This is a genomic window from Nitratiruptor sp. YY08-26, from assembly GCF_016593215.1.
Lineage (GTDB): Bacteria > Campylobacterota > Campylobacteria > Campylobacterales > Nitratiruptoraceae > Nitratiruptor > Nitratiruptor tergarcus.
Map to the genome: position 1 here is coordinate 1,320,248 of NZ_AP023063.1, position 56,337 is coordinate 1,376,584.

General features: G+C 36.6%; 64 protein-coding genes and 4 tRNA genes (2 of these 68 only partly in view). 23 read left to right on the forward strand and 45 right to left on the reverse strand.

The annotated features are described in order from the left end of the window. The 22 genes in view from JG738_RS07125 to JG738_RS07230 are tightly spaced (each overlapping or abutting the next) and all read right to left on the reverse strand, a layout consistent with a single transcriptional unit that may run on beyond the window. Window positions 1-466, reverse strand: the 5' end (the start) of a protein-coding gene (locus tag JG738_RS07125) for a glycosyltransferase (protein WP_201337224.1). Its footprint begins 632 nt before the window's first position; 466 of the gene's 1,098 nt are visible here — the first part of the coding sequence; the start codon lies at window positions 464-466; its stop codon lies off the left edge, out of view. Next, entirely contained in the window at window positions 448-1,452 is a 1,005-nt protein-coding gene (galE, locus tag JG738_RS07130; RefSeq protein WP_201337225.1) for a UDP-glucose 4-epimerase GalE, read from the reverse strand. Before galE ends, JG738_RS07125 begins: the two co-directional genes overlap by 19 nt. After that, window positions 1,452-2,048 carry a sugar transferase gene (locus JG738_RS07135; protein ID WP_201337226.1) on the reverse strand — a complete coding sequence of 199 codons (597 nt, stop codon included), beginning with the start codon at window positions 2,046-2,048 and terminating at the stop codon, window positions 1,452-1,454. Before JG738_RS07135 ends, galE begins: the two co-directional genes overlap by 1 nt. Beyond that, the gene (locus JG738_RS07140; protein ID WP_201337227.1) at window positions 2,045-4,174 is read right to left on the reverse strand and encodes an STT3 domain-containing protein; all 2,130 of its coding nucleotides are present in this window, start codon (window positions 4,172-4,174) and stop codon (window positions 2,045-2,047) included. The genes JG738_RS07135 and JG738_RS07140 overlap by 4 nt, the downstream gene beginning before the upstream one ends. Further along, on the reverse strand, window positions 4,171-5,169 hold the full coding sequence (locus tag JG738_RS07145) for a glycosyltransferase family 2 protein (RefSeq protein ID WP_201337228.1): 999 nt from the start codon (window positions 5,167-5,169) through the stop codon (window positions 4,171-4,173). The genes JG738_RS07140 and JG738_RS07145 overlap by 4 nt, the downstream gene beginning before the upstream one ends. After that, the gene (locus tag JG738_RS07150) at window positions 5,166-6,119 is read right to left on the reverse strand and encodes a glycosyltransferase family 9 protein (protein ID WP_201337229.1); all 954 of its coding nucleotides are present in this window, start codon (window positions 6,117-6,119) and stop codon (window positions 5,166-5,168) included. The genes JG738_RS07145 and JG738_RS07150 overlap by 4 nt, the downstream gene beginning before the upstream one ends. Then, window positions 6,116-7,177, reverse strand: coding sequence for a glycosyltransferase family 4 protein (locus JG738_RS07155; RefSeq protein ID WP_201337230.1), 1,062 nt, complete (start codon window positions 7,175-7,177; stop codon window positions 6,116-6,118). Before JG738_RS07155 ends, JG738_RS07150 begins: the two co-directional genes overlap by 4 nt. After that, complete coding sequence (locus JG738_RS07160) at window positions 7,143-8,375, reverse strand: lipopolysaccharide biosynthesis protein (protein WP_201337231.1); 1,233 nt, start codon at window positions 8,373-8,375, stop codon at window positions 7,143-7,145. The genes JG738_RS07155 and JG738_RS07160 overlap by 35 nt, the downstream gene beginning before the upstream one ends. Beyond that, entirely contained in the window at window positions 8,372-9,055 is a 684-nt protein-coding gene (locus JG738_RS07165) for a CDP-alcohol phosphatidyltransferase family protein (RefSeq protein ID WP_201337232.1), read from the reverse strand. The genes JG738_RS07160 and JG738_RS07165 overlap by 4 nt, the downstream gene beginning before the upstream one ends. After that, window positions 9,049-9,636: a CDP-alcohol phosphatidyltransferase family protein gene (locus JG738_RS07170; protein WP_201337233.1), complete on the reverse strand. Its 588-nt coding sequence runs from the start codon at window positions 9,634-9,636 to the stop codon at window positions 9,049-9,051. The genes JG738_RS07165 and JG738_RS07170 overlap by 7 nt, the downstream gene beginning before the upstream one ends. Then, window positions 9,633-10,091 carry an adenylyltransferase/cytidyltransferase family protein gene (locus JG738_RS07175; protein ID WP_201337234.1) on the reverse strand — a complete coding sequence of 153 codons (459 nt, stop codon included), beginning with the start codon at window positions 10,089-10,091 and terminating at the stop codon, window positions 9,633-9,635. The genes JG738_RS07170 and JG738_RS07175 overlap by 4 nt, the downstream gene beginning before the upstream one ends. Further along, window positions 10,088-11,836, reverse strand: a complete 1,749-nt coding sequence (locus tag JG738_RS07180; protein WP_201337235.1) for a methyltransferase domain-containing protein — start codon at window positions 11,834-11,836, stop codon at window positions 10,088-10,090. Before JG738_RS07180 ends, JG738_RS07175 begins: the two co-directional genes overlap by 4 nt. After that, a complete protein-coding gene (wecB, locus tag JG738_RS07185; protein WP_201337236.1) occupies window positions 11,817-12,956 on the reverse strand; it encodes a non-hydrolyzing UDP-N-acetylglucosamine 2-epimerase in 1,140 nt (379 codons plus the stop codon). The genes JG738_RS07180 and wecB overlap by 20 nt, the downstream gene beginning before the upstream one ends. Further along, entirely contained in the window at window positions 12,953-15,130 is a 2,178-nt protein-coding gene (locus JG738_RS07190) for an endonuclease MutS2 (RefSeq protein ID WP_201337237.1), read from the reverse strand. The genes wecB and JG738_RS07190 overlap by 4 nt, the downstream gene beginning before the upstream one ends. After that, window positions 15,130-15,492: a hypothetical protein gene (locus JG738_RS07195; RefSeq protein ID WP_201337238.1), complete on the reverse strand. Its 363-nt coding sequence runs from the start codon at window positions 15,490-15,492 to the stop codon at window positions 15,130-15,132. The genes JG738_RS07190 and JG738_RS07195 overlap by 1 nt, the downstream gene beginning before the upstream one ends. Continuing rightward, window positions 15,493-16,803 (reverse strand): UDP-N-acetylmuramate--L-alanine ligase, encoded by a 1,311-nt coding sequence (gene murC / locus JG738_RS07200; protein WP_201337239.1) that lies wholly within the window; start codon window positions 16,801-16,803, stop codon window positions 15,493-15,495. Next, entirely contained in the window at window positions 16,803-17,360 is a 558-nt protein-coding gene (locus JG738_RS07205) for a hypothetical protein (protein WP_201337240.1), read from the reverse strand. Before JG738_RS07205 ends, murC begins: the two co-directional genes overlap by 1 nt. Continuing rightward, complete coding sequence (locus JG738_RS07210) at window positions 17,360-18,481, reverse strand: succinyldiaminopimelate transaminase (RefSeq protein ID WP_201337241.1); 1,122 nt, start codon at window positions 18,479-18,481, stop codon at window positions 17,360-17,362. The genes JG738_RS07205 and JG738_RS07210 overlap by 1 nt, the downstream gene beginning before the upstream one ends. After that, entirely contained in the window at window positions 18,471-19,151 is a 681-nt protein-coding gene (locus JG738_RS07215; RefSeq protein ID WP_201337242.1) for a ThiF family adenylyltransferase, read from the reverse strand. The genes JG738_RS07210 and JG738_RS07215 overlap by 11 nt, the downstream gene beginning before the upstream one ends. Beyond that, a complete protein-coding gene (locus JG738_RS07220) occupies window positions 19,148-19,948 on the reverse strand; it encodes a carbon-nitrogen hydrolase family protein (RefSeq protein WP_201337243.1) in 801 nt (266 codons plus the stop codon). Before JG738_RS07220 ends, JG738_RS07215 begins: the two co-directional genes overlap by 4 nt. After that, window positions 19,945-20,127 carry an exodeoxyribonuclease VII small subunit gene (gene xseB, locus JG738_RS07225; RefSeq protein ID WP_084276342.1) on the reverse strand — a complete coding sequence of 61 codons (183 nt, stop codon included), beginning with the start codon at window positions 20,125-20,127 and terminating at the stop codon, window positions 19,945-19,947. Before xseB ends, JG738_RS07220 begins: the two co-directional genes overlap by 4 nt. After that, window positions 20,124-21,233 carry a homoserine O-acetyltransferase gene (locus tag JG738_RS07230; RefSeq protein ID WP_201337244.1) on the reverse strand — a complete coding sequence of 370 codons (1,110 nt, stop codon included), beginning with the start codon at window positions 21,231-21,233 and terminating at the stop codon, window positions 20,124-20,126. Before JG738_RS07230 ends, xseB begins: the two co-directional genes overlap by 4 nt. On the opposite strand from JG738_RS07230, the gene JG738_RS07235 reads away from it, so the two are divergent. Beyond that, on the forward strand, window positions 21,233-21,370 hold the full coding sequence (locus JG738_RS07235) for a hypothetical protein (protein ID WP_159445334.1): 138 nt from the start codon (window positions 21,233-21,235) through the stop codon (window positions 21,368-21,370). The two genes, JG738_RS07230 and JG738_RS07235, sit on opposite strands and share 1 nt — an antisense overlap. Window positions 21,371-21,428: 58 nt before the next feature. Here JG738_RS07235 and JG738_RS07240 read toward each other — a convergent pair whose 3' ends face one another. The 5 genes from JG738_RS07240 to ileS form a co-directional block, all read right to left on the reverse strand. Then, a complete protein-coding gene (locus JG738_RS07240) occupies window positions 21,429-22,688 on the reverse strand; it encodes an O-acetylhomoserine aminocarboxypropyltransferase/cysteine synthase family protein (RefSeq protein WP_201337245.1) in 1,260 nt (419 codons plus the stop codon). Continuing rightward, the gene (locus JG738_RS07245; protein WP_201337246.1) at window positions 22,685-23,875 is read right to left on the reverse strand and encodes an aminotransferase class I/II-fold pyridoxal phosphate-dependent enzyme; all 1,191 of its coding nucleotides are present in this window, start codon (window positions 23,873-23,875) and stop codon (window positions 22,685-22,687) included. The genes JG738_RS07240 and JG738_RS07245 overlap by 4 nt, the downstream gene beginning before the upstream one ends. An 85-nt stretch (window positions 23,876-23,960) precedes the next feature. Then, window positions 23,961-25,406 (reverse strand): IMP dehydrogenase, encoded by a 1,446-nt coding sequence (guaB, locus tag JG738_RS07250; RefSeq protein WP_201337247.1) that lies wholly within the window; start codon window positions 25,404-25,406, stop codon window positions 23,961-23,963. A gap of 1 nt (window position 25,407) precedes the next feature. Next, window positions 25,408-26,739, reverse strand: a complete 1,332-nt coding sequence (gene gatA / locus JG738_RS07255) for an Asp-tRNA(Asn)/Glu-tRNA(Gln) amidotransferase subunit GatA (RefSeq protein ID WP_201337248.1) — start codon at window positions 26,737-26,739, stop codon at window positions 25,408-25,410. A 90-nt stretch (window positions 26,740-26,829) separates the two neighbouring features. Further along, window positions 26,830-29,571, reverse strand: a complete 2,742-nt coding sequence (gene ileS, locus JG738_RS07260; protein WP_201337249.1) for an isoleucine--tRNA ligase — start codon at window positions 29,569-29,571, stop codon at window positions 26,830-26,832. A 112-nt stretch (window positions 29,572-29,683) separates the two neighbouring features. On the opposite strand from ileS, the gene JG738_RS07265 reads away from it, so the two are divergent. From JG738_RS07265 to JG738_RS07290, 6 genes are all read left to right on the forward strand, one after another. Further along, window positions 29,684-30,772 (forward strand): CinA family protein, encoded by a 1,089-nt coding sequence (locus JG738_RS07265; protein ID WP_201337250.1) that lies wholly within the window; start codon window positions 29,684-29,686, stop codon window positions 30,770-30,772. Between the two features lie 130 nt (window positions 30,773-30,902). Continuing rightward, window positions 30,903-30,978 (forward strand) — tRNA-Lys (locus tag JG738_RS07270). A gap of 5 nt (window positions 30,979-30,983) precedes the next feature. Further along, a tRNA-Glu gene (locus JG738_RS07275) sits at window positions 30,984-31,059 on the forward strand. Window positions 31,060-31,062: 3 nt separating this feature from the next. Next, window positions 31,063-31,138 (forward strand) — tRNA-Val (locus JG738_RS07280). Window positions 31,139-31,140: 2 nt separating this feature from the next. After that, window positions 31,141-31,217: transfer RNA gene (locus JG738_RS07285), tRNA-Asp, on the forward strand. Between the two features lie 107 nt (window positions 31,218-31,324). Then, window positions 31,325-32,194: a PilZ domain-containing protein gene (locus JG738_RS07290; RefSeq protein WP_201337251.1), complete on the forward strand. Its 870-nt coding sequence runs from the start codon at window positions 31,325-31,327 to the stop codon at window positions 32,192-32,194. A 54-nt stretch (window positions 32,195-32,248) separates the two neighbouring features. On the opposite strand, the gene JG738_RS07295 is transcribed toward JG738_RS07290, so the two are convergent. Genes JG738_RS07295 through JG738_RS07305 form a run of 3 tightly spaced genes read right to left on the reverse strand, consistent with a single transcriptional unit; the run spans window position 32,249 to window position 34,585 of the window. Beyond that, complete coding sequence (locus JG738_RS07295) at window positions 32,249-32,680, reverse strand: NUDIX hydrolase (RefSeq protein WP_236583136.1); 432 nt, start codon at window positions 32,678-32,680, stop codon at window positions 32,249-32,251. 4 nt (window positions 32,681-32,684) lie between these two features. Continuing rightward, complete coding sequence (polX, locus tag JG738_RS07300) at window positions 32,685-34,400, reverse strand: DNA polymerase/3'-5' exonuclease PolX (RefSeq protein ID WP_201337252.1); 1,716 nt, start codon at window positions 34,398-34,400, stop codon at window positions 32,685-32,687. A 5-nt stretch (window positions 34,401-34,405) separates the two neighbouring features. Continuing rightward, window positions 34,406-34,585 carry a hypothetical protein gene (locus tag JG738_RS07305; protein WP_201337253.1) on the reverse strand — a complete coding sequence of 60 codons (180 nt, stop codon included), beginning with the start codon at window positions 34,583-34,585 and terminating at the stop codon, window positions 34,406-34,408. A gap of 45 nt (window positions 34,586-34,630) precedes the next feature. On the opposite strand from JG738_RS07305, the gene JG738_RS07310 reads away from it, so the two are divergent. Genes JG738_RS07310 through JG738_RS07330 form a run of 5 tightly spaced genes read left to right on the forward strand, consistent with a single transcriptional unit; the run spans window position 34,631 to window position 37,461 of the window. Next, a complete protein-coding gene (locus JG738_RS07310; RefSeq protein ID WP_201337254.1) occupies window positions 34,631-35,296 on the forward strand; it encodes a response regulator transcription factor in 666 nt (221 codons plus the stop codon). Further along, window positions 35,274-36,437, forward strand: a complete 1,164-nt coding sequence (locus tag JG738_RS07315) for a HAMP domain-containing sensor histidine kinase (protein WP_201337255.1) — start codon at window positions 35,274-35,276, stop codon at window positions 36,435-36,437. Before JG738_RS07310 ends, JG738_RS07315 begins: the two co-directional genes overlap by 23 nt. After that, window positions 36,431-36,742: a hypothetical protein gene (locus tag JG738_RS07320; protein WP_201337256.1), complete on the forward strand. Its 312-nt coding sequence runs from the start codon at window positions 36,431-36,433 to the stop codon at window positions 36,740-36,742. The genes JG738_RS07315 and JG738_RS07320 overlap by 7 nt, the downstream gene beginning before the upstream one ends. A 59-nt stretch (window positions 36,743-36,801) precedes the next feature. After that, window positions 36,802-37,125: a cytochrome C gene (locus tag JG738_RS07325; RefSeq protein WP_084274926.1), complete on the forward strand. Its 324-nt coding sequence runs from the start codon at window positions 36,802-36,804 to the stop codon at window positions 37,123-37,125. Window positions 37,126-37,161: 36 nt separating this feature from the next. Beyond that, window positions 37,162-37,461, forward strand: coding sequence for a c-type cytochrome (locus tag JG738_RS07330; protein ID WP_084276365.1), 300 nt, complete (start codon window positions 37,162-37,164; stop codon window positions 37,459-37,461). Between the two features lie 21 nt (window positions 37,462-37,482). Here the strand turns inward: JG738_RS07330 and trxC are convergent, their stop codons facing one another. Continuing rightward, window positions 37,483-37,911 (reverse strand): thioredoxin TrxC, encoded by a 429-nt coding sequence (gene trxC, locus JG738_RS07335; RefSeq protein ID WP_201337257.1) that lies wholly within the window; start codon window positions 37,909-37,911, stop codon window positions 37,483-37,485. 80 nt (window positions 37,912-37,991) lie between these two features. Between trxC and JG738_RS07340 the strand changes: the two genes are divergently transcribed. The 6 genes from JG738_RS07340 to JG738_RS07365 are packed head-to-tail and all read left to right on the forward strand — an operon-like array spanning window position 37,992 to window position 42,532. Next, window positions 37,992-38,435 (forward strand): c-type cytochrome, encoded by a 444-nt coding sequence (locus tag JG738_RS07340; RefSeq protein ID WP_201337258.1) that lies wholly within the window; start codon window positions 37,992-37,994, stop codon window positions 38,433-38,435. Then, window positions 38,432-38,605 (forward strand): hypothetical protein, encoded by a 174-nt coding sequence (locus JG738_RS07345; RefSeq protein WP_201337259.1) that lies wholly within the window; start codon window positions 38,432-38,434, stop codon window positions 38,603-38,605. The genes JG738_RS07340 and JG738_RS07345 overlap by 4 nt, the downstream gene beginning before the upstream one ends. 43 nt (window positions 38,606-38,648) lie before the next feature. After that, window positions 38,649-39,863: a saccharopine dehydrogenase family protein gene (locus tag JG738_RS07350; protein ID WP_201337260.1), complete on the forward strand. Its 1,215-nt coding sequence runs from the start codon at window positions 38,649-38,651 to the stop codon at window positions 39,861-39,863. Continuing rightward, window positions 39,860-40,639, forward strand: coding sequence for a DUF4197 domain-containing protein (locus tag JG738_RS07355; protein WP_201337261.1), 780 nt, complete (start codon window positions 39,860-39,862; stop codon window positions 40,637-40,639). Before JG738_RS07350 ends, JG738_RS07355 begins: the two co-directional genes overlap by 4 nt. Beyond that, complete coding sequence (gene nspC, locus JG738_RS07360) at window positions 40,626-41,774, forward strand: carboxynorspermidine decarboxylase (protein WP_201337262.1); 1,149 nt, start codon at window positions 40,626-40,628, stop codon at window positions 41,772-41,774. The genes JG738_RS07355 and nspC overlap by 14 nt, the downstream gene beginning before the upstream one ends. Beyond that, complete coding sequence (locus tag JG738_RS07365) at window positions 41,771-42,532, forward strand: alpha/beta hydrolase (protein ID WP_201337263.1); 762 nt, start codon at window positions 41,771-41,773, stop codon at window positions 42,530-42,532. The genes nspC and JG738_RS07365 overlap by 4 nt, the downstream gene beginning before the upstream one ends. Here JG738_RS07365 and JG738_RS07370 read toward each other — a convergent pair. The 5 genes from JG738_RS07370 to JG738_RS07390 form a co-directional block, all read right to left on the reverse strand. After that, window positions 42,529-43,755: a hypothetical protein gene (locus tag JG738_RS07370; RefSeq protein WP_201337264.1), complete on the reverse strand. Its 1,227-nt coding sequence runs from the start codon at window positions 43,753-43,755 to the stop codon at window positions 42,529-42,531. The genes JG738_RS07365 and JG738_RS07370 overlap by 4 nt on opposite strands. An 87-nt stretch (window positions 43,756-43,842) precedes the next feature. Next, the gene (locus tag JG738_RS07375) at window positions 43,843-44,616 is read right to left on the reverse strand and encodes a hypothetical protein (protein WP_201337265.1); all 774 of its coding nucleotides are present in this window, start codon (window positions 44,614-44,616) and stop codon (window positions 43,843-43,845) included. Further along, entirely contained in the window at window positions 44,613-44,876 is a 264-nt protein-coding gene (locus tag JG738_RS07380; protein WP_201337266.1) for a hypothetical protein, read from the reverse strand. Before JG738_RS07380 ends, JG738_RS07375 begins: the two co-directional genes overlap by 4 nt. 37 nt (window positions 44,877-44,913) lie before the next feature. After that, the gene (locus tag JG738_RS07385; protein ID WP_201337267.1) at window positions 44,914-45,723 is read right to left on the reverse strand and encodes a hypothetical protein; all 810 of its coding nucleotides are present in this window, start codon (window positions 45,721-45,723) and stop codon (window positions 44,914-44,916) included. Beyond that, on the reverse strand, window positions 45,720-46,175 hold the full coding sequence (locus JG738_RS07390; RefSeq protein WP_201337268.1) for an iron-sulfur cluster assembly scaffold protein: 456 nt from the start codon (window positions 46,173-46,175) through the stop codon (window positions 45,720-45,722). Before JG738_RS07390 ends, JG738_RS07385 begins: the two co-directional genes overlap by 4 nt. 47 nt (window positions 46,176-46,222) lie before the next feature. Here JG738_RS07390 and JG738_RS07395 point away from each other — a divergent pair, with 47 nt between their 5' ends. Next, on the forward strand, window positions 46,223-46,570 hold the full coding sequence (locus tag JG738_RS07395; protein ID WP_201337269.1) for a hypothetical protein: 348 nt from the start codon (window positions 46,223-46,225) through the stop codon (window positions 46,568-46,570). A gap of 5 nt (window positions 46,571-46,575) precedes the next feature. On the opposite strand, the gene JG738_RS07400 is transcribed toward JG738_RS07395, so the two are convergent. From JG738_RS07400 to JG738_RS07410, 3 genes are read right to left on the reverse strand one after another with little or no spacing between them, the layout of a single operon-like run. Next, complete coding sequence (locus JG738_RS07400; RefSeq protein ID WP_201337270.1) at window positions 46,576-47,895, reverse strand: sodium ion-translocating decarboxylase subunit beta; 1,320 nt, start codon at window positions 47,893-47,895, stop codon at window positions 46,576-46,578. Window positions 47,896-47,899: 4 nt separating this feature from the next. Further along, window positions 47,900-49,702 (reverse strand): biotin/lipoyl-containing protein, encoded by a 1,803-nt coding sequence (locus tag JG738_RS07405; protein WP_201337271.1) that lies wholly within the window; start codon window positions 49,700-49,702, stop codon window positions 47,900-47,902. Window positions 49,703-49,714: 12 nt separating this feature from the next. Further along, on the reverse strand, window positions 49,715-49,933 hold the full coding sequence (locus JG738_RS07410) for an OadG family protein (RefSeq protein ID WP_201337272.1): 219 nt from the start codon (window positions 49,931-49,933) through the stop codon (window positions 49,715-49,717). 137 nt (window positions 49,934-50,070) lie between these two features. On the opposite strand from JG738_RS07410, the gene JG738_RS07415 reads away from it, so the two are divergent. After that, window positions 50,071-50,301 carry a hypothetical protein gene (locus JG738_RS07415; protein ID WP_201337273.1) on the forward strand — a complete coding sequence of 77 codons (231 nt, stop codon included), beginning with the start codon at window positions 50,071-50,073 and terminating at the stop codon, window positions 50,299-50,301. Then, entirely contained in the window at window positions 50,294-50,875 is a 582-nt protein-coding gene (locus JG738_RS07420; RefSeq protein ID WP_201337274.1) for a class I SAM-dependent methyltransferase, read from the forward strand. Before JG738_RS07415 ends, JG738_RS07420 begins: the two co-directional genes overlap by 8 nt. Here JG738_RS07420 and JG738_RS07425 read toward each other — a convergent pair. From JG738_RS07425 to serB, 3 genes are read right to left on the reverse strand one after another with little or no spacing between them, the layout of a single operon-like run. After that, the gene (locus tag JG738_RS07425) at window positions 50,852-51,583 is read right to left on the reverse strand and encodes a DUF72 domain-containing protein (RefSeq protein WP_201337275.1); all 732 of its coding nucleotides are present in this window, start codon (window positions 51,581-51,583) and stop codon (window positions 50,852-50,854) included. The two genes, JG738_RS07420 and JG738_RS07425, sit on opposite strands and share 24 nt — an antisense overlap. Further along, window positions 51,573-52,091, reverse strand: coding sequence for a YbhB/YbcL family Raf kinase inhibitor-like protein (locus JG738_RS07430; RefSeq protein WP_236583140.1), 519 nt, complete (start codon window positions 52,089-52,091; stop codon window positions 51,573-51,575). Before JG738_RS07430 ends, JG738_RS07425 begins: the two co-directional genes overlap by 11 nt. A gap of 12 nt (window positions 52,092-52,103) precedes the next feature. Beyond that, window positions 52,104-52,727, reverse strand: coding sequence for a phosphoserine phosphatase SerB (serB, locus tag JG738_RS07435; protein ID WP_201337276.1), 624 nt, complete (start codon window positions 52,725-52,727; stop codon window positions 52,104-52,106). Window positions 52,728-52,789: 62 nt separating this feature from the next. On the opposite strand from serB, the gene JG738_RS07440 reads away from it, so the two are divergent. Beyond that, window positions 52,790-53,701 (forward strand): methylenetetrahydrofolate reductase, encoded by a 912-nt coding sequence (locus JG738_RS07440; RefSeq protein ID WP_201337277.1) that lies wholly within the window; start codon window positions 52,790-52,792, stop codon window positions 53,699-53,701. Beyond that, on the forward strand, window positions 53,685-54,572 hold the full coding sequence (locus JG738_RS07445) for a hypothetical protein (RefSeq protein ID WP_201337278.1): 888 nt from the start codon (window positions 53,685-53,687) through the stop codon (window positions 54,570-54,572). Before JG738_RS07440 ends, JG738_RS07445 begins: the two co-directional genes overlap by 17 nt. Here the strand turns inward: JG738_RS07445 and JG738_RS07450 are convergent. The 3 genes in view from JG738_RS07450 to greA are tightly spaced (at most 2 nt apart) and all read right to left on the reverse strand, a layout consistent with a single transcriptional unit that may run on beyond the window. Then, window positions 54,553-55,263 carry a UDP-2,3-diacylglucosamine diphosphatase gene (locus JG738_RS07450; protein ID WP_201337279.1) on the reverse strand — a complete coding sequence of 237 codons (711 nt, stop codon included), beginning with the start codon at window positions 55,261-55,263 and terminating at the stop codon, window positions 54,553-54,555. The two genes, JG738_RS07445 and JG738_RS07450, sit on opposite strands and share 20 nt — an antisense overlap. Continuing rightward, window positions 55,223-56,233, reverse strand: coding sequence for an N-acetyl-gamma-glutamyl-phosphate reductase (argC, locus tag JG738_RS07455; RefSeq protein ID WP_201337280.1), 1,011 nt, complete (start codon window positions 56,231-56,233; stop codon window positions 55,223-55,225). The genes JG738_RS07450 and argC overlap by 41 nt, the downstream gene beginning before the upstream one ends. A gap of 2 nt (window positions 56,234-56,235) precedes the next feature. Further along, window positions 56,236-56,337 carry the end of a transcription elongation factor GreA gene (gene greA, locus JG738_RS07460; protein WP_201337281.1) on the reverse strand. The gene runs 390 nt beyond the window's last position, so only the last 102 of its 492 coding nucleotides appear in the window; the start codon falls outside the window, past its right edge — the gene reads right to left on this strand; the stop codon is at window positions 56,236-56,238.

The following is a 56,337-nucleotide window of genomic DNA, read 5'->3' on the forward strand; positions in this document are numbered from 1 at the left end:
TATCCCATTTACGAATATAAGCAAGCGTTGGTATTACCAGCCATTTTTTAAGAGGATGCAAAGGCTGTACATACTCTTCATAGAGATCCCAAGCATAGCGAATAGGGGTATGGCAGTAACATATATGCTTTTGATTTTTTGTTTTTTTTACTCCTTTGGCAAATGCCCATGATGAGGAGATGATTAAATCATATTGTGATAAATCAAAACTCTCAATAGCTTTTGGAAAAAGAGGAAGATAATTACGAAAATACTTTTTTGCTAAAGGAAGATATTGAATAAAAGAGGGAGTTGCCTTTTTACCAAGTAAAATCTCCTCTCTTTGTTTTTCATCTAAAAAGTCTACAAGAGTATAGATATCAGCTTCGGGAAAAAGCTCTACTATTTGGCGTAAAACCTTCTCTGCCCCACCTTGTGTTACTAACCAATCGTGAACAACAGCAACTCTTATAGGTTCTTCTCCCACTCTAACGCAGTTTTACATATAAGCTCTAAATTATCATATTTTGGCTTCCAGTTGGTAGCCTTTTGCAATTTTTGCGAATTTGCTATAAGCATAGCTGGATCTCCGGCTCTGCGCCCCGTAATCTCTACAGCAAAATCATTTCCGCTTACTCTTTTCATTGTGTCTATTACCTCTTTAACACTATAACCTTTCCCATACCCTACATTAAAAACATCACTCTCATGATCATCCAAGTAATCGAGCGCTTCAAGATGTGCTAATGATAGATCGTCGACATGAATATAATCGCGGATACATGTACCATCTGGGGTAGGATAGTCATCACCAAAGATATATATCTTATCTCTTTTTCCAAGAGCAGTCTCGGCTGCAACTTTAATGAGGTGCGTTGCATTTTTGGTAGATTGGCCAATTTTTCCACCAATATCTGCTCCTGCAACATTAAAATAGCGAAGTGCCACATACTTAAAACCATCATACGCCTTGGCACTATCAGCCAAAACCTGTTCACTCATAAGCTTGCTGTGGCCATATGGATTTATAGGAGAGGTCTCATCCTTTTCAGTAATACCTGTAGCTGGAATAGTTTCAGGCTCTCCATACACTGCTGCAGTGGAAGAAAATATAAATTTCCCAACCCCGCTCTGTACAGCTGCTTTTATGAGATTTGCAGTATTTGCAGTGTTATTGAGATAGTATTTAAGAGGATTTTCTACAGACTCCGGTACCACAAGTGCTGCTGCAAAGTGGATAATTGCATCAAATTTCTTTTGCCCTAAAAGCTTATTCACCTCATCCCAATCTGAGAGGTCTAGTTTGATAAAATCGACATCCCCATAAAATTGCTTAATTCTCTCAATCGTCTCGGCAAATCCGGTTGATAGATTATCAACTATAGTAATCTCATAGTCACCTCTTTTGAGTAGCTCTTTTGTTACATGGGAGCCAATGTAACCGGCACCACCGGTAATGAGAATCTTTTGCATCATTTTCCTTTAATGGTTTGTAAAATATATGTTATATCCTTTTTCAGCGACCAGTTGCGCAGATACTCTTTATTAATACGCACCTTATCTGGCCAGATTACCTCATCGTTATACTTTTGTGGATCGTCCACTTTTGCTAAAATCCCCTCTTCATCTCTATATTTTAGCGTAGCAGGACCTGTTATGCCAGGTTTGATAGAAAGAAGAACTCTATCCTCACCTTTAAGTCTATCCATATATCCCGGTACATCTGGTCTTGGCCCTACAAAACTCATATCCCCTTTAAGGATATTAATGAGTTGAGGAAGCTCATCTATTTTATAGCGACGAAAGAAACGACCACTTTTTGTTATACGCTTGTCTTTGGCTGTAGTAATTGAAGAGCCTTTTGCATGCTGATACATCGTCTTAATTTTAATGATAGTAAAAAGCTTTCCCCCCTCTCCTACCCTTTTTTGTAAAAAAAATCCATTACTTTTTGTTTCGATAGAGGCTATCAGCCAAGCAATAAGAATAATTGGCCAAGTAATAAAGAGCCCTACAGATGCCCCTACTACATCAAAGGCTCTTTTTATTCGTTTTTGTTTTGGAGTCATTTTATTCTATAAATCTTCATCCAAGGACTTATAATAACTGGCTCAAAAAGCTCGGGATCGTATTTATCAAAAAGATACATCTGAAAAAATGTAGAATGAAGATACATATCATCTGCTAAGAGTGCTTCACCAAAACTTTTATTAATAATAAGATTAATTCCTTTATCACGAATTTTTTGCTCTTTATAATGGCTTTTTCCACTTCTATCAATTCCTACAATATAGACACTTTTAATAGGAACTTGCTGGTTACCTATTAGAACTGTTGCTCTTTGCAGATCCACTATAAGTTGTCCAATATAGAGCTTATTCCCTTTTTGCATTATCCTATTTTTATAATAAAACTCCCTACGATAGACTTCTCCAGTATTAAGATTACGCTGAGAAAAATAGGTAACAGTTGGAAAAATATTAAACATCCTATGAGGTAAAATCAAATAAATATTTCTGTTTAATTTTGGAGATTTGTACTCTTTAGAAGAAATTTTAGTAAAAAATTTATCAACATTAATAGTTTTTCCTTTTTTAATAAAGAGTTGTGGTGCAACAGTTTTATTGGTGTCTGTATAGACTTTGATAGAGAGTTTTGCCAAATTGGCTGCCAGGCGCTGATTGGATGTAGAAAGAATTTTAGATACTAAAAAGTTGTCTTCATTATGCTTGCCTCCATCAATAAGGGTATTGACATCCCCGTAATACCAGATAGGATATCCATAGTCCCACCAAGTGATCGCATAGTCTTTAGGAGAACTTTTTTTGTTGAGTTCATCGAGGAGTGCCACTTCGCTTTTTAAAAGAGTAGTCGGAGTTAGATATGGATAACTTTTTAGCGGATAAAATCCTTTGATGCCATCAAGCCAGCTTATCTTTTCGCAACATCCCGTGATATGAGTGATGTTGGGAGTTAAAACAAAGAGAGTACCCAGACTCACTATTGCCATGCGGATCTTTCTAGCTTCAAAACGTTCAGAGAGCCAAAAAAAGAAGTAAACCGCACTCATCGCAGCAATTGGAACAGCATAGACGGTAAAACGAAGACCTCCAAAATATGCAAAAAAACCGATCCCCCACAATGGAAGTGCGATAATGAATTCTTTGTTGCGCACAAGCAATAAAATATACCCGACAACAGCGATGACAAGTCCTAAAAGGGAACCCACAATCCTATCGGCTACCACTTCAAAAGGAATCTTTCCAGCTTCTCGAACCGTTTCGTTGACGTTGAGAAAATGAAGTCCGGATATCTGCTCCGTTTTGGAGGTATAAGAGAAGACTTTATGCAAAATAATACCAAAAACATTTCCTAGTAGCAAAAAGGCCAAAACACTCACACCGGCAGCTATTTGGAGTTTTCTAAGCTCTGTATCATATGTTTTGAGCAGATACCAAAGAATGAGCACAAGAAAGAGCTTAAGTACCCAAAAAATCGGCATTAGGGCAAAGGAAAAAATAATAATAGCTTGGTAAGAGAACTTTTCGTTTCGATATAAAATCACAAGGTATAAAAACATCATGATTCCCATCGCATAAACAATGGAAAGCCCCTGATCGTAAAGCCAAGGATAGAGAATAACAGTTAAAGAAGCTGCTAGAATGTAATTTAATGAGCGATATTTAACGGCTGCAAGCAAAAAGAAGAGGATAAACATCGGCAGCATTGCACTAAACATATCAGTATCATAGTAACCAGCCAATGTCCGATTGTAGTAACTCCAGCCAATGGAAGCTATGAGTGCACTCAAAAATCCCCATAAAAGATTGCCATAAAGCCTGCCAATCAAAATAACAGGTATAACCACAAGGGAGCTGATGACAGGAGGAAGATAGAGCATAGCAGTATCGAGTGAAATTGGCAAGAGTTTGACGATATAGGCGGTAAGAACCGCTGTGCCGTAACGCCATATGTCAAGAAGTCTTGGATTGTCTAGATGCAAGTGATATAAAATCTTTTGCGCTCCGCTTCCAAAAAAGTATCCATCCACGTTGTTGATCATCAACTGGCCGTTCCAAAAAAATTCGGGATTGTGGCTTGCCCACCCAATCCAGTAGAGATGGAGCAGATAGGAAAAGAGGTAGGCTACAACGATAGCCAATACCGTCCACAGGCTCTTTTTTTCTATACTCATTTTTGTCCTTTTATCTTCATTTTCAAAACATCGAACAATCCCGCCAAACTTCCAAATCCGTAACTAAAATGCAGCACCATGAAAGCAAGTACCTGATGCAAAAGAGAGGTATCTTTTTTGATTTGCAAACTTCGTAGTGTAATTATAGTCAAATAAAAAGCAAGTAAAAATAAAAACAGATAGCCCAACCACGAGAAAAAAAAGCTCAAAACCGCACTCATAAGTAGCGTCAAAACAAAAAGAAGAGGGATAAAGTGGCGCAAAGACAAAGAGGAGAGCGTTTTTGTGTAGTATGCTGTTAAAATATTCCATTTTCCATTCTCAAAACTGTTTTTGGCCAAATCTTTAAAACTTTCCCTCGCATAATAGGTAGCCTTTATGTCAGGAATTAAATAGATTTTGCCACCCGCTTTTTTGAGTCGCTTGTTAAGCTCTATATCTTGATTGCGCACAAGACGCTCATCATAAAGACCAATTTCATTGAAAATCTCTTTTTTATAACACCCAAAGGGAACGGTATCTACTTCTTTAATTGCATCTACTCCGCTTCGAAAGGCACTTCCTACGCCAAGTCTATCGCTTAGAACATTTTTGATAGCATGAGATGTTTTTGTTTTGTTTTTAACTTTAGTCACAACTATCCCGCCAACATTATCTGCACCTAATTTTTCATGCCAATAAATAAGCTTACTAAAATAGTCTTTAGGATAAGAAGAATGTGCATCAAGTCGGATAATATACTCTCCTTTTGCATTTTTGATACCTACATTCATCGCAACTGGAACGATTTTTTTAGGATTGCGAAAAAGCTTAAAAAAAGGATACTTCTTTTGATACTTTTTGATAATATCGATCGTCTTATCATTACTTCCGCCATCTACAAGTAAAACTTCCATTTTATCTTTAGGATAATCCTGCTCGATAATGGAATCAAGGCATTTAGCAATATATTTTTCTTCATTATAAATAGGAATAATTACAGAAATTTTACTCACCTATTTTCCTTTAAAATAGCATCTATCCTGTCTCTAACCATTTTCGGCGTAATCTTCTCAAGACATGCAAAAGAGTCTCTCACACACCGAATTCCCCAAATTTTTGAATCAAAACATCCATTCTCTCGACAGGAAAGCTCTAAATCGATATAATGGTTTATCTTCTCATCATAACCGCCAATTTCCAATCTATTGGTCATCCCATAAAGAGTTAATGTTTTTTTCTTTAAAGCATATCCTATATGCATCAATCCATTATCATTCCCTACAAGAAGATCCAAATGGTTGATTATCGCTATGGTATCTTTTAATGATTCATTAACAACTGTAATATTTTTACACTCTCTTAACTGCTTTTTTAAATCTATCTCATCAGGACCAATAAAGACCAAGATATTCTCATCTTGATACTTTTCAAACAACTTCTTATAATTTTCAATATCCCATCTTTTAAATTTCTGATTTTTTCCACTACCTATTGCAAAACCTAAATTTTTTTTGTTTTTTTCAATATATTTTTCAATTATTTTCTCATTTTCTTGCAAATAGACATAAGGAGATTGCTTAACCTGACTTTTGTGCAGCAGTTCTTTAACCGCATCTATATTCTCATCGATCCTGTGCCTGTTTTTTTCATTATATTTGCCAAACCACTCTTTTACACCTATCAAAAGTGCTAGCATTTGAAGTTTCTTGACATCTGCACCCACAGTCCCTATGAGATAGTCATATTTTTTAAAGTTTTTTAATACAAAAAAAAGTAAATAACTCTTTTTATCAATAACATATATATTTTCAAATATATTGAGTCCAGTGATAATTGTTTTATTAAGTGAAGAGTGCAATAAAAGATCAATTGCATAACCATTATCATATAGCATTTGCATCATAGGCGTAGCCATAATAGTATCACCAATACCGCCATTATGAAAAATTACAACTCGCTTCATAAAACATCCTTGATAAATTGCAAAAGTTTTTGTGCCTGGTTTTGCCAACTATAAGGAGTAAAATCATAAGAGAACTCTTTTTTTTCAATTTTTTGCATCCAATTTGGAAAATCCTCTATTGGACAAAAATGAATATAGGGAAGTCTCTTTTGCTCTAAAACTTTTAAAGGCGTAGCAATAACCTGCGCTCCACCCAATCCATACTCTAATGCTTTAATAGGAAAAGCATTATTTGTAAAATCATTAAGCTCAAACGGAATCAAACCAATATCTAAAGTTTTAAAATAGTTTGCTACTTCATTTGGAGCAACTGCTCCAGTAAAAATGATATCATTTTTAAATCTTTTTTTAAGATTTTGGAAAAAACTGCTTTTGGAATCACCAACTATCATCATTGCAGTATCAGAACTTTTTATTTGCTTATACGCTTCACACGCTTTTTCTATCCCTGTCCATTCTTCCACACCACCTATATAGCCAAAAACTTTTTTGTTTTCGAGTCCAAACTCTTTTTTTAAAGATCGCGCTTTTTTAAACTTATCTATATAAACACCATTTTCGATTGTTATCGTTTTTGGATGAATTTTTTTTACTTTCTCTTCAATAGACTCAGTAACACAAACCACACCTCTTGCATGTTTTATATCCTTTTCAATCTTTTTTACTCTTTTCTCAGTTAAACCAATAGTTAAATTTTTAGTTAAATGATCATCTACCAAATCATATATTACTGGAACTTCAATTCTTTCTACATCAAACAAAAGAGCATTAGCATTAACAACTACATCTATTTTATATTTTTTCACTACTTGATTAAGCATATATGTATTAATATAAGATGCAAAAGATTCTGGTTTGAAAAGAAGAGGCAAAGAAAGAAAATTTTCATTTAATGAAATAGTTTTCATTAATGTTTTTGCTTGTGAAAATATCTTATTTTTCAAGGAACTATTATCAATATACCAATCTAAAACAATTCCATCGCTATTTTTTGCCAATTCATACACTCTATTGATGACGTTTTTATTTGGTACGTGGGGGATAAAAAGTATTTTCATCGAGCAATCTTTTTTTGTATTTAAGTGCTAATAAGAACATTCCTAAAAAACTTATAACGAAACTGTAAATTACGCTTTTTGCATCAAAATGCACTATATAAAACAGCATAACTACAGACAAAAAAAGTAAAAAACCAAAAACTCTTACTCTGAGTGCCATGTCAAATCTATTAAATCCTTTGAGGATATTTAATGAAAAAGTGGTATATGCTAAAAAAGGGAGGGTTGGTAAGAGAAGATTTAGCATTTTATAACTCTTTTCATACTCTTTTGGAAAGATAAACTTTACTATATATGGTGTAAGAAAAAGACTTGCAATAATCACAAGAAAAAAGATACTCAAATAAAAAATAAGTTTTCTATCAATCCTATTGATCTCATCTATCATATCTTGAGCAATGAGTTTAGATATTTCCGGAAATGTAAAACTATTGAGGGGAAAAACAAATATAGCAACCAGTGAAAAAAATATACTCCTAATAACAACTTGATACTCCGATAAAAAATCTATATCACGGAAAAGTTTTATAATAATTAATGATGCTAAACTTATTCCTAGTCCACTAAAAAAGTACATCAAAGCCGTTAAGATATTGTTTTTGAAAAAATCTTTTACTTTATACAAGCTAAGTTTTTCATAGCTAAATTTAAATTGAGAAAATTTATTTATAAAAAAAACTTTTAAAAAATAGGAAAAAACAAATGCAAAAAAGAGGCTATGTAAACCATCAAAAAAAGAGTTAAAAATAAAGAAAGATCCAACCAGTCCTAATGCCATAAATAGATTTTCAAATAGCATAACTTTATACTGCTTCCATGCAGCATTAAAGTAAGAAAAAAATATCGCCAAAGCATTCGCAAATAGCATAATTACTAAATAATAAAGAGGAAATATTTTATACTCAAAAATATAGTTATAATAAATAACTTCAAAATAGCAAATTATAATAAAAAGTCCCCAAAAAGAGAGTAAATACCAATAAACAACACCTTTGAAATATTCTTCATCGAAAGCTTTAACTAAACTATCTTTAAATCCACTAAAAACCATTATTCCAATAGCAATGAGATCCATAAAAGTATAAAATAGACCTAACTCATGTTTTGATATTTTATAAGAGAGATATATCTTAAATAAAAAATTTATACTCATAACTAAAACAGTAATAAAAGATGAAGAGAGTAAAAGTCTTTTCATTGTATCTTTTTGATTATCGCATAAAATTTAAGAGTAAATTGGAAAATCAAAATTGCAAAAGCCGTATAAACAAAAATCACATGTTGAAATATAGGATAGAAAAATAATAGTAGTGCTTCCACTTCAATTGTAGATGGAAATGGCTGTATGTGCTTTTCTTTCATAAAAAGAAGATATCTTTTTAGCAAATTTTTCTCATGAGCATTTTCTAAATCTTTTGTAATACTTCTACTTCCTTGATAATAGAGCATATCGTTATATTTATTTACTAAGCAATTAAAAAATAGTAGCAATAGAAGCACAATTAACAAATAAACTTGATTGAATTTAAGAAACAAAATCACAAATAAAATAGGAGCTTTTATCCAATCCGTAAAAACATCCAAAAAAGCACCAAATTTCGATGTTTGGTGAGTAACTCTTGCCAATGCACCATCTACTATATCCAAAATATAACTAAATTGATATAAAAAAGCACCTAAAATATAATATTCCTCCCAAAAAGCAACTCCTGCAAAAATAGCAACTATTAAACTTAATAAAGTTACTTGATTTGGAGTAATTTTTGTTTTATTGGCAAGGTATTTAGTGATAATTAACGATATTTTCAAATTTATAATCAAATCCCACCAGTTACGCTGTTTAAAGACTTGTTCAATATGCTTTTTCTCTATCACCATTTGAATATCCTATAAAAATAGAACACTATCCCTAAAGCATATAAAAACACTAGGAATAATAATATTTTTGGATAAAACAGACTTATGCTCAAAAATAAAATAACAAAACTCCTATTTAAAAAATAGATAGGTGAAAATATAATTTTTTCTCTTTTATTCAATTTTTCAAATTGCACATGAGAATAAATTAAAATATCTTGAATATACGAATACAACATATTTAAAAATATTAATAAACTACCTGGGGAAAAATTATATCTATAAACAAATACCAACAGTATTGCATTTTCTACAATTCTATCTGAGATATTGTCTAAAAAAGTGCCTTTTTTAGAAAATTGCTTTGTAGCACGTGCTAGTTGTCCATCTACACAATCGAATAAAAAAGATAGATGCAACAATAAAAATGATAAAAGTTTACACTCATTATAAAAAGATATCGCAGCAAATATACCTAATAATAAACTTACTATCGTTATTTGATTTGGAGTTATTTTAGTTTTTGATAGAAGTAATGTCATTTGATACGCTAACTTTTGATAAACATAATATGACAAAATATCGGTATACTTAATTATCATTCAAAATGCTTTATAAGTTTATCAACTTCATATTGAAGTTTTTTCAAATTTTCTACATTAATATCCAAATATTTTTTTAGTCTATCTTTTAATAGAGTTGTAGAAATATTATCTGTTCTATCTAAATATATTACTTGACAATATTGTTGTAAATAATCAAATTTTTCTTTCCAATCACTTCCCATCACAAAAATATCAATATTATATTTTTTTATATCTTCAATTTTTTGCTCCCAACTATTCTCAGGAAATACAAAATCGACATATTTAATACTTTTAACAATCTCTACTCTATCCTCATATGGAATAAAGATATCTTTATTTTTTAGTTTATTAAACTCATCTGTTGATACTCCAACATATAACTCATCTCCCAAAGCTTTAGCTCTTTTTAATAGATTTAAATGACCTATATGAAACATATCAAATGTTCCATATGTTATCACTCGTTTCATAAAACTGTCCCTCTTATAAAATAATATCTATTTACAAATCTCTTTCCATTTCCTTCAATAACTTCAATATTTTCTAATTTGAATCCATTTTCTTTTAAAATTTTTTCCCACTCATTTTTACTATACCATTTTTCTCTAAAAGGAGAATCAAAAGGATACATCCATTTGCCCTTGAATTCCAAAATAGGCTTTAATATTCCTAAAACAGAATAAGGATTTCTATCTCCTATAATTATCTCACCATTATTTTTTAATACTCTTTTAATCTCCTTTAAAGCACTATCAATATAAGTATGTTGTAATACTTCAAAAGCCATAACCATATCAAAAAAGTTTTCTTTAAAAGGAATATCATAAACACTGCCTTTTAAAATATATTCTTCTTCAAAGACAGGATCTATTCCAAAAAATTCTATATTTTTAAACTCTTTTTTCAGTACATTTATGATAACTCCTTTACCACACCCAACATCAAGCACTTTTATCTTTTTATCTCTTGGCAAAATATTCTTTAATCTTTTGATATATTCTTTATCCATATAAGATAAATTATTCGTTACTACATCAGAGGAAATATTGAAAGCAGTTTTTACAAAATTTTCTTGTTCAATTTCTCTACTTAAATTTTTATATTCCAACAAAGTATCTATAAAAAACTTATTCGTCCAATTGACAAAATCAAAGCCTCCGTATTTTCCCCAAAAAGGAATAGAAGCACAAAATCCGCCTTGCATAATTGAACTTTTAAGCTGCTTTGCTTTAAGATAAAAAAGAGTATTGATCGCACACTTTTTATAATCCTCATCATTAGTTATTTTAAAAAGCCTCATAGCGACTCCAGCCCATTGAGCAAGACCTGTCATACATTTTTCACTATTGAGACAAGTGAAATTACTATCATATTGAGAACATAATATCAAATCTCGATAGAGATTAATCTCTTTGAATCGATTTGCATTTTTCAAAATCGCTTCTAAAATCTTTTTATCTCTATTTATTGCATAAATATCTAGCAACCCTTCTAAAACATAAATGAGAGTATGCAAAAATGGGGGCACACCCTCTAAAAAAGAAGAAAGTTGAAAAAAACCGTTTTTATCCTGTTTATTTAAAACCCACTCAATATTTTTTAAAGCTGCTTTTTTAATCTCCTCATCATTTGCTAAATTTCCATACATATACATCGCAGCTGCTACGCGTGAATAGTAGGTATGAGGCTGCTTATTATAAGCCACTCTTTCCCATCTGCCATCGGCTTCTTGATTATTCGCTAGCCAATATGCTGCTTTTTTCGCTGCTTCTAAATATTGAAAATCTTTTGTTTTTTCATACAAAAAATTAAGCCCTATTAAACATTGACCAGTATCAAAAGCAAAAGGTTTGTTATAATCAATTTCACTAAAACTTCCATCTTCGTTTTGTACTTTTAACAACCACTCTCCTGCTTTTTTAGCAGATTTTATATAGCTATCTTCTTTTACATACTCTCCAACTCTCCACATCGATGGTATGATATACCCCGTGGTTTCAATATAGCTCTTATCTCTTCCACTTAAAAATGAAAATTTCCTACTATATCCACCATCTTCATTTTGCATAAAAAGTAGCCAATCAGCAGCCATTTTGAGATGTGTTGCATTATCAAAAACAGTTTCATCAAACAAAGATTTTATAGAAGCTTTTAAAATATCTGGATATTTTAAGGTATGTAAAAATCCATAAATTTTATACAATTTCTGCTTCAATCAAAAACTCCTTGATTCTCTCACTTGCCCTTCCATCTCCATAAGGATTGTGAGCCTTTGCCATTTTCTCATATGCTTGCTCATCGTCTATGAGCTTTTGCGCCTCTTTGACTATCTTTTCTTTATCAGTTCCGACTAGTTTCACGGTTCCGGCCTTTACTGCTTCTGGTCTCTCTGTCGTCTCACGCATAACAAGTACTGGTTTTCCAAGAGATGGAGCCTCTTCTTGTATCCCTCCACTATCTGTAATGATAAAGTATGATCTATCCATAAGATAGACAAACTCTTCATAGGATAGTGGCTCAATGAGATGGATATTTGCAATATGAGAGAGTATCTCTTTTACTGGTTTTTGTACATTTGGATTGAGGTGTACGGGATAGACTATATCGATATGTGGATTTTGCAGAGCAATAGTTTTTAAAGCTTCACAAATATTTTTAAATCCCTCTCCAAAATTTTCTCTTCTATGTCCTGTAACAAGAATGATCTTTTTATTATCTTGTAGTTTATATTGTCGATTGATAGCATTGATGATTTTATTTTGAAGATTTTTATCATTTTCTATTTTTTTGAGTGCCAAAAATAGTGCATCAATCACAGTATTACCAGTTACTATAATATTTTTTGGATCTCTATTTTCTTTTATAAGATTTTCTTTAGCACTCTTTGTTGGTGCGAAGTGATAGGTAGCCAGTACTCCTGTGAGCTCTCTATTTGCCTCTTCTGGCCAGGGAGCGTAGAGATTATATGTCCTCAGACCTGCTTCTACATGCCCAACTCTTATTTTTTGATAAAATGCTGCAAGGCTCGCTGCAAATGTTGTTGTTGTATCTCCATGTACTAGAACAATATCTGGTTGAAAGTCATCAAGTATCTCTTTTACACCCAAAAGCACATTTGAAGTAACATCATAGAGATCTTGTCCACTCTTCATAATATTAAGATCATACTCTGGTGCTATTTCAAAGAGTTTTAGTACTTGATCAAGCATTTGACGGTGCTGTGCCGTGACGCAAACTTTTGTAGTAAAACTCTTTTGGCTTTGCAAAGCTTTTACCACCGGTGCCATTTTTATAGCCTCTGGGCGTGTACCAAAAACTATGAGGATCTTTTTCATAGCTCCACCACCGTTGCCCCCATACCTCCCATATTCGCGGGAGCATCATGAAAGCTTTTAACTCTTGGATGCTCTTTTAAAAACTCCCTCACTGCACGAGCTAATTTTCCACTTCCTACTCCATGATATATAAGCACTTCATCAAATCCTGCAAGCAAAGCATCACTTAAAAATTTATCAGTTTTTTCAAGTGCCTCTTCAACTCTTAAGCCATGGAGATCAAGTTTAACAGAGAGTTTTGAAGGTTTAGATACTTTTAGTTTTGCTTTTGCTTTCTTTTTGATAATTTTCGTAGGCTTAAGATCTGCTAATGGCACTCGCAGTTTCATACCCTCTACTTCAATTGTAGCCTCTTTTCCTCTTATACCTACAATCATGCCTTTTGTTTTATTATACTTTACCTCATCGCCAACTTTAAGCTCTTTTGGCTCAGGTTTTTTAATTGTTGCTTTTTTTGCTTTCTGTGCAGCTTGGGTGAGATGGCGATGTGCCTCTTTTGTCTCTTTAGCTTTAATAGCAGCTTTTGCCTCGTCAATTGCTTCTTTGTAAAGAGCCTGGAGTCTAGCTTTTTCAGCTTGTAGCTTTTCATAAACTGCACTACGCTCTTCATCGAGCAAAATACGATTTTTTCGTACAAGCTCTAGTTCATTTTCTAATTCTTTATTTTTACGTCGTAACTCTTTTTCTAACTCACTCCCCCGCTCTATTAACTCACTCAGCTTTGCTTGATCCTCACCATACTCTTCTACTGCTCTAGCCACTATTCTTTGTGGAATTCCATAGCGTTTTGCTGTCTCAAAAGCATAACTCTTACCAATTATCCCTTGCAAAAACTCATAGGTTGGTACACCCTTTTCTTCATCATACATTGCAGCCAAAAGCTCTACATCTTCATGTGCAGCCATAAGTGATGCAAGACGTTTATGGTGCGTTGTGATAGCTATCTTTATATCTTTTTTCAAAAGATCTTCCAAGATTACCTTAAAAAGCGTTGCCGCCTCATCACTATCAGTCCCAAGCTCAATCTCATCAACACCCACTAATGCATCATTTTTTTGAAAAAGTTTACTAAAAGCAAGCATTCGCCCAGCAAATGTGGAAATATCGTTTTTTACATTTTGAGGATCTTCAATGATTGGAATAATCTCTTTGAATCTTCCTATATGGCTCTTCTCATCACATTTCATGGGAATAAGATATTTTGCAAGGTAAGCAGCTGCTAAAATTGATTTGAGAAGCATCGTCTTCCCGCCCGCATTGACACCAGTAATTATCAAGATCTTTTTACTAAAATCGATAGTCACAGGCTTAGGATTCTCAATAGCTGGGTGCGCAAAATTTTTCAAAACGATTTTTTTATCACTACTTGGTAAAATCATACGCAAATCATATGCATTTGCAAAATTTATTCTTGCTTGATAGTGGTCAAACCGGTCAAACTGCCTATTGATATATTGCAAGAAACGGAGCCATTTGTGAAAAACTGTACTAATATGTTTTTGAATATGATAGTGGATCTCTTCAATCTGGCTTAAAAGCTCTGCCTCCTTATCTTTAAGTTTTCTGAGATCTTCTGGTACTACATAAAAAAATCCACCGCTACTTCTTCCAACAACAGTTGCTTTAAGTACATGATTAAATCCACCTCTCACAAGCAAAGCCTCTTCGCCATTTACATAATGGATCTGCCTATCTACAAGATAACTTTGCAATCTCCTTGCATTAATGAGAGCTTGGAGTTTTTGGCGAATCTGCTCTTTATTGTGTTTGAGAGCATTTTCTAAAGTAGCAAGTCTCTCATCTACTTCACTTTTTATCTCTCCGTTTTGGTCAAAATACTCTTCTATGCGTGCAAGCTCTTCTGGTATAGTGATACTCGCTAACCATTCTCCTATTTTTCCTTCAAACTTTAATGTCTTGAGATAAAAAAAATAGCGAAAAATTTTGATAAATTCAAAAATCTCCTCTTTACTCAAAACTCCTTGCTTTTGCAGATGCATAAGTGCTTTATCAAGATTTGCTATCTGCGGAGGAGCTTTAAAGCGATACTTTTTGAGTTCATTAATAAATTGGAAATGAAGATTGATATCACCTTCTATGGCTAAAGGTTTGAATCTGGCAAAAAAAGTACGGAAATTATCTAAGAAGTCTTTGAGATCGAGTTTTTCCTCCACTACTCTCCTTTACACTTATCAATACTTATCACAAGCCCTTCATATCGGCTTCCTTCCTTACCCATAAATACGAGTGTACCGCTGACAAAATTGAAGTTTTGCTTATTAACAATCACTTCCTTACCAAAAGAATCTATGCAAGTAATATTCTTATCATGAAGATATTCATAATAGATTTTATCACGCTCTATGCGCTTTTTATTTTGAAAGTAAGAGTAAGCAAAAATAGCTGCCCATCCTACAAGTAATCCAGCAAGAATAAAATATTTTATTCTTGAAGTGAGCTCTGTAAAAAAATAGACAACTGCACCAATAATGGCAAAGATCAGTAGCAAAAAAAGAATAAAATAGAAAAAAGCCATCTATTCTATTCCTCGCAACTGGTAAGTAATATCTCCAGCTCCAAAACCAATCACGAGTCCTTTATTTATCATATGAGCCTCTTTGTGATCTTTCAAAAGGACAAGACATTTATCAGATCTTTTAACTCTATCGATAAAGAGTGGATTGTAGTGAGCAAAGTGCGTTGCAAAATCTATATCTCTTGGCTCCTCTCCTGCAGCCCAAACAGGAAGTATCACAAGTTTGACTCCATGAGGAAAGCAGTGCATAAACTCTTTGAGATTATCAAGCACTCTTGAATACTTATGTGGCTGCCACACCACTGTAATATCCTTTATCCCTTTGAGTTTGGCATACTCCAAAAGTGAAGAGAGAGTAACTTTAATCTCTGTTGGATGGTGCGCATAGTCATCTATGACAATAAGCCCCTCATCTTTAGCCACAATATCAAAGCGCTTTTTGATTCCACGATAATTTTTAATATTGCGTTTTATCTCGTCAAGTCCTAACTCCTGCATTGCTGCCAATATGGCAAGAGAGGCATCCAAAGCGATGTGTTTTCCAAATCCCCATACTGCAAACTCTCCAAAATCTCGCAACTCAAATCTAATATATGGTTCATCATCTTCCAAAAAATGCTCGATTATCCTAATATCACAGCTTGGATAGAGCTTAATTGCATCGATATCTAAACTTCCTAAAAAAGGATCTTCAGCATTTATTACTCGTACTTTCGCCTTTTTTAAAAACTCTCTGTATGCATCATAAAAGAGATCAAGATCATGATTGTAAAATTCCATATGCTCAGGTTCAGCATTCGTAACAACGGCACAGTGCGGCTCGATTTGCAAAAAACTTGCATCACTCTCATCAGCTTCAAAAACAACAGTCTCAGTGTATTTATACCTTACATTTGATCCAAACTCTTTACTCTCTGCTCCTATTATTGCACTGGAGTTATTGAGTATTGAAGCCAAAATTGCACTCGTTGTGCTTTTGCCATGTGCTCCTGCAACTGCATAAATCTTTTTACCACCAAGGATGAGAGGCAAAGCTTCTCTGCGTGAAAGTGTTCGAATACCTGCTTTCTTTGCAGCTAACAACTCAGGATTGTTAGCTTTGATTGCAGCGCTATAAATCACGATGTCAATATCTTGAGTAATATTATCTGCTGCTTGAGGAACAGAAACCTTTATACCTTCTTGTTGCAGTTTTTTCAGTAGTGGTATCCATTTAATATCACTACCGCTTACTTCATACCCTTCATGTTTCATAAATCTTGCAAGACCACTGAGTCCAATTCCACCAATACCTATAAAATGCAATTTCATTACGCTAACTTCTCCGCTTTTTTCAACTCTTCATCTAATGTTTTTTCATTTTCCTTGAGAAACTTTTTCGCATTATCGGTAAATTTATCAAAAAAGAAACTCTCCTCTTCTATTTTCTCTTTTGCTACAAAGTTATTTAAAAATTCATCAAGACTCATTCCTTTTGCAGTTGCAACAAGTGACAAGAACATCGCATCTTTATAATTTTGCGGTACAAGAAAACTCAAAACCAAAAAGAGCTCTTTAGCACCTTTGCGCTCCCCCCTATCCCATCGCTCCAAAGCGTGCTCATAAATAGCCCTTGCTACATACTCATCAAACTCTTTATGAAAATCAAACTTCTGGCCTTCTGTAAGCATCTGCGTTAATGTATCAAAAGCTGTTTCTAAAATATTTTGATACAAAAGATCAATATTCTCTTCTTCCATATCAAGTGCAAGCATCGTATCTAGCACATCATACATTTTTACTATATCTTTGCTTCGTAAAGCACTTCTTTTTTGCTCCTCTAAATTTTGTAAAAATTCTCTATCTTGTTTTAATTTCTCTATATCCATTACCCTCTCCATAACTTTGCTATGCGTTGTAGCGCCTCTTCAGTTTTACGCTCATCATACACAAGCGCAACTCTGACAAATCCCTTACCAGCTCCCTCTCTCCCAAGAAAGGATCCTGGAAGGACTTTTACATTATATTTTGCATAAAGCTCTTTGGTAAAACTCAAATCATCTCCAACTTCTAACCATAGATAAAATGTAGCTTCAGGAACAGCTACATTCAAAATCTCATGTGCAAGCTTAAAATTTTTGCGATATCTATCACGATTTTCTACTACATGCAGCTCATCACTCCAAGCATTTGCTGCTGCTTTTTGCAAAGGTAGCGGCGAAGCACATCCTACATAAGTTCGATAGCGCTTGTATCCATCAAGGATTTTGCTATCGCCTGCTAAAAAACCGCTACGAAGTCCTGGTGCAGAGCTTCTTTTTGAAATTGAATTCACAACCAGGATATTTTTAAATTGCGTGTTCCCAATCGCTTTGCTTGCCTCAAGAAGCGATACTGGTGGAACATCTCTGTAGATCTCACTATAGCATTCATCATTGAGAAGTACAAAATCGTACTCCAAAGCTGCCTCAACCCACTCTTTTAGCTCATCCAGACTCATTACTGAAGCTGTAGGATTATTGGGTGAATTGATAATGACTAAATCTGCCTCTTTGAGACTATCATCGATTTGTGGTTTAAAATCATTCTCTTTTGTAAGATGAAGATACTTTATCTTTGCTCTACTAGCAATTGCAGCCCCTTCATATATTTGATAAAAAGGGTTTGTGAAAGCCATTACTGGGCTCTCTTTATCAAAAAGAAGATATTGAGGAAAATTAAAAAGTACTTCCCTAGTACCAAACGTAAGTACCAACTCTTCATCAGCAAGTTCTATAGCAAAGCGCCTCTTTACAAAATCTTTTACTGCTTTTTTAAGTTCATCTTCACCTGCTGTTTTTGGGTATTTATTTAAAAGATGGCTGCTTTGGCAAAGCTTGTCTTGAATAAACTTTGGTGCTGCAAATTGTGGCTCACCAATGGTAAGAGTGAGCGGTGCATACTCGTTATTTGGCTCAACTTTTTCCAAAAGTTCAGTAAGTTTTTCAAAAGGGTATTTTTCAAACTGCATCTGTATCCTTTGGCATAGCAAATCTGTTTACTTGAAACTCTCCCTCTTCATCAAAATAGAGAAAATAGAGCTGATCTTTTTTTATCGGCAATCCAGCAAGATAACGTAGTGCCAAATTTGCCTCAAAACTAGCAACCATCATAACAATAGGCGCAGCAATCCCTCCTGGAGTACGCTCAGTTATCTTAAAAGCTTGAAAACTCGCTTTTTCCATAAAACAGACCTGCCCTTGAAACTCCTCTACGCTGGCATAGATCCAAGGTGTTTTGCGTTGTTTTGCATATGCATCTATTTTTGCTCGAATAGGCAGATTATCTGTAGCATCGAGAATAAGATCTACTTTGATATTGCGTTTTGCAAACTCCTCAAAGCCCTCTATAAAACTCTCAACCTCTACATAAGGGCACCGCCCTTCAATCACACACCTATTTACTTCCGCCTTTGGTTTGCCATCATCTTCAACTTTGAATGTGATTTGGCGATGAATATTGTGCACACTCACCTCATCAAAATCTACTAAATAGATCTTCCCAATCCCACTTGCTCCAAGTGCTAGTGCAAGAGAGCTTCCAAGCCCTCCACATCCGACAATAGCAATCGACTTTGATTGTAGTGCAAATTGCTTTTCTTCTCCCCAAAGCTGAATTTGTCGCTTAAAATACTCTCTCATAATGCACCTCTTTTTTTCAAAGCATGGCGAAAACCCCAGCTCTTTTTTGCTTCTTTGACTATTTTTTTGTCTATATGCTCAATGAGAAATTCCTCTTTTTTCCCAAGATTTACCAAGATTTTTCCCCCGGGATCGATACTCATACTATCACCATAAAAATCCCAAATATTGCCATCTTTATCTCTATACTCACCAATTCTATTAGCACGTATGACATAAAAATTATACATAAAAGCCATACTTTGCAAGATCTCTCTCCACCTTTGTGTCGAACCAAATGTAGATGCACTTGGCACAAGTACTACATTTACATCTTTTTTTGCTAGTGCATTCCACAATGATGCAAAATGGATCTCAAAACCTGGAAGTATTCCAAATTTAACACCATCGATGCGAAAAACAAGTGGAGCTTCTAACTTTTGGACTGGATTATCAAAAAAGCGCTCTTCATTCCAGTGGGGATAGTTTATGAGAATCTGCTGATTGTAGTAGTAAGTCTTTCCACTACGCACCAAAGCAATTGATTTATAGAGTGAGCCTTTATAACCTCTTATAACTGGTGCTACGATTACTAAATCGTATTTGAGCGAGAGATCTTTTAAAATATCAAGATGGGTCTGCGTCTGCTGCAATAGCATATTTTTTGGAATCTCTTGTAGTTCACCAAAGAAAGGATTGAGTACGTACTCTGGTAAAAGAAGCACTTTTACATTTTTTGTAGCTGCTGTGCGACAGTAGTAATCAAGCCTATTTGGACTAAGTCCAAGTGAAGAGATCTGCAGTGCTGCTATATTCATTTATTTTTCTCTATCTTTTCTATTTCTACTTTTGCCTCTTCAAGGAGTTTTTCAGCCTCTTTGAGCTGCTTCATCCCCTCTTTATAAAGCTCCACACTCTTTGCTAACGTAATATCTTGTTTCATCAGTTCATCTAAAATCTCTTTTGCTTTTTTGAGTCTGCTTTCAAAATCTTTCATCTCTTTCCTTCTACAATAGCATGGATGTAGTCGCTAAATTTATCGATCTCTACCAAAAAAGCATCATGCCCATAATCGCTTTTAACTTCATAATATTCGCTTAGCTCCCCTTTTCCACACTTCTCCATTGCCTCATCTATTTGACGCATCTCCTCAGGCAAAAAGAGAAGATCCTTTTCAAATCCTATAAGATAAAGCTTTGATCGAATTCTCTCCAGCGCCTCTTCTAATGAGTCATAACCTGTAGAGAGATCAAAAAGGTTTATAGCTTTTGTAATATAGAGATAGCTAAGAGGATCAAACCATTTAGAAAAATTGTATCCATTATATTCAAGGTAGCGCTCTACTTGAAATCTCCCAAAAAGCTCATAGATTCCTTCATTTGGAACATAATCTCTTCCAAATTTTCTATCCATCGAATAGTGGCTCAAAAAACTTATATGTCCTGCCATTCGTCCAATCGCTAAACCAGTAAGCCCCTTTTGCTCCAACTCTTTTGGATCGTACTGCCCATTTTTAAAATCTGGATCTTTAATAATTGCCTCTTTTGCAATCTCATTAAATGCAATGACCCAAGGTTTTGTAGCATGCGTAGCTGCAAGTGCAATAATATTTTTAGCAAATCCTGGAAAATCCACAGCAAAGCGCAAAGCCTGCATTCCTCCCATGCTTCCACCTACAACTGCATGCACTCTATCAATACCCAGTTTTGCAAAGAGTATCCGTTGGGCTTTCACCATATCTTTAATGGTGATAACTGGGAATTTAAAACGGTAAGGCTCATCGCTTGGATACATTTTGCTCATTGGACCGGTAGATCCAAAGCAGCTGCCAAGCGTATTGGTACAAATAACAAAAAATTTCTTCGTATCTATTGCTTTGCCATCTCCTATGAGCGCATCCCACCATCCCGGTTTTCTATCTCCTTCATACCACCCAGCAGCATGATGGGATCCGCTCAAAGCGTGGCATACTACCACTACATTGCTTTTTTCTTCATTGAGCTGGCCATAAGTTTCATACACTATCTCATAAGGCTCTAATATCCGTCCGCTTTCAAGGTAGAGAGGATTGGTAAACTTTGCCGTTTTTGTAGTTATTTCCAATGAGTGACCTCTTTATACATTTTCGTCTTATTATACTCAAATGGCCATATAAAAAAGATAAATTTGATTGTGTGCAAGAAGAAGTCAAAATGGTAGTAAAGTTTACTCTTGCTTCTCATCTCGATCTCTTGCCATAAATTGATGCAAGCTTAGAAGAAGCAGAACTTAAATTTTTGGTGTCAAGCAAGCGGGAAGTTACTCCATCGCCTGCTTGAGATCTGCTATGAGATCTTCTACTGCTTCAAGCCCAATGCTAAGACGAATGAGTCCTTCGCTCACCCCCGCAAGCTCTAACTCTTCAGCGCTTAACTGCTGATGGGTAGTAGATGCTGGATGCGTAATTATCGATTTGCTATCACCTATATTGACTACACGGCTAAATATTTTGACACTATCTGCAATTTTTTTTGCTTCTTCAAAGCTCTCAACCTCAAAACTGAGTAACCCGCTTGCTCCACCTTTGAGATACTTTTTGGCATTTTCGTAATTTTTATCACCCTCAAGTAGTGGGTAATTGACTTTTTTTACTTTTGGATGATTCTGCAACCATTTCGCAATCTCCAAAGCACTTTGGCTATGCTGTTTGATTCTTAGACTTAAATGCTCCAGTCCTTGGATAAAGAGCCAACTGTTAAATGGACTAGGAGCCGATCCCATATCTCTTAGTAGGCTCAATCTTGCACGTAAAAAAAATGGCGGGAAAGGGGTATCTGTATACACAAGTCCATGATAACTTGCATCTGGCTCATTAAAATGAGAATATCGCAGATTATCTTTGATTTTCTCTTTAGTGTGTTCAGCTTCAACGATAATGCCACCAAGGGCAAGCCCTTGACCCGTGGTATACTTGCTCGTACTATGCACTACCACATCCACACCATACTCGATAGGATTGCATAAAATTGGCGTTGCAACAGTATTATCTACAATTGTTAAGATATTATGTTTCTTAGCAATTGCAACAATCTTTTCAAAATCTGGTACATCAATACTTGGATTTGTAATACTTTCAAAAAAGATAGCTTTTGTTTTTTCATCAATAAGTTTTTCAATCAACTCTGGCTTATGTACATCAAACATCCTCGCTTCAATCCCAAGACGCTTTAGCGTATGGGTAAAAAGTGTCACTGTTCCACCATAGAGCTGATTGGCTGCAATGATATTATCTCCTGTTTCACATAGATTTAAAACAGAGTAATTAATAGCCGCCATTCCACTGGAAGTCGCGAGTGCTGCAACTCCACCCTCAAGCGCAGCAAATCGTTTTTCAAACACATCTGTGGTTGGATTGCCAATGCGTGTATAGATATTGCCAAGCTCCTTGAGAGCAAAAAGATTTGCAGCATGCTCGGCGCTATCAAATGCATAGGCAGTTGTCATATATATTGGAACTGCCATTGTCTTTTGCTCATCCTTTTCATATCCTGCATGTAAAGCAATAGTCTCTTTTTTCATTGCACCTTCCTTAAAGTATTTTCAAAATCTTCTATAATCATAGCGCAATTTTCTAGTCCCACTGAAACACGCACAAGCCCCTCACTTACACCTAAATACTCTAGCTCGCTCGCTTGAAAATCTCTATAAATAGTACTTCGCATATGAAGCGCCAATGTTCTGCTGTCACCAATATTTGCTGTAATAAAAGGAATTTTTGCATGCTCTAAAAAAGTAAATGCATCCTCTTTGCTTTTAAAATCAAGCCCCATCATCTGCCCTGTACCAAAAGGAAAATATTGCTCATTTTTTGCATAGAGCACTTTGACTTTATCTTTGAGGGCAAGAAAGAGTTTTTGTGCATTACCTGTAGCCCTTTGGATACGAAGAGGCAACGTTTCAAGCCCTAAAATAGTTAAGTAGGCTGCATGTGCTTGCATACTCATACCAAAATCGCGCAATGCTCTTTTTTTGATTACTCCCATGATGGCATCTTTACCAAGATTTTCATAAAAGTTTTTTAAAAATGGGAAGTGTATAAAGAGATCCTTTCTTGGCTCTTTATAGATAATAGCTCCACCAAGTGCCTGCGATTGTCCACTGATAACTTTGGTGGCGGAATAGACTATAATATCAGCTCCCCAAGAAAATGGCTCAAAAAGAAGTGGTGTTATAGTATTATCAACTACAAATAAAACTCCATACTTTTGGGCTAATTTTCCTAGCTTTGCAAAATTAACGATTGTTAATGAAGGATTTCCCACACTTTCACAAAAAATCATCTTTGTCTGCGGAGATAAAACGACTTCTTCATCAGCTCTAAAAAAACGTACCTTTATTCCAAACCTGGGCAAATTTTGTGTAAAAAATGCATACGTTCCACCAAAAAGCCCTCCAACACAGATTATTTCATCTCCACTTTGTAAAAACGCACTCACTACTGCTGCTATTGCACCCATCCCACTGGATGTAACTACTGCACCATCACCTTGATCTATGGCAGCTAATAAAGTTTCTAGTTTTGCATTGGTCGGATTACCCATTCTAGCATACAGAGGCTTTCTACTCTCTCCAGCAAAAACAGCTTCTGCACTTTTGGGATCTCCGTAACTAAAAGCTGCAGATCCTATAATTGGTGGAGAAATAGCTCCATCCTTAGCTGCGCTTTGCTGCAATACAAAGGTTTGGAATCGCTCAAAATTGTTCATACTGGCTCTTTATCATAAAGATTTGTTATATTGCTAGGAGTTATTGTAGATAAAAATTTTTAAATTAAGCTAAAGAAAACTACCACTATACGTGGTAGTTTGGAGCCTCTTTTGTGATTGTTACATCGTGAACATGCGATTCTTTGAGTCCAGCACTTGTGATTTCTACAAATTCTGCTCTCTCTTGAAAGGTAAGAATATCTTTTGCTCCTACATACCCCATTGAGCTGCGAAGGCCACCAATGAGTTGATGAATTACATTTGCAATCTTTCCTCGATATGGCACCATTCCTTCAATACCTTCAGGTACCAGTTTATCTGCTGCCGTTCCCTCTTGAAAATAGCGATCTGTGCTACCCTTTGTCATTGCACCAATACTTCCCATACCACGGTATGTCTTGTACTGGCGGCCTTGATACATAATCACTTCGCCAGGACTCTCCTCTGTTCCAGCAAGCAAACTTCCAATCATTACACTACTAGCACCAACTGCAAGTGCTTTTGCAACATCACCAGAGTATTTGATTCCCCCATCAGCAATAATTGGCACACCATACTCTTTTGCTACAACAGCACACTCATCAATTGCACTTATTTGTGGCACACCTACACCTGCAACAATTCTTGTAGTACAGATACTTCCAGGTCCTATTCCCACCTTCACTGCATCTGCACCAGCTTTGATTAAGTCCTCAGTAGCCTCTGCTGTTGCCACATTACCAGCTACTACATCGATATCGAGCTCATCTTTAATAGCTTTGAGCGTGTTGATTATGCCTTGAGAGTGTCCATGCGCAGAATCAAGCACCAATACGTCTACACCAGCTTCTACAAGAGCACGTGCACGATCAAGCTGATTTACTCCGATTGCAGCACCGACTCGGAGTCTTCCGAACTCATCTTTATTAGCATTTGGATATTCTATCTTTTTCTTAATATCTTTAATTGTTACAAGCCCTTTGAGCCTTCCCTCTTCATCAATGATAGGGAGTTTTTCTATTTTGTGCTCATTCATCTTCTCTGCTGCCTCTTCGAGAGTAATACCAGGTTGAGCAGTAATGAGAGGCATTTTTGTCATCACTTGAGAAACTTTCTTGCTAAAGTCCTTTTCAAAACGCATATCTCTGTTGGTAAGAATACCCAAAAGATGCATCTGCTCATCAACAACAGGTACACCACTTATTTTATACTCACTCATAAGCCTCTCTGCTTCAGCCAGTGTTGCATCGGGATGAACATAAATAGGATCAATGATTACTCCACTCTCACTCTTTTTTACTCTTTTGACCTCTTGCACTTGCGATTCAATATCCATATTTTTATGAATAATCCCAATGCCACCAAGTCTTGCCATCGCAATTGCTGCTCTATGTTCTGTTACTGTATCCATGGCAGCTGAAACTAAAGGGATATTGAGTGGAACATTGCGCGTAAGTTTTGTTGTAATATTTACCTCTTTTGGTAAAACTGTTGAATGCTTAGGTACCAGTAATACATCTTCAAAAGTCAACGCTCTTTTTCTAATTCTCATATTAGCTCCTTACTACTCGTTCAAGACTCATTGCACCATCAAAAAGAGTCTGCTCATCAAAAGCTTTTCCAATCAATTGCAAACCAACAGGCAATCCCTCATGCTCATCTACAGATAAACTTATTGCCGGAAGTCCCGCAAGATTCACCCCTATTGTATAAACATCACTCAAGTACATCTCAAGTGGTGATTTGAGCTCTCCAAATTTATATGCTACATCAGGAGCTACCGGAGAGAGGATGAGATCTACCTTTTCAAAAACCTTACTGTATTCATCTTTGATGAGATGGCGCACTCTTTGGGCTTTAATGTAATACGCGTCATAGTAACCACTGCTGAGTACAAAAGTACCAAGAAGTATTCTTCTTTTGACCTCTTCACCAAAACCTTCACTTCTTGTCTTTTTATACATCTCTTTAAGATTGCTTGCTTCGGCTCTATATCCATAGCGTACACCGTCATAGCGGCTAAGGTTCGTACTCGCTTCAGCCATCGCAGTGATATAGTAACTTGCTATATCATACTTTGCATCCATTAAACTTACTTCTACAATCTCATGTCCAGCCTCTTTAAGAGCAGCTACTGCTTTATCGTAGGCTTTTTGTACTGCTACACTTGCGTCTTTGACATAGTTTGGCACAACGCCAATTGTAAGTTTACGATCCGCATTTGGTACCACTGGCTCAAAAGGCAGGCGTGCACTTGTGCTATCACGCTCATCTACCCCAGCAATCATATTATATAGAATAATTGCATCTTCTACATTTTGTGTCATTGGTCCAATTTGATCAAGACTGCTCCCATAAGCTGCAAGCCCATATCTGCTCACTCTCCCATAGGTAGGCTTCATTCCTACAATTCCACAAAAAGCAGCTGGTTGTCGAATACTTCCACCAGTGTCACTTCCAAGTGCAGCTATTGCGATACCAGCGGCTACTACAGCAGCACTTCCCCCACTACTTCCACCTGGAACTCGGCTTGGATCTCGAGGATTGAGTGTCTTTCCATAGCAGCTACTCTCTGTGGTACTTCCCATAGCAAACTCATCCATGTTTGTGCGTCCAAAAGGGGCGCATCCAGCACCTTTAAGCTTTTCTATCACAGTTGCGTTATAAGGAGCGATATATCCTTGCAAGATCTTACTTGCACATGTCACTTCCCAGCCATCAACCTGAATATTATCTTTTATTGCAATAGGTATACCTTCACCTGCACTATCTAATGCAATATATGCATTGAGTTCTTTTTGCTCTTCGGCTTTTTTTATTAAATCTTTTTTAATCTCTTCTAGCTCCTCTTTTGGAAGCTGTAATGCCTCTTTTAGTGTTATCAACTTCTACTCCTTACGTATAAAATACCTGCTATAACCAATACTATAAAAAAGACTATTGCTCCAACAATCGCTATGGGTGGAACTGGCTTACTAAAGTCCATCAACTACCCTTTGACAGCGTGGACAGAGTTTTCCCTCTTGTGGAGCTTGATATTTCCAGCAGCGAGGACACTTATACAATGTAGCTCTGCGTACAACAAACGTATCTCCCTCACACTCAAAATCACCTAGCTCCTCGCCACCAATTTCACTCTCAACTCCACTTACAATAAACCAATCCTCTCTCTCTGTTTTTGGAAGATCCAGGACTTTTTGCGATGATGTCTCAATCACCACTTCTAAAGTTGCTTTAATTTTCTTCTCTTTTTTGAGTTTATCAGCTAGCTCATTAAATTTTGCGCGTGCTCGGAGCATATACTCCTCATCGAAATCACTCTGCACTGGGGTAAGACGCTCAATCTCAAAATCAAAAATATCTTCTTTATCGTTTTTAAGAATCTTAGGCGCATGCTCTACTATCTCATCAGCAGTGTAAGTAAGAACCGGTGCAATGAGACCTAGCAGAGATCGTGCAATAAGTGCCATTGCACTTTGGCTTGCACGTCTATGCACATCCTCTTTTGCATCGCAATAGAGCCTATCTTTACACACATCAAGATAGATCCCACTAAATTCATTCACAATAAAGTGGTTGAGTTTTTGAAAGGCTTTTGAAAACTCATATTGAGAGAAATACTCTTCTACTTCACTCAAAACTATTGCAGCTTTATAAAGTATCCATCTATCAAGTATTTCAAACTCCTCGTTTATCTCTTCAAGATCATTGATATTTGCTAGCATGAAGCGAAAAGTATTGCGCAATTTCCTATATTGCTCAGCAATCTGCTTGAGAATATTTTCACTGATTTTCAGATCACTTTGATAATCACTCATCGCAACCCAAAGGCGTAAAATCTCCACACCAAATTTTTTGGCAACATCTTGTGGAGCAACAACATTACCTTTGGATTTGCTCATCTTCTCACCCTTCTCATCTACAGTAAATCCATGGGTAAGAATAGCTTTGAATGGCGCTCGCTTTTCTATTGCACTACTTACTAAGAGTGAGCTTTGAAACCATCCTCGATGCTGATCACTTCCTTCTAAGTAGAGATCTGCTGGATAATTTCCAGCATCATAGCGGCGAGATTTCAAAACTGCATACCAAGTAGATCCACTATCAAACCACACATCAAGAATATCCATTACTTTCTCTAAGTTTTGTGGATCGTATCCACTTCCTGGATAGAGAAGATCTTTTATTTCCATACTATACCAAGCATCTGTCCCAAAACGCTCAAAAATCATTGCAATGTAATTGAGTACTTTCTCATCTAAAATCACTTCGCCAGTAGTTTTATCTCTAAAAAATGCGATAGGCACTCCCCAATCACGCTGCCTTGAAATACACCAGTCAGGACGATTCTCTATCATCGAGCGCAAACGGTTGCGACCCCACTCTGGATAAAAAGTTGTTTTTTCAACCTCTTCTAAAGCAATTTGTCGCAGCGTCTTTTGCAGCTCTTTTGGAGCCTTATCTACTGCTATAAACCACTGCTTTGTAGCTCGAAAAATAATAGGCTTATGTGTTCTCCAGCAGTGGGGATAGGAGTGCTCAATTTTTTCAGCCAAGAGCAAATTATCGCCAAGAAGCTCAAGGATCTTCTCATTTGCATCAAATACATTCATACCAACAAACTCTTCTGGAAGAAGCTTTTCTCTTACAATTGTCTCATCATACCTTCCAGCATCGTCCACAGGCATAAGTACTTCAAGATTATAGGCAAGTCCTACACGATAGTCATCTTCACCATGTCCAGGTGCAGTGTGCACAGCCCCCGTACCACTTTCCGTTGTTACATGCGATCCTAGCACTATGCGACTACGACGATTATTGAGGGGATTGATTGCATGGAGGTTTTCTAGCTCTTTTGGATCGATCTCTTTTTCTATTTCACCCTTTACAACACCTTTTGCTTTGAGGTTTTCAAAGAGATCCTTCGCTACGATAAATCCATCAGTTGTAAGAACATAAACAATATCAGGATTAAGGGCAATTCCTGTGTTTGCTGGCAGTGTCCAAGGTGTTGTAGTCCAAATGATTATACTAGCATCTTTTCCTACTCTTTGCACTGCCTCTTTATCGAGCTTAAAAGCTACATAGATTGAGGGACTAACTTTATCTTCATACTCTACTTCTGCTTCAGCTAATGCAGTTTTAGCTGCCCAGCTCCAGTATACAGGTTTGCTGCGCTCTACCAAAAGCCCCTCTTTTGCAATCTCACATAGTGCACGGTAGATATCTGCTTCAAATGCATAGTCCATAGTAAGATAGGGTTTTTCCCAATCAGCTACAACGCCAAGCCCTTTAAACTCCTCTTTTTGGATATTAACAAATTTGCTTGCATGCTCACGGCATAACTCTCTAATCTTTGTCTTTGGAAGTTCCTCTTTTTTCTTAGTTCCTAACTTCTTTTCTACCTGCTGCTCTATAGGAAGTCCATGACAATCCCATCCAGGAGTAAAGCGAATAGCATTACCCTTGAAGTAATAGAATTTGACAATAATATCTTTGAGGATTTTATTGAGCGCATGGCCAATATGAATATGACCATTGGCATAGGGAGGGCCGTCATGGAGTGTAAAGAGGGGTTTACCCTCCCTCTTTTGTTTCATTTTTTGATAAACATCTTTTTCAAACCATCTTTTATAGCGTTTTGGCTCATTTTGTGGGAGATTCCCACGCATAGGAAAGGTGGTTTTTGGAAGTAGCAGTGTCTCTTTATAATCCATTCATCCCTCTTTTGCATTTTTGGTATATATTTTATTCAAAAAGTGATTAAAAGGCTCTGAATATTTGATATAATCCTTAAAGATAGTTTCTAGCAAGCCCGAAGGACTCCTCATGAAAAACATCATCCTCTACGTTGGCAAAGAGTTCCTCATAAACACAGAGCTCGTATCATATATAAAGCGTGAAGCTCTCAAAAAGATAGAGTGTATAAATGCAGAGCTCTATCTCGCTGAAAAAGATAAAAATCTCTTTTTAAAAATATCTAAAGCCTTGGAAGAGTATGACAAAACGCTCATCGTCACAACTCCACAAAGCTATGCTACTACGAGCAAGATTGTTGCAACTATTTTTGAAGATAATCTCATAGCAAATGAAGAGATGCTAGTTCCTTCAAAAGCAAAAATTGTTGAAAAAAATAGCTTTTTACTCACTTTTGCAGATAAATCGCTCAATCTCTTTAAAGCAGAATCTTGCTCAAAGCTTCCAAAAATTCTTCTTGAATCACAAAAAGAGACAGCACTCTTTTATATTTTTGATATGCCAAAGGAAGAAATAGTAGAAAAGCTCCTTCCTCTTGCTAAAAGTTATGATATAGATTTTATTCTCTCCCAAGAGAGTATTAATCTCTATAAACTTTTCGCATACAACAAACGCTTTGGCGATATTGCAATGTTCGTGCAAAATGCAAAACTCTTGCTACCACAAAATCTCGTAGTTACGACGAATATATTTGAATACCTCATAGAAAGATTGTCTGCACTGCACAAGACAATTACCTTTGCTGAGAGCTGTACAGGAGGACTTCTGGCTTCACTTCTTACAAAAATTCCTGGTTCATCAAAGATCTTCAACGGCTCTTTAATTACTTACGCAAACGAAATAAAAAACGCATGGCTTGGAGTCCAGCAAGAAACACTGCAAGCCTTTGGTGCAGTGAGTGAAGAGACAGTAGAAGAGATGCTAAAAGGTGCTATGAGAGTTGCACAAGCAGACTTTGCTATAGCAATTAGTGGGATTGCAGGTCCTGGAGGTGCTACAGAAACTAAACCAGTTGGTACTGTAGTAGTTGGCTGTAAAAGTTCATCTCATGAAATCATTCGCACGCTCTATTTCAAAGGAGATCGTAACTACATTCAATACCAAGCAGCAATGTACGGCATAAAGTTGCTCTTTGAAATTGCAAAAGATGAGCTTTTCTAAGTTTGTAAAATGAAAAAATAATAAATCATCTGTTGTGGACTTATACAAACTCTTGACAAGCAAAAATTTTTTGCTTATAATTTCACTCACATTCAGCGAAGGCAAAGAAAAAGCCCGAGAATGTGGGAATGACCCGTTAGCTCAGCTGGTAGAGCAACTCCCTTTTAAGGAGTGGGCCGTTGGTTCGAATCCAACACGGGTCACCACTTGCGACCCCTTCATCTAGTGGCCAAGGATGCCACCCTTTCACGGTGGTCACAGGGGTTCAAATCCCCTAGGGGTCGCCATTTGGTCGCTTAGCTCAGTTGGTAGAGCGCTTGCCTTACAAGCAAGTGGTCAGTGGTTCGAGTCCACTAGCGACCACCATTGGAGCCGTAGTTCAGTTGGTTAGAATGCCGGCCTGTCACGCCGGAGGTCGCGGGTTCGAGTCCCGTCGGCTCCGCCACGAATAAAACTCTTTCATATAAAGCAATCCCCTTTGACATTTTTATGACACTTTTATATAATTTCTTCTAACGAGGTTTTTTCATTACATTAAAAAGGTTCTCTTCTATGCAAAGTTCCGATTTTTTCAATACCGCTAAAATTTATCATTTAAATGCAGAAGAGATTAATTTTCTCATCCACTACAGTGAAAAATTGTGCCTTGATCCTTTGCGAGCTCTTGTAAACAGACAGATTTTTGAAAAGATAATCGAAGCTTACAAAAAAGATATTACAACTATAACTATCAATAAAGAACTTATCAATTCACTCAAAAAGAAGCTTAATTTCACATCCTTTCTTGCAAATACCATCTACTCTACAAAAGATATTCAAAAGGATCAAAAAGCGAAATTTTATCTTGATCGGTTTCAATTTGCACCACTACAATTGCAAGATAACCAAAAAAACTATCTTTTATGGAAAGCTTTATTGCATAGAAATGTAAATCTGCTCAAAGAGAATATATCAGGAGAGATTATTTTTGAGGAGCGTTATCTCATAGCTTATAAGTTCACTACAACAATCACAGAGATTTATAAATATGGAGATGAAATATTCGTCAAAACTCCCCATAGTGATAATATTATAGTTCTCGCAAAACGAAAATATCCTCGTGTTGAAGTAGATCTTGAAGGGTTTGTTCGCAAAAGTGGTAAACTACGAGACAATCCTTTCTATAAATGTCGTATCTGTAACATCTCAGAAGGTGGTGCTAAAATATGTATTCAAAATGCTCCTTTCAAAGAAAATGAGAAACTTATTTTACGTTTCAAACTCGCATTTGAAGATATTGATACTGAATCTATAGTGGAAGCAGAAATCACATACGATGGTATGGAGAGTTATGGTCTAAAATTCGTTGGTATGGATGAATACTCACGCCATGTAATACGTAAGTTTGTTACTTCACAAATCAATAAAAATGCACAATTATAAAACCCCATTATTTAAGAAAAAGTCTCTAAACTCATAACTTTCCCCTCTTTGCAATTACTCCTTTTTGCCATAGAGGAAATCTTTTAAAATTTTACTGTGATCAAATACCAATTTTTCCCAAGGGATCTCCTCTAGTTTAAAGATTTTAGCTATTTTAGCATCATCTGCACCCCTTGGCTTGCCACTTGCAACACATTCAAAGGTTATAGAAATAGTATGAAACCTGGGATCTCTTGTAGGATCGCTATAAACACCAAATACTCTCACAATATCTACATCTAAATTTGTCTCTTCTTTCATTTCCCTAGCTAATGCTTGCTCCACGCTCTCACCAATCTCTACAAATCCGCCTGGCAAAGCTACACCTAAAGGAGCATTTTTTCGCTCAATGAGTACAATTCCTAAAAAATTTTCCTTGTCAAATACCTTGATTATTCCATCTACCGCTACATAAGGGGTTTTGGGACGAAAAGGATATGTATACACTACACTACCTTTTGAGAAGTTTTTTGAGATTTTTGAGATCTCTTGTGTTGATAATATCATCTTTTTCACACCATCCCCGTCTTGCTTGATTGACTCCATACTGCATATAGTAGAGCGAAAAGATATTGTGAGAATCTGTATTTATTGCCATTTTTACTCCCATATCTTTTGCCAATTTGATATGGATATCATTGAGATCGAGACGCTCTGGCTGTGCATTAATCTCCATGAAAATATTGCTCTCTTTTGCTTTTTGTAAAATCTTTTCCATATCAATTGCTATTGGTTCACGCATTTGAATCATCCTGCCTGTAGGATGGGCTAAAATATTGACATAAGGATTATCAAAAGCTTTGAGAATACGGGCAGTCTGCTTCTCTTTTGAGAGATTAAATTTGTAATGGACTGCAATCAAAACAACATCCATCTGCGCTAGCACCTCATCACTCATATCAAGGGAACCATCCTCGAGGATATCTACTTCCATTCCCTTGAGAATTGTTATGCCATCAATTTTTTCATTGATTTTATCGATCTCTTCAAACTCTTGCAATACTCTTTTTTCATCCAAACCTTTTGCAACCGTAAGACGCTTGGAGTGATCAGTGATAGCGATATATTCATATCCCATCTCTCTTGCAGCTTTTGCCATATCTTCAATAGTATGCTTTCCATCGCTATAGACTGTATGCATATGAAGATCGCCTCGTATATCTTTTTGCTCTATAAGCTTTGGGAGTTTTCCAGCTTTACATGCTTCAATCTCTCCTCTATTTTCACGCAGTTCTGGCTCTATATAGCAGAGTCCAACAGCTTTATACACCTCCTCTTCCGTACGCCCTGCAATACGCTGCTCACCGCGAAAAACACCATACTCGTTGACTTTGAGTCCTAACTCAATTGCTAGTTTTCGCACTGCAATATTGTGCTGCTTGGATCCTGTAAAATAGTGCAGTGCAGAGCCATAGCTCTCATCTTCTACACTGCGCAAATCTACTTGCAAATCGTTTTGAAGTATTACTGTTGAGCGGGTAGAGCCTGCTGAGACTACCTCTTTGATTTTTGGATATTTGACAAAATGGCGAATTACTTCGCTAAAATCTTTGGCTGTGGCAAGAATATCGAGATCTCCTACTGTCTCTTTTTTGCGGCGAAAACTGCCTGCAACTTCTAAATGTGTAAGCTCTATTTGACGAAGGTATGCTAAGAGATCATCGACATACTCTTTAGCTTCACTCCATTTAAATCTATGCCCCGCTTTTTTGGCTAGTCTCACACCTCGTAAAATCTTCTCTACCAATGTTGGACCAAAGCCCGGCAATTTCTCTATCTCCCCACTCTCAGCAGCTCTACGTAGATCCTCCATAGATTGGATATGGAGCTGCTCATAGAGTGTTTTAATGCGCTTTGGTCCTAAACCTTCAATAGAGAGCATCTCCACTAAAGTTGGAGGGATCTCCTCTTTGAGCTGCTCTAATTTAGAAAATTTTCCCGTTTTGACAATCTCTTTAATGTAGAGACTAAGATCTGTTCCAATTCCAGGGAGTTTTGTCAAATCATAGCCGCTTTTTACTAGCTCTTCGAGAGGCTTTCCAATATTTTCTACTGTTCTTGCTGCATTGCGGTAGGCTCTCACTTTAAAAGGGTTTTCCCCTTTAATCTCCAACAGATCTGCATATTCATTGAAAATTTTTGCTATTTCACTATTTGTTATTGCCATCTTTTTCACCTCGATTTAAGATATGCTCCATATATCATCACTGCAATTCCACTTAGTAGCATTCCATACGCCCCACTTTGACTTAGCTCCACACATCCTACGGTAAAACTATTAAAAGCTGTTACCATGAGTCCCCAACCAAAGAGATAGAAGAGCTCACCACGCCTGCAAACCCTACATTTCATAATTTCCTCACTTTTTTGTAATATTATATATCCAAAGGAGTGAAATTGCAAAAAGCGAAACTCTTGCTGCTTGAAGATGATCTCAATCTGAGTGAAACTATTGCAGAATATTTAGAAGATGAAGGATTTGAGGTAGAACAGACTTTTACCTCTGATGAGGCTTTAGAGAAAGTATATGAGCATAACTACGATTTGCTCCTTTTAGATGTCATGGTACCTGGAATTAATGGCTTTACACTCTTAAAAAAGTTACGTCAAAAAAGTGATGCTCCTGCAATTTTTATTACATCTTTGGACAGCGTAGAAAATCTTGAAAAGGGGTATGAGAGTGGTTGTGATGATTATATTCGTAAACCCTTTGCTCTCAAAGAGCTCAAACTCCGCATAGAAACACTGCTTAAACGCTCATTTGATACAAAAGAGGAGAAGATTCCAATAGATGAGAAGAGCTATTTTGATATCAAATCTAATCAACTCTTTATCAATGAGACTCCAGTAAACCTCAATCAAAAAGAGATAAAACTTCTCAAACTCTTTCTCAAACACCCAGGAAAGCAGATTAGTCATGAAAAGATATATGAGACTCTGTGGGAGTATGATGAGACGCCCAGCGATATGGCACTGCGTACATATATTAAAAATTTGCGCAAATATCTTGGAAAAGAAAAAATAGAGAGCATAAAACGATATGGATACAAATTTAACAAGTGAAAAGAGCAGTTTAATCAAATTTCTTGCACTCTATATTTTTCTCACACTTATCATTTTAATACTTGCTTCTATGATGTACTACAAATTTGAAAAAGAGGTAATGCTCTACTCTCGCTTGCCAAAACTCCAAGAATACTCTAAAGATGTAATTCGAAGAATCCGCGCTATGCATGAGAGCCTGCTAGAAGATAACTACTATCCACGCTACTCTACATTTAAATCAGCAATTTATGATGCAGATCATGTAAAAATATTTTCTCTCTTAGAAAATGAGCATATCGATTTTCAAAACTTTCTCTATAAAAATGGTTCATTCATTCACTTTATCAAAGAACCAAGCCTCTATTATCTGGGAGCAAAGTATGTGATTATAGAGGTAAAAGATGATGAAAAATGGCTTCATAAACTTTATAAAAACATCGTACTTTTTGGAAGTCTTTTCTTACTCTTTATGGGATTAGTGGGATATTTCCTCGTCAAGCAGTTTCTCAAACCTATGAAAAACTCATTTATACTTCTCAATAATTTCATTAAAGATACTACACATGAGCTCAACACTCCTGTAAGTACAATTTTGACAAACATAGAGACAATTGATAAAAATGAACTTCCACCAAAGATCAACAAAAAACTTAATCGCATAGAAATAGCAGCTCGCACAATTTCAGTCATATATAAAGATCTTGTCTATCTGCTTCTTAAAGATAAATTTCCATCTACTCTAGAAAAGATAGATATCAATGCTCTTTTATCGCAGCGCATTGACTATTTTAAATCCATGGCAGAATCTAAAAAGATAAAAATCTCTTTTTCACAATCTCCTTGCTTTTTAGAAGCAGATAAACAAAAAATTACGCGCCTTATCGATAATCTCCTCTCTAATGCCATCAAGTACAATAAAATCGGTGGCACAATAAAAATAAAAACATTTTCTCGAGGCTTTTATATCGAAGATAGTGGTATTGGTATTCCAGAAGAAAAAATAGGAGAGATCTTTAAAAGATATAAAAGACTAAGTTCTAGTGAAGGAGGCTTTGGCATAGGTTTGCATATTGTCTTATCTATTGCAAATGAATTTGGACTTAAAATCAAAGTCGATTCCAAAGTTAATCAATATACAAGGATTACAATTACATGGTAAAAGTTATATTATGTACATTTCTCTCTTTACAAATTGTTCTAAGCTCTGATTTTGATACTGCATGCCTCGCATGCCATGAGAAAAAAAATATCCCACTAAAACCGATATTTTTTGAGTATCTTCTCTATTACAGTAGCAAAAGCGCTATTCTCAAAGCCACAAAAGAGTATCTTCTCCATCCAACTCTTCAAAAAAGACTCTATAAAAAGGCTCCCCCATATCAGCATAAAATTTCGCAAAAAAGGCTCGATAAACTTTTAGAAGAGTATTGGGAGCGCTACAAAGTCATTGGTAAAATCAAATAGTTCACAATCGGTTCACAATTATGCTTTATAATACTTTTACAATTTATAAAGGAGGCAAGATGAAAAGAATTGCAAGCATTATCTTTGCAGCACTTCTAGGAGCGAGCTTTATAAGCACAGCAGCATTTGCTAGTGCAGATAAAGGGCAAAAGATCTACCAAAAGAAACTCAAAAAGGTATGTGGCTTTAACGGTGCAAAATTTGCAGCGAAGCATACACAAGATGAGTGGGAAGAGATCAATGAGGCTGGAAAATTTGAAGATGAGATTCAAAAACTCTGCCCAAAATATAAAAAAGGGTATCTCAAACCTAGCCAACTCAAGCACATCTATGATTTTGCGTATGAGTATGCAAGCGACAGTGGTAACGTACCTAGCTGTTAACCAGAACTAAAATAAAACTAAATCAAGGAGGAAAGTATGAAAAAATTGGCAATTATAGGACTCGCAGCAGCAACTGCAATGACTCTCATGGCTTCTGATGGTGCAACACTTTATAAAAAGTGTGCAGGATGCCATGGTGCTCATGGTGAGAAAAAAGCTCTTGGTAAATCTGAAGTTATCAAAGGTTGGCCAAAAGAAAAGACTGTTGAAGCTCTCAAAGGCTACAAAGCAGGTACAAGAAATGTACACGGAATGGGCGCTTTGATGAAAGGTCAGGTTGCAACTCTTAGCGACGCTGATATTGAAGCTATCGCAGATTTCATCTCTAAGCAGTAATAAAAGGGGCACTTGCCCCTTTTATATAAATCTTTGTACCCACTGCACAATTTGCGGTGCACTTAATGCTCCTGAGACTCTATCTAACTCTTTTCCATGTAAAAAAGCAATCATTGTAGGAATGCCTCTAATTCCATAAGGTGCAGCGAGCTGTGGATACTCTTCAGTATTGAGCTTAGCAAACCATGCTTTGAGTGGAAATTCTCTTGCAGCTGCTTCAAAATTTGGTGCCATCATACGGCAAGGTCCACACCAAGGAGCCCAAAAGTCTACAATAACAGGAATATCATTTTTGGTAAGTATAGTCTCAAAATTTGTTGGATTCAATTCAATAGGATGTGTATCAAGCAAATTATATCCACATTTACCACATTTAGCTTTGTTATAGTGATCTTTTTTAGGTATTCTGTTAATTGCTAAACAGTTTGGACATACTACATTGATTGTCATGCAAACTCCTTTTTCTTTTGATTGTAGCAAACCAAATCATTTATAGGTGCAACTTTAGTCACTTTTGCTATAATGGAGATATGAAAAAAAGTATATTACTATTGCTTCCTCTAATTTTGTTTCTCATTGCATTTATGAGCAAAGAGCATGAAACAAAAAAGAGTTTCGTGAATAAAGAACACGTACTTACTCATACAAAACAGATCGATGTAAACTGCTCTCGTTGTTTTGAACAATATATCGAAGATGTAATAAATAACGGCTCAAACATTTTTAACTATCCAACAAGTCCCATGCCAGCACATACAGTCTCTCCAGAAGATGCAAAAAAAATTGCTGCATTTCTTGCTACCCTCCAAGGATTTAAACCCTCACATCCTGATTGGGTTATAGAAGGAAAATATCTTTTTTACGGTAACTGCGTTGGATGTCACAGTAATGGTGGAAAAGGAAAAAAAGGATATTTTCCTGATCTCACACGCAAACCCCTAGCAGGTATGGAGCTATTGCAAAGGAAACAATGATGCCTGAAAACTTCTCCATAGAAGAGGTATATAGAGTCTACAAGTCTTTAGAGTTTCCAACTACTCGCCTATGGAATGAAAAGAGGCGCAAAAAACGTAAAGCAGTAGAACAGTACAAAAAGAGAAAAAAGCGAAAGGCAAAGAAACATATTATTGATATTTATGTGTAGATTACCTATAATCATGATAGACATAACAGTATAAAGGATCCAAATGGGAAAAGTGCTTATCATTGGTGCTGGTGGAGTCGGAAGAGTAGTAGCGCACAAATGTGCTCTCAATCCTGATACCTTTCATCAAATTACACTCGCAAGCAGAACTTTATCAAAGTGTGAAGAGATCCGCAATGAAATTAAAGATAAATGGAACCGCGAGATAGATGTGGCGCGAGTTGATGCAGACAACGTTAATGAACTTATAGATCTCATCCATCTTGTAAAACCCGATCTCGTGATTAATGTAGCCCTGCCCTATCAAGATCTCACAATCATGGAAGCCTGTATGGAGACTAAAGTAGACTATCTTGATACTGCAAACTATGAGCATCCAGATACTGCAAAATTTGAGTATAAGCAGCAATGGGCTTTAGATGAGCCATTTAAAGAGCGTGGTATAATGGGGCTTTTGGGAAGTGGATTTGATCCTGGTGTGACAAATGTATTTGTAGCTTATGCCCAAAAACATTACTTTGATACTATAGAATATATCGATATCCTCGACTGCAATGCTGGAGATCACGGCTATCCTTTTGCAACTAACTTCAATCCTGAAATCAATATCCGTGAGGTTAATTCCAAAGGAAGATATTGGGAAAATGGCAAATGGATAGAGACTGAGCCAATGGAAATAAAGATGATGTGGGACTATCCAGAAATTGGTCCAAAAGATAGCTATCTGCTCTACCATGAAGAGGAAGAATCACTTGTTAAGCACATTAAAGGATTAAAACGCATCCGTTTTTGGATGACATTTAGTGAGAGTTATCTTACACATTTGAGAGTCCTCGATAATGTAGGGATGACACGCATTGACCCTATTGAAGTAGATGGTTGTAAAGTAGTGCCACTGCATGTGCTCAAAGCACTCCTGCCAGATCCTGCAAGTCTTGGAGTGCGCACAAAAGGCAAAACCAATATCGGTGTAGTGTGCGAAGGTATAAAAGATGGAAAACGTCGCAAAATCTACATCTATAATATTTGTGACCACCAAGAGGCATACAAAGAGGTTTATAGCCAGTGTGTGAGTTACACTACAGGTGTTCCAGCAATGATTGGCGCAAAAATGATGTTAGAGCGCAAGTGGTATCAACCAGGTGTATGGAATATGGAGCAGTTTGATCCCGATCCATTTATGGAGGAGCTCAATCGTCAAGGTCTTCCATGGCATGTTTTAGAGATGGAGCCCAATGAAACGAGAGAAGTAGAGTGAAAAAGTTATTTTTTCTTACTATCATAGCATTGATAGTACAGGCTGGATTTATGGATACATTAAACAATTTGGCAAAAGATTATACAAGCAATAAATCTGTAACAAATAGCACTAACGAAGAGCAAAGTGCCATCAAGCAAGCATTGAAAATCGGTGTAAAAAAAGCAGTTACAACACTTGGCAAAAAAGATGGTTTTTTGAAAAATCCTCTCGTAAAAATTGGAGTGCCCAAAAATTTGCAAATAGTAGCAAAGACACTTCGTAAAGTAGGCATGGGAAAATATGTAGATGAGTTTGAACTCTCTATGAATAGAGCTGCTGAAGAAGCAGTACCCGAGACCGCATCAATTTTAGTTGATACTATCAAAAATCTCAAAGTTCAAGAGGCAAAAAGATTAATTACAAGTAGTGATCAATATGCAATTACAAACTACTTTAAAACCCATGCTGGCAAAAAACTTGCGCAAAAAATTGCACCTATTATCAAAAAGCATATGGAAAACGAAAATGTTACGAAGTATTATGCAACTATGATGGAGTACTACAACAAACATGTAGGCAATTTCACAAATAACGCGTATGCCAAAACAGCCCTTGGAGCTTTAGGGATGAGTGCACCAGGTGAAGTTAAAGAAAAAGATCTCTCAAGCTATGTAACCAACCGTACACTTGAAGGACTCTACACAATGATAGCCCAGCAAGAAAAAAATATTCGCACTAATCCCCTTGCTCGTAGTACGAAACTTTTGCAAAAGGTGTTTGGTGATCCAAAATAGCAACATTGAAAAAGTACTTGATCAAATTCCTACACCTTGTTATGTGTGTGAAGAGGCTCTTCTTGAGAGAAATCTCCAAATACTTGATGATGTGCAAAAACGCAGTGGTGCCAAAATAATATTGGCTCTCAAAGGCTTTGCAATGTGGAGCACTTTTGATCTTGTAAAGAAGTATCTCTATGGTGCTACTGCAAGCGGACTTTGGGAAGCTAAACTAGCTTTTGAAGAGTTTGGCAAAGAGGTACATACCTACTCCCCCGCATTTAAAAAGGATGAAATTGAACTCATTGCAAAGATGAGTGATCATATTGTGTTTAACTCTATCAACCAATTAGAGCGCTATAAAGAGATTGTCAAAAAAACAAACCCTCATATCTCCATAGGTATACGTGTCAATCCTGAATACTCAGCTGCCCCAGTAGATCTCTATAATCCTTGTGGTACTTTTAGCCGACTTGGAATTACAAAAAGTGAATTTGTCTGGAACAACACCATAGAAGGGCTTCATTTTCATGCACTTTGTGAAGAGAGTGCTGAATCTCTCCAAAAAGTTTTGGAGGCTTTTGAAGAAAAATTTAACATCTATATTTCACGCTGCAAATGGGTAAATTTTGGAGGAGGACACCATATTACTAAAGATGATTACAACAAAGAACTGCTCACAGCAATTATCAAAGATTTTAAAAAGCGTTATAACATTGAAGTCTATCTTGAGCCTGGAGAAGCAGTAGGATGGCAAACAGGCCCATTAGTTGCAAGTGTGGTTGATATTATTCACAATGGCATGGATATAGCAATTCTTGATACATCTGCAGAAGCCCACATGCCAGACGTTTTAGCCATGCCCTATCGTCCGCAAGTACGCTATGCAGGAGAGCCGGGAGAGAAAAAATATACCTATCGTCTTGGGGGTAATAGTTGCCTTGCAGGAGATATAATTGGGGATTACAGTTTTGATGCACCTTTGCAGATTGAACAAAAAATTATTTTCGAGGATATGATTCACTATACCTTTGTCAAAAACACTACTTTTAATGGCATTAGGCTCCCCAGCTTAGCGATTTTACGAAAAAATAATCAATTAGACATTGTAAAAAGATTTGATTACTGCGACTATAAACATAGATTGTCATGAAGCTCCTTCTTTTTTTTCTTGCAGCTTTCTATATCCTCTTTTGTCTCTATCTCTATATCTTTCAAGATAAAATCATCTTCCGTACAGACTTAGCTCCAAAAGAGATACCTCTAGATAAAGAGATTAAAGTAACGTTTCTTGATGGATTGGAGGTAGGAAGAGTTGAAAAGAATAGTCATATTACAATATTCTATTTTGGAGGAAATGCCAATAATGCACTGGAGTTTCTACACCATTTTAAACATTTACCATACAATCTTATAACTTTCAACTATCCTGGATACGGCAATTCTCAAGGAAAACCATCACAAAAAGCAATCTTTTTAGCAGCTAAAAAAGTCTACCAACACTATAAAACATCAAAAAATATTCTCATTGGAAGAAGTCTTGGTACTGGTGTGGCGAGTTATCTCTCTACACAAAAAGATGTTATTGGTATTATTCTCATAACTCCTTTTCATTCAATTACACATCTAGCACAACTGCGCTACCCTTGGTGCCCTATTCATCTTTTTTTACGGCATCCATTTCCAAATTATAAATACCTTTCCCAAGCTAGTGTGCCTGTATATGTAATCCTTGCCCAACATGACGATACCACGCCTCCTGTTACTTTTGCAAAACTCAAACCATATATTAAAAAGCTTGTAAAAGTCGTGACAATCGAAGGTGCACAGCATGGAGATATTTTACAGTTTGAGCAGACAAAAAAAGCAATTGAAGAGTTCGTTACAGAGTTGGCAAGGGAGAGCCCTTAGCCATTGGTACCTGGCAAAATAATAACTTCATCACCTTGCTCTTTTGCATTTACTTTGCTTACTGGAGTATAAATGAAGCTTTTGCTCTCTTCATCATATCCTTCAAGTTTGTAAGCTTTTCCATTAACAACTACAATCCAGTCAAAACCATTTTCTTCTTCGTCATTATATTTTGCGTATACAAATCCAGAAAACTCTTTCCTGCTAAGCTGCTGAGCAATTTCTCCATTTTGCGCTGTAGAGGTATCAAAAACTATTTTGCCATCTTCGTCAAAAGAGGCTTTTACACCTTCAACATGTTGATAAGCAAAACTACTATTTTTATTTACTCCATTTAATTTCCAGACGTCACCACTTTTGGTAACAAAAACCCAATCATACTGTCCTTCGCCATAATGTACAAACTTTCCAGCAACTTTTGCCTTCTTTCTTTGTAAAAGTTTTTGGCTAATCTCCTCTTCACGCTGCTGTCTTGCCTCTTCTATACGCTCTTGAATCTTTTCCACCATCTCTGGTTTAGCAAGTTCAGATATGTTAGTAATATTAAACTCTTTAAAGAGATTCTCTTTCTTATAAAATTTTATAGCTTTTCTCACTTCATGCATCATATTACTTACTTCATTTGGCCATTGGTCCTCATCAGCTTTTGCCTCTTTAACAAGCTCTACTAAATTAAAACCTTTATGCATACTCATATTTTCACCATTCTCAGCTTCATGGGAAAATTTTTGACCCCACTTTTCTTGATGCTCTTTTGCATCTTCTTTTTCTTCATTATAATGTGCCATAGCATTGCTCTTAGCATGCTCATATAAGCCTTTCGCTTCATTTTCCATATCATCATCTTCATGAGCAGCATCAGAGCTAGAAGAACTAAACAAACTCATATTGTCATTAACTTCTGTTTCATGAATAGAATTATGCTCTTTTTCGCCTTTATCTTCATCACCATGTACCATAGCGCTACTAGTAGATTGCTCATACAAATTTTTTGCTTCATCTTCCATATCTTCATCTTCATGAGCAGCATCAGTGTTAGAAGAACTTTGTGAACTCTCATTTGCAAATGAGTATTGACCTTTTTGAGAATGCTCCATCATTCCTGCATGCTCTTGAGCTTCACTCATTCCCATCCAACTACCACCAAATCTCTCAATACTGTCAGCCTGGGCAAATGTAATCAATGAAGAAACTACAAGACTGATATATAATCCTTTTTTCATCTTTTATCCTTTTTTTGAAATTTGATATTGAAATTATTGCGTAAAAGGTGTTAGTTGGAAGTTATATATCCGTTAGGTCAAAGTTACTCAAAAACGTTGACCAAAACCGATACTCAAAAGTGAATCAAGAGCTTTTTCATTGATTCCCTTAGTAAATGTAGTATAGAGATAGTAACCTTTATGAAGTCTTCGCTCTAATTTCAAATAGAGACTATTACTATATGCTCCAAATTTGCTTTTCGTATACAAATAAGCAAAATCTATACTATATTTTCCGCTATACATTTCGATACCTGCATAGGCACTATAAGGATTTTGCAATCTGTGTGAAGAGATTTTATCTCGTGTATATGTATAATAACCGCCAACAAAAAGCTTATATCCAAGATAGTAGTATTCACTAGAGATATAGATATCATAATCAAAAAAATTACCCTCTTGATTATAAAGAGGCAAGTCCACACCTACTCCCACATAGAGATCCCACATAGGTGTAGGTGTAAAACGGTATTCAAGTTTTATATTCGTATCAGAAAAACCAGAAGAAGATGCATTATCAAAATAGAGCGCTGTTATTGAAACATCAAACCTCCCTTTATAAAGAGTAAGATAAAAAAGATAGTCATGTTCACTAAAATCTATTACATCTTTATCTTTTGCATAAATATACTCTAAATACCATTCATATTGTTTTGGCTTTATGAGTCTTTCTATACTACATCCATACTCATCCACTATATCACTAAAAGGGGTATGCGGGCATCTGTCTAATCTATCTGGGACACCATCAAGATCCTCATCATGATACTCATTTGCAAGAAGTATAGTTAGTATGAAAAAAAGAAAAAGCAGTTTTTTCATCGTTTTCCTCTGTGAATAGGTGTATTAATAATATGCTGTAAATTGATAAGTTGAGAAGATTGTAGATCGATATTGAGCTGATATATCTTTCGTTTTAGTTCGTTCATAAGCTCTCTTCGCTTTGAAAGAGGAGCTTGCATAATCTTTTCAATCTCTGCATCTATATCAAATCTTTTGGATATATTAGTCTCTTTTGTACTATTAACATCATAAGAAAGCAGAGATACTGAGAATAGAATCGTCAATAACAACTTTTTCATCATACGCTTTTATATACTTTTTTAGGTAACTCTATTGTTAAGTAATATATGTAACTGCCTTTTGCATAAGCGCAATATGGTAATTTTCTTGATTATTGATAAAATCAAAAAATTTACTTAGCTCCTCATCTTTGATAGCGCTGCTTAGTGCCTTGCACTGCTCTTTTGCCGCAAGTTCCTCTTCTATACCATCTTGCAAAAACTGCTTGAGATCACTAAAGCGATATACATCTTTCATCACTGCTCTAGGTACTCCTAAAATTCCCAGTTTTGCAGCAATCACACAAAATGTTTTCAAATGGTACATTGATTCATAGATCAAATCTTCAAAAATCAGGGCAAGCTCTTTGTGGTTCGTATGGATCTGTGAGTAAGTATAGGTTATGATGAGTTCATACTCTTTATAGATCTCCTCAAAAAGAAACTGCACCAATGCCGACAAACTTTCTCCATCAAGATTTTTGTAGCTTAAATGCCTTTTGAAACTGTGAATCTCTATCGGTTCTTGTATGACCATTTTTCTCAAAATAAAAAGCATATAACTTTCATCACTTTTGATTCTCTCAAACAAAGCCGTATTACCATACTCATTTTGTATGGCTTCTAGATCTTTGATGAGTTCTTGAAAAAGTTCTGTAGAGTTTTCAAAGTCAAGTTCTATATGCTCTCTATCCCAGTCAAAATCCTCACCATTTTCTACAATCTCAAGTGCTAGCCATTTGAGATGGCGATACTCTATATTTGCAAAATCAAGCAATGTATCAAACCACTCCCCCTTTGGAAGGCTAAAACCTCCAAACAAGATTTTTAACCACAATACATGTTTTTTTCTAAATAGCTCACTCACTTCTCTTCTCCTTCAGGTACAGGACAACTGAGTGTCACATACTCAATATGCTCTTTCTCTTCGCCTCTTTTTCTTGCTTCATAGTCTTTGACTGCAGCCATAAAAGCCCTTGCTGCCACCTCACCACATGCTGCATCTTCTGGGGGATTGTCTTTAATTTTCTCAAATACATCTTCAGTAAAATCGATACCACTTTGAAGCGTTTTCCCTTTATACTCTTCGCTAAAGAGAGCTCCACTTACAAGTGTTGTCCCACAGCCATTGGTTTGCCACTTGATATCAGTAATGATCTGACTAACAGGATCTATTTTTAGATAGATTACAACCATCTCTCCGGTTTGGCTATTTTTCCCATATCCTTTTGCATCAAACTCTTTCATCTCACCATAATTTGTAGGATTTAACATCAATTCTAAATATTTTGGATCAATGGGGATATTTGTTTGTTCCATAATGCTCCTTTTGTTACAATTGAGATAATTATACCCAAAGGAGTAAAGTGAAAAAAGAGAAACTCTTGCGAGTAAAATATATTCGAGAACTCGAGCGCTTTGTTAATCGTATAGTAGACTTTTTCAATAAAAATGAACCAACAAAAAGTGAAATTACGCTTTTTATCGATAAAATCTTCAAGCCTCTTGAATCGATTGAGAAGACCTATCTTAGTAGCGAATATCTCAAAGCCCTAGAAAAGTTTGTAGAGAAAAATGCAAATATCGCAAAGAGTGAAAAAACTCCCGAGGAGCTCAAAGAAGATGTTTTAAAAGAGGCAAATTTGCTGAGAAAGCTCAAACGAAAAAAGAGCTTCAACAAAGAAAAGTACAAAAAAGATTGGCAAGAGGCATAAGCCTCTTAGAAGATTGATAGAAGTACCCCCGCAGCCACCGCTGAACCAATAACTCCAGCCACATTTGGACCCATTGCATGCATCAAAAGAACATTTGTTGGATCGCTTTCCATTCCCACTCTATTTGCAACACGTGCTGCCATTGGCACAGCACTCACGCCTGCAGCACCAATAAGTGGATTGATTGGCTCTTTTGACATTTTGTTCATGATTTTACCCATAATAACCCCTGCAGCAGTACCGATAGAGAATGCTACAAGACCAAGGAGTAATATACCAAGGGTTTCAGGAACCAAAAAGTATTCTGCAGCTAGCTTACTACCTACAGCGAGTCCCAAAAAGATAGTAACAATATTGATAAGTTCATTTTGCAATGTTTTTGAGAGTCTCTCAACTACACCAGACTCTCGCACAAAGTTTCCAAAAGTAAGAGCGCCAATAAGTGGAGAAGACTCTGGCAAGATTAAAATAGTAAGTACAAGCACTGTGAGTGGAAACATCATCTTCTCTAGTTTACTCACTTGCCTTCTTGTAGTCATCCTAATTTTCCGCTCTTCTTCACTTGTAAGAGCTCTCATAATTGGTGGCTGGATCACTGGTACCAACGCCATGTAGCTGTACGCTGCAACTGCCATTGCACCAAGGAGATCTGGAGCTAACTTACTTGCTATAAAGATGGTAGTAGGACCATCAGCTCCACCAATAATTGAAATTGCCGCTGCATCTTGCATACTAAAATCAAATATACCAAACTGACTCAGTGCCACTGCGCCAACAAGCGTTCCAAAGATTCCAAACTGTGCAGCTGCACCTAAAAGTGCAGTTTTAGGATTGGCAAGGAGTGGCCCAAAATCGGTCATCGCTCCAACACCCATGAAGATGAGGATCGGAAAGAGCTCATTGGCAATTCCTGCTTTAAAAAGCTCTCCTATAAATCCACCATCACCAATAATGTTGGCAAGAGGGATATTTGCCAAAAGGCCACCAAAACCAATAGGAATGAGAAGTAAAGGCTCAAACCCTTTAGCAATTGCCAAATAGAAAAGTACAAAACAGATGGCTATCATAATGAGGCGGCCGAAACTTTGCTGAAATTTGCTTATTTCATCGCCCTTGGCGTTTTTCACACCCTCTTTTGGGCTTAAAAATGCATAGATCCCTGTCTGTTTATAGAAATTGAGAAGCAAGGAGCCAAAGCTCTTATTTTCTGTTTGCACCTCTTTATGTGTCTCATTCGATGCCATATAATTGACTGTTGCTAAGGCACCTAATGGAATGAGAAAGAAAGAGAGTGCCAGAAAAAAGGTAAGTAATCTTTTTTTCATAGCCCTACTCCATTGTAGCCAACACTTGGCCTTCTTCGACAGTATCATTTACTTTTACAGCAATGTGCGCTATCACACCATCTTGAGGCGCTGGAATGTCGATCTCCATCTTCATAGACTCTAAAATCATAATCTTATCACCAGCTTTTACTTTGTCACCTGGGTTGACAAGAATTTTCCATACATTTCCAGGAACTGCAGATTTGATCTCAACCATTCCACCAGCAGCTTCGCCCTTACTTGCCTGCTCTTCTACAATTTCTACCTCTTTTTTTGCTTCAGCTTCTGGTTTTACCTCAACATTTCCTTCAGCAACTTCAACGACAAATTTCTCTCCATCAACGATTACTGTATAGATTCCACTTGTTTTACCCACTTTCTCTTCCTCCATTTCACTAATTTTTCTCACCATCAACGGACTTTCACCTTTTAAGAATGCGATTCCCTTATCACCACATGCTGCGGCTATGAAGATATTCTCTTCCGTTGTTTCAATATTTTCATCTTCTAGTTTTTTCTTCCAATACGCAATAGATTTTGTCTCATCTCGATCTGCAATATCAAGTGGATTTTCTGTAGTTGGCTCAAGTCCTAACTGCTCGCTTGCTAGTTTAACCACATCCGGATCTGGAGCAACTGGAGTTTTTCCAAAATATCCTAATACCATGCGACCATATCCTGGAGCAATTTTTTTCCATGGACCAAACATCACATTATTAAAAGCTTGCTGCCAGTAAAATTGGCTCACAGGCGTCACACTCGTTCCAAATCCACCCTTTTCAACCACTTCTCGCATCGCTTTGATTACCTCTGGATACTTATGCAAGATTTTATTGTCTCGCATCATCTGCGTATTGGCTGTAAGGGCACCACCAGGCATAGGAGAGAATGGAATAAGCGGGCTTACCTGCGTAGCTTCAGGTGGAATAAAGTAGTCAGCAAGGCACTCTTTTAAAGTCTCTTCATAATCAAGTACTTTTTCCATATCAAGGCCACCAAGGTCGTATGGCTTGCCTTTAACAGCATGGAGCATCGTAATAATATCTGGCTGACTCGTACCACCACTCACCGGTGCAGCTGCTAAGTCAATTCCATCAACGCCAGCTTCGAGTGCCGCTAAATAACATGCTACACTCACTCCTGCAGTCTCATGGGTATGAAGGCGAATATGCACATCATCACCTAAAAGCTTGCGTGCCATTTTGATAGTCTGATACACCTTTTCAGGACTACTTGTCCCGCTTGCATCCTTAAATGCGAGGCTATCAAACTCAATGCCTCTATCTAAAATCTCTCGCAATTTCTTTTCATAAAACTCTGGCGTATGTGCACCACTGCAGCCTGGAGGAAGATCCATAATAGTAATGACCGCTTCATGCTTCATTCCATACTTTTTGATGCATTGTGCAGAGTATTCAAGATTGTCCACATCATTGAGTGCATCAAAGTTTCTTACAGTTGTGGTCCCATGCTTTGCAAACATCTTTGCAAAAAGATCAATAAGCTCTCGACTTCCAGTATCGAGCATCACTGTATTGATACCACGTGCTAAAATTTGCAAATTTGCTTCAGGACCAACTTTTTCTCTAAATGCATCCATCATATCAAATGCATTTTCGCGTAGATAGAAAAAGAGACTTTGAAATCGCGCTCCTCCACCAAATTCAAAATGGGTAATACCCACCTCTTTTGCCGCATCGAGTGCTGGCAAGAAATCTTTCATCAACACCCGTCCACCAAAGACAGATTGAAATCCATCTCGAAAGGTGGTGTCCATTACATCGATATACTTTTTCTTTTTTGCCATGTTCCCCTCTTTTTATGAGTTTTTCATGTGATGTAGAGCAGCAGTTATCGCAGCTACTTTTTTGAGTTTTTCCCGTTTAGAAGTAGTTTTTTCCTCCGGTTTTTGAAAGCTCTCAGGAAAGTACTTTAGCAGTAGCTTATGTTGCCAATTCAGTACCCAAACCATCAACATCAAAAATAGATACACAACCCCCATACCTAGGATCATATACTTTACAGCCTCAAGTATCATAGCTACTCCATATAATTTGGATTTGAATAATTTTATTACAATGAAGCTTACAAAAGCTTATAATTATAATGTGGATCTCTTTTTCATTTGCTTTTGTTACAATTCTTGTACAATTTTAAAGAACCAAAGGAGTGAGAGTGGATAAAGAACAAGCTATGAAAGAGTTTAAGGCATATGAGAAGATGCGTCTTGAAATGTATGATTTTTTAGAGCAATTTATTCCAAAAGATGAAAATGGTCAGCTTGATTTTTCACAAGCAAAGTCTATTCCAGCAAATGAGGTATTTGACAGATGGTTTGCCCTCGATTACCAAGCAAGAAAGATTCGGGGTATTGCTATAAACTGTTTAGGACTAAAGGGTGAGTAGTTTTGACAAAAGGGCCCAAGAGTGGGACAAAAATGATAGACGTGTTCAGACAGCCAAAAAGGTAGCTAATGCTGTAAAATCTTGTATCAATGAAAAGAATCTCAAAATCCTTGATTTTGGCTGTGGAACGGGGTTAGTTAGCTATGAATTAACTAATATTGCCGACTCAATAACTGGTATCGATACCTCACCAAAAATGGTAGAGATGTTCAACGCAAAATCTACAACCCCTGCTATCAAAGCATTTTGCAAAGATATTGATGAAATTGAAAAAAAATTCGATCTTATCGTTAGCTCTATGACTTTCCATCATATCAAAGATATCGATGCAATAATAGAAAAACTCCGTAAAAAACTACAACCTGGCGGCATAATATGTGTAGCAGATCTTGTCAAAGAGGATGGGTCTTTTCATAGTGATAATAGCGAAGTACACCATTTTGGTTTTGATGTTGAGACTTTAGCAAAAGAGTTTGAAAAACAAGGGTTCACACAAGTGTGCCAAAAAATTGTCCATACCATCGAAAAACATAAAAATTTTGATGTCTTTCTACTCTGCATGCAAAAAGGATAGTAGCCTTTTTGCATCCTTTACAGCATCTCCTCCAAAATCATTGTTAAAATAGGCAAATACATCACTGTTTGTTTGCAAAAACCCTTCAATCCTCTTTGCCCACTCTAAAAGTGTTTCATCATCATAGGAGCCTACATATCTCCCGTTGGTTCCATGAAGCCTTATGTAGACAAAATTTGCTGTTTTTTGCATTGGTGTACTCTTTTTGCCAAAATCGTGGATACAAAATGCAACATTGTATCTACGAAGCAGCTCATAAATATCCTCTTCATACCAACTATTGTGGCGAAACTCGATTGCATAGCGATAGGAAGGCGGCAATATATGCAAAAAAGAGGCCAGAAGATCTAAATCTTTATGTAAAGAGGGAGGCAACTGAAAGAGTATTACTCCAAGATGAGGTTTCAAAGGCTTGATAAGATGTAAAAAACGATAGATCTCATCTTTAGCGTCTTTGAGCTTTTTATAATGGGTTATGCCTCTATAGGCTTTGATACAATAGTAAAACCCCTCTTTTGCAACTTGCAGCCAGTGCTCAATTGTCTTTGCTTTTGGAAGATGGTAAAAAGTAGCATTCATCTCCACTGTATTAAAGTGCTCCATATAGTAGCGAAGATACTCTTTTTTTGGCAGATCTTGAGGATAGAAGATCCCTTTCCAATGTTCATAATAAAATCCGCTAGTGCCAATATAGGCTTTAGCGCTCATATATTCCCATCAAAACCGCTTCATCAAGAATATATGGTTTTATGAGTTCAAGTAGCTCCTGCTTTGTAAGTCCTGGTTGCACACCTAATACTTTTGAAAGTGCATAGGCTTTGATAAAATACCGGTGCGCTCCATTTGGAGGGCAAGGTCCTCCATATCCTATTTTTCCAAAATCGTTACGCCCCTGTTTGATTCCATATTCAAGCTCTGGATAGTTTGGTACTCCTTCAGGCAATCCTTGGAGATTTGTTGGGATATCATAAATCACCCAGTGCACAAACACACCCATTGGTGCATCCGGATCATCCATAATAATAGCTATACTTTTAGCCTCAGATGGCACATCTTGAAAGATAAGAGGAATAGAGATATCCTCTCCATCACAGGTATATTTTACAGGGATAAGTTTCCCGTTTTCAAATGCTGGTGAGAGAAGTTGCATTGCATGCTCCTTTGTTGAGCTATAGAGTGTAAGAAGAAGAGTCAAGATTAAAGCTACAACCTTCATAATGCATCCATTTTATGACACATACTCTAAAATCTCTCTTAAATCCTTCTTCTCTATAACCACATTTGCTTCTTTTTTGAGGATATCCTTTGCACAAAAGGCAATTTTTGTTTTTGCATATGCAAACATACTACGATCGTTTGCACCATCACCAGCAACTGCTGTGTTTTCTTGGGATACTCCTAAAAGTTTTTGCAATCTTTGGAGCATATCACCTTTGCTAAAATCAAACATCATATCTCCACCAACCAAACCGGTAAGACGGCCATTTTTGGCATGTAAAATATTGCTAAAGTCTGCATCAAGCTCTAAAACATCTTTTGCATGACTTGTAGCATTGCGAAATCCGCCACTAAATACCACTACTTTGTAGCCAAGTTTTTTAAGCTCTTCTATTGTCTCCTTGGCTCCTGGCATAAAGGGGAGATTGTGGCAAATCTCATTCACCTTTTTCTCTTCCAATCCTTCAAGAAGTTTAACGCGAGTTATGAGACTCTCAAAAAAATCGAGTTCCCCTCGCATTGCCATCTCTGTGATCTCAGCTACTTTTTCCTTCAGCCCTAAAGCTCCAGCCAAAAAATCTATTGTCTCACCATCCATCAATGTAGAGTCAAAATCGAAAACAAAGAGCTTCATTCTTCTCCTTTTTTACCGAAGTTTAACCAACTTTTCATTAAAATTAGGCAAAAAGGCACAGGATGTTTGAAGAGCTTATTGAAAAACTGCGTAGCGGAACATACATCACTTTAGAGACTACTCCAGGCCATTTACCTACAATCAACAATATCCTCTCAAAACTGGATGAGCTTGCTCTTTATAAGAAGGTAGATGCTTTTACCACTACCGATAATCCATTGGCAAAACTGAAATATAATGCTATTCTCGCTGCAATTAAACTACAACAACGTTTCAACAAACCTGTTATTGCCACTATGAGTATGCGCGATCGCAATAAAATCGCACTGCAATCAGATCTTCTAGGAGCTAACGATTTTGATATTAGAGCGATTTTGGCTCTTACAGGAGACCCGGCAAAAATAAGCGATCAGCCAAATACTAAAGGGTGCTTTGAAGGTGATAGTACGCTTCTTTTGGATATCATTCGCTTTTTCAATGCTGGTATCGATTATGCTGGTAAAGAATTTAAAATCAAACCAAAGCGCATCTACCCTTTTGCTGTAAGTAACGCCTATGCCAAAAATCCCAACACACTCTTGAAAAAATTCAAAAAGAAAATAGAGCATGGTGCAGTTGGAGTAATCACACAACCAGTTTTCGATATAGAAAATCTCAAAAACCTTTTAGCACTTTTTGAAGAGGCTAGAAACAACTTTGAAAACGAAAGAGCTAAGTCAGAACTTATTGTAGGATTTTTCCCTATCACACGACTCAAAACTGCACAATTTCTTGCATCTCATGTTCCTGGTATCAATGTACCTAGAAGCTGGATCGATGAACTCTACAAAGCACATAAAGATGGAGAAGAGAAAGAGTATGAAGTAGGATTTGCTCTGAGCAAAGAGCTCTTTACCAATATAATGGCTCTCCATCCCAAAGTACATATTATGACTGCAAACAGGTTCGATTTAGCTCATGCGATACTTTCTTAGCCTCTTACTTGTGGTCCCCCTTTGGGCAATTAATCTCGATCTTGACTATAAAAATATCAACGAATGGATTAGTGAAAAATTACGCCTCCTCGATATTTATATGAGTGATTCCAATGAAAGTGTCAAGCAAAATTTTTCAATACGCTCTTCTATCGATACAATTATTGAGACCAAGCAGACGCCGCAGTTTAAATTCAATATGCGTGCCAATCTTGAATTTCCTCGCACACAAAAGCGTCTCCATCTCTTCATTCAAGATTTTAAAAAGCAAAACTCTGTAGATGAAGTGAGTGGACAAAATATTGAAGACTCTATCCGCAATACCTCTTTTCTTTTTGGTCTACAATATATGAGCAAAGGTAATATACGCTATCGAGCAGGAATTCGCTTCCATAAAATCACACCCGATCCCTTCATTGCATTGGGCTGGGAGCGTACCCACTATTTCAAACATGCTTGGATCTACTATGGTAACGAATTGCGCTACTTTCTCCACCGACATATAGACAATAAATTGTTCGCAAACTTTCAATACAAACGCAACAATTATGAACTTTTCTCTTTCGAAAACAGCTATCGCTACGAAGAGCGTCCTGTAGGTGAACATCAAGTTACACATGCTCTTAAAATATACCACTCTTTTGGAGAGAGGAGCCTTTTGATACCAAGAGCTGAATGTTTTTTTTATGCAAACAATGAAGAGAGTTACAAAATCAACTACTATTACTTAGGATTCGATTTTCAAGACACCTTCTATCGCAAATGGCTTTTTTACCAAATAGGACCAGCAGTATTGTGGCGCAGAGAAAATAGTTTTGATCCAAGCTGGAGAGTGACATTTAAGATCGGGATTACATTCGAGAAAAACTAAACTCATCTCTTTCATAACGTAAAAACTCTAAAGAGCAACCAAATGAAGGAAGATTAATATACTTTTGCTCTCCAAAAGTAAAAATTTTTCGCTGATGAAAATGGCCTTCTATGACAATATCTGCATCGTAGTGCTGCAAACGCTGCAATGCAATATTTTCAAAATCTGCTATCTCTTTGCAAAGATTTTTACCCCCGTTATACTTTTGGATCTTTTTACTTATCCATCCTTTGATATCCATGAGATTTAAAGTAGTAATTACAGCATTTTTATGAAGCAAATCGATATAGAACTTATATAAGCCGCCTATGTATATATCTCCATGAGCAAGTGCTATATTCTTTTGCCCCGCTTGACACATTACTGGCTGATTGTAGCGGCTAAAAACTTGCATTTGAGGGAAAAGATCGTGTAATAAAAAATCGTGGTTTCCTTCAAGATAGAAGCATTGCGTTTTTTGTGAAAGCTTTTGCAGCAGATCGATAGCTTTTTTGTTACTCTGTTTGGTAAAGGTGACTTTTCCTACAAGAAGGTCAAAAATATCTCCCATAAAAAAGATTTGTGGAGCATCTACCCATTCTAAAAATCTTAATAACTCTTCACGCAATCCTGGATGATAGTGGGCATCGGTGATAAAAATCGCCCCCTCTTTAAGGGATAGCGGCGATTTTTGGCATTGCAATTGATGCATCAAGTCCCATCATTAAATTAGCATTAGCAACAGCTTGTGAACTTGCTCCACGTAAAAGATTATCAATAGCACTGCTAATAAAAATGGTATTTCCATGCTTTTGCGCATAAATATCACAAAAGTGCGTCCCAGCAACAGATTTGACATCTACAGGCTCTCTTTTAATACGTATGAACTCCTCATTTGCATAAAAGTCTTCCAAAACTTCCAGTGGATCGATAGCTGTTTGAAGCTGTGCATAGATACTTACAAGCATTCCACGTGTAAGAGGTAGTAGATGTGGGACAAAATTAATATGGTAGATCTCTTTGCCAAGCAATTCCAACTTCTCTTTTATCTCAATTGCGTGGCGATGCTTGAGAGGGTTGTAGGCAAAAATATTCTCATTTATGCTTACATAGTGTGTCTTTTGGCTGCATTTTTTTCCTGCCCCACTCACACCACTTTTTGCATCAATTATAAGAGGATGTTTACTCTCAATATAAGGTAAAAATGGTATGAGAGCCAAAAGTGTAGCTGTAGGATAACAGCCAGGATTTGCTATAAGGCGCGCTTTTTGGATCTCATCTTTGTAAATCTCAACAAGACCATACACAGCTTCTTTAAGATGCTCATTATCGCTATGGTGCGTATAAAAGGTCTCATAATTTTCTAAACGCAATCTATAATCAGCTGAGAGATCAACTACTTTTACACCAAGGTCTAAGAGAGGTTTGGCAACCTCCATTGCACTTTTGTGAGGAAGAGCTAGAAATGCAAGATCACAAGTATCAGCAATCTCTTTTACATCTGTTTTTTTGAGTTTATAAGAAAAAACACCCTTTAATGCTGGATAGAGATCACTTATCTCTTCACCCCCTTGGCTGCTAGAGAGATATGCAAGATTGAAATGGGGGTGATCGAGTAATATCTTTATTAGCTCAACCCCTGTATATCCTCCAGCACCCACTACTGCTACATTATACTGCACACTCAATCCCTAAACTCTATTGGTTTATAAAAAACTTCAAGCACTTCAAAATCGATCTCGCCCTTTGGCAGTTTCACAGTAATCTCATCACCCTCCTCTTTACC

Excerpts from the sequence above, each read along its gene's own strand:
- JG738_RS07370 (WP_201337264.1), bottom strand. The coding sequence starts at position 43,755 with ATGAAAAAAGGATTATATATCAGTCTTGTAGTTTCTTCATTGATTACA.
- JG738_RS07440 (WP_201337277.1), top strand. The coding sequence starts at position 52,790 with ATGTTTGAAGAGCTTATTGAAAAACTGCGTAGCGGAACATACATCACT.
- JG738_RS07135 (WP_201337226.1), bottom strand. The coding sequence starts at position 2,048 with ATGACTCCAAAACAAAAACGAATAAAAAGAGCCTTTGATGTAGTAGGG.
- JG738_RS07325 (WP_084274926.1), top strand. The coding sequence starts at position 36,802 with ATGAAAAGAATTGCAAGCATTATCTTTGCAGCACTTCTAGGAGCGAGC.
- wecB (WP_201337236.1), bottom strand. The coding sequence starts at position 12,956 with ATGAAAAAGATCCTCATAGTTTTTGGTACACGCCCAGAGGCTATAAAA.
- JG738_RS07245 (WP_201337246.1), bottom strand. The coding sequence starts at position 23,875 with ATGAACAATTTTGAGCGATTCCAAACCTTTGTATTGCAGCAAAGCGCA.
- JG738_RS07410 (WP_201337272.1), bottom strand. The coding sequence starts at position 49,933 with ATGATACTTGAGGCTGTAAAGTATATGATCCTAGGTATGGGGGTTGTG.
- trxC (WP_201337257.1), bottom strand. The coding sequence starts at position 37,911 with ATGACAATCAATGTAGTATGTCCAAACTGTTTAGCAATTAACAGAATA.
- JG738_RS07150 (WP_201337229.1), bottom strand. The coding sequence starts at position 6,119 with ATGAAGCGAGTTGTAATTTTTCATAATGGCGGTATTGGTGATACTATT.
- JG738_RS07195 (WP_201337238.1), bottom strand. The coding sequence starts at position 15,492 with ATGGCTTTTTTCTATTTTATTCTTTTTTTGCTACTGATCTTTGCCATT.
- guaB (WP_201337247.1), bottom strand. The coding sequence starts at position 25,406 with ATGAGAATTAGAAAAAGAGCGTTGACTTTTGAAGATGTATTACTGGTA.
- JG738_RS07170 (WP_201337233.1), bottom strand. The coding sequence starts at position 9,636 with ATGATAATTAAGTATACCGATATTTTGTCATATTATGTTTATCAAAAG.
- JG738_RS07340 (WP_201337258.1), top strand. The coding sequence starts at position 37,992 with ATGAAAAAAAGTATATTACTATTGCTTCCTCTAATTTTGTTTCTCATT.
- JG738_RS07315 (WP_201337255.1), top strand. The coding sequence starts at position 35,274 with ATGGATACAAATTTAACAAGTGAAAAGAGCAGTTTAATCAAATTTCTT.
- JG738_RS07140 (WP_201337227.1), bottom strand. The coding sequence starts at position 4,174 with ATGAGTATAGAAAAAAAGAGCCTGTGGACGGTATTGGCTATCGTTGTA.
- serB (WP_201337276.1), bottom strand. The coding sequence starts at position 52,727 with ATGAAGCTCTTTGTTTTCGATTTTGACTCTACATTGATGGATGGTGAG.
- JG738_RS07320 (WP_201337256.1), top strand. The coding sequence starts at position 36,431 with ATGGTAAAAGTTATATTATGTACATTTCTCTCTTTACAAATTGTTCTA.
- JG738_RS07380 (WP_201337266.1), bottom strand. The coding sequence starts at position 44,876 with ATGAAAAAGTTGTTATTGACGATTCTATTCTCAGTATCTCTGCTTTCT.
- JG738_RS07330 (WP_084276365.1), top strand. The coding sequence starts at position 37,162 with ATGAAAAAATTGGCAATTATAGGACTCGCAGCAGCAACTGCAATGACT.
- JG738_RS07265 (WP_201337250.1), top strand. The coding sequence starts at position 29,684 with ATGAAAAACATCATCCTCTACGTTGGCAAAGAGTTCCTCATAAACACA.
- JG738_RS07375 (WP_201337265.1), bottom strand. The coding sequence starts at position 44,616 with ATGAAAAAACTGCTTTTTCTTTTTTTCATACTAACTATACTTCTTGCA.
- JG738_RS07450 (WP_201337279.1), bottom strand. The coding sequence starts at position 55,263 with ATGCATCAATTGCAATGCCAAAAATCGCCGCTATCCCTTAAAGAGGGG.
- JG738_RS07405 (WP_201337271.1), bottom strand. The coding sequence starts at position 49,702 with ATGGCAAAAAAGAAAAAGTATATCGATGTAATGGACACCACCTTTCGA.
- murC (WP_201337239.1), bottom strand. The coding sequence starts at position 16,803 with ATGAAATTGCATTTTATAGGTATTGGTGGAATTGGACTCAGTGGTCTT.
- JG738_RS07425 (WP_201337275.1), bottom strand. The coding sequence starts at position 51,583 with ATGAGCGCTAAAGCCTATATTGGCACTAGCGGATTTTATTATGAACAT.
- JG738_RS07390 (WP_201337268.1), bottom strand. The coding sequence starts at position 46,175 with ATGGAACAAACAAATATCCCCATTGATCCAAAATATTTAGAATTGATG.
- JG738_RS07160 (WP_201337231.1), bottom strand. The coding sequence starts at position 8,375 with ATGAAAAGACTTTTACTCTCTTCATCTTTTATTACTGTTTTAGTTATG.
- JG738_RS07210 (WP_201337241.1), bottom strand. The coding sequence starts at position 18,481 with ATGCAGTTTGAAAAATACCCTTTTGAAAAACTTACTGAACTTTTGGAA.
- polX (WP_201337252.1), bottom strand. The coding sequence starts at position 34,400 with ATGGCAATAACAAATAGTGAAATAGCAAAAATTTTCAATGAATATGCA.
- JG738_RS07235 (WP_159445334.1), top strand. The coding sequence starts at position 21,233 with ATGAGTGACCTCTTTATACATTTTCGTCTTATTATACTCAAATGGCCA.
- JG738_RS07165 (WP_201337232.1), bottom strand. The coding sequence starts at position 9,055 with ATGGTGATAGAGAAAAAGCATATTGAACAAGTCTTTAAACAGCGTAAC.
- JG738_RS07400 (WP_201337270.1), bottom strand. The coding sequence starts at position 47,895 with ATGAAAAAAAGATTACTTACCTTTTTTCTGGCACTCTCTTTCTTTCTC.
- xseB (WP_084276342.1), bottom strand. The coding sequence starts at position 20,127 with ATGAAAGATTTTGAAAGCAGACTCAAAAAAGCAAAAGAGATTTTAGAT.
- JG738_RS07345 (WP_201337259.1), top strand. The coding sequence starts at position 38,432 with ATGATGCCTGAAAACTTCTCCATAGAAGAGGTATATAGAGTCTACAAG.
- JG738_RS07430 (WP_236583140.1), bottom strand. The coding sequence starts at position 52,091 with ATGAAGGTTGTAGCTTTAATCTTGACTCTTCTTCTTACACTCTATAGC.
- JG738_RS07155 (WP_201337230.1), bottom strand. The coding sequence starts at position 7,177 with ATGAAAATACTTTTTATCCCCCACGTACCAAATAAAAACGTCATCAAT.
- JG738_RS07215 (WP_201337242.1), bottom strand. The coding sequence starts at position 19,151 with ATGAGAGAGTATTTTAAGCGACAAATTCAGCTTTGGGGAGAAGAAAAG.
- JG738_RS07365 (WP_201337263.1), top strand. The coding sequence starts at position 41,771 with ATGAAGCTCCTTCTTTTTTTTCTTGCAGCTTTCTATATCCTCTTTTGT.
- JG738_RS07220 (WP_201337243.1), bottom strand. The coding sequence starts at position 19,948 with ATGAATATAGCAGCACTGCAGATCTCTTCACTTGGACTTAGTCCAAAT.
- JG738_RS07205 (WP_201337240.1), bottom strand. The coding sequence starts at position 17,360 with ATGGATATAGAGAAATTAAAACAAGATAGAGAATTTTTACAAAATTTA.
- JG738_RS07175 (WP_201337234.1), bottom strand. The coding sequence starts at position 10,091 with ATGAAACGAGTGATAACATATGGAACATTTGATATGTTTCATATAGGT.
- JG738_RS07305 (WP_201337253.1), bottom strand. The coding sequence starts at position 34,585 with ATGAAATGTAGGGTTTGCAGGCGTGGTGAGCTCTTCTATCTCTTTGGT.
- ileS (WP_201337249.1), bottom strand. The coding sequence starts at position 29,571 with ATGGATTATAAAGAGACACTGCTACTTCCAAAAACCACCTTTCCTATG.
- JG738_RS07445 (WP_201337278.1), top strand. The coding sequence starts at position 53,685 with ATGCGATACTTTCTTAGCCTCTTACTTGTGGTCCCCCTTTGGGCAATT.
- JG738_RS07350 (WP_201337260.1), top strand. The coding sequence starts at position 38,649 with ATGGGAAAAGTGCTTATCATTGGTGCTGGTGGAGTCGGAAGAGTAGTA.
- JG738_RS07240 (WP_201337245.1), bottom strand. The coding sequence starts at position 22,688 with ATGAAAAAAGAGACTATTGCTTTACATGCAGGATATGAAAAGGATGAG.
- JG738_RS07290 (WP_201337251.1), top strand. The coding sequence starts at position 31,325 with ATGCAAAGTTCCGATTTTTTCAATACCGCTAAAATTTATCATTTAAAT.
- galE (WP_201337225.1), bottom strand. The coding sequence starts at position 1,452 with ATGCAAAAGATTCTCATTACCGGTGGTGCCGGTTACATTGGCTCCCAT.